Source organism: Leptospira meyeri (assembly GCF_004368965.1).
GTDB lineage: Bacteria > Spirochaetota > Leptospiria > Leptospirales > Leptospiraceae > Leptospira_A > Leptospira_A meyeri.
This window is the reverse complement of sequence record NZ_SORO01000003.1, coordinates 115064-172734: the sequence shown is the minus strand read 5'-3', so window position 1 is coordinate 172734 and position 57671 is coordinate 115064. Positions and strand designations below refer to the sequence as shown.

Genomic DNA, 57671 nt, shown 5'->3' with positions numbered 1-57671 from the left:
TTTTTTGGTAAACGTTCTTTGATAAACGAAAGGATCGGTAAAAAACCATTGGGATTGGGTTGAAAAAAAGAATCGAAAGGGATTTGAAATGACCTACCAAGGACAGATTCCCTAAATGTTGATTTCCCGCGTAAAATTTCTGGACGACCAGATGCCGAAACTTCGGATTTAGGTCGGTTATAACAAAAAAGTAAGGATTCTTGTGTTAGTGAGTCCAAACAAAGTTTACGAAAATTTTCCATCGAAGGATGTGATTCATAACCATCTGTAAAAGTAAAAATCAAAATTCCATCATTTGTGTTTTGAGCTTTTCTAATGGTGAGATATTTTAAACCACCTTCTTCTGATCTTCGGTCCCAAATAATTTCGGGCATTTGATTGAGTACAGATTGTACATCATTTAGAGCCTTGTTTGCCCAATTAGATTGGATAGAACAAGATGTGATTGGCACAACTTTTCGAAAATTTCCACGTTGTCTTTGTCCAATAATAGGACCTGGAAATACAGAAAAATCCATTCTAGATCTATATTCATAAATTTGTTCAGAAGGAATGGATTGGATGGAGATATCTAAGTTTTTTTTAAATCCATCTAAGATGGGAGAAAATTTTAAATCTAGTTGTTCCTTGTAGTTGATATGTTGGCCCGTACATCCACCGCACTCTCCAAATACATTGCATTTCACTAATTGCCAATCATGGTTGCGAATGGTTTCCTGGATTCTTAAGGACCTTTGTCTTGGCCTTCGTTTGACATATTCCACATGGAGTTCGTCACCAGGGTAAACAAAGAAAATATTCACCTTTTTTCCGTTAGGTGCTGTGACGATTCCTGAAAAATCAGAATCTAAACTTTCCACAATGACTTTGTCCAATGTTTTCTACTTGCCAGTTCCTTTTGATTTTTATAGGATTTCCGACATGGTTTTTTCGAAAAGACTCTTTTCTTTCCATCTCCTCTTCCTCATTTTTACGGGATTTCTCTCAAACCTGTCTGCCCAGGTCCTACTCACCAACCAAATTTTGGACCTGAGATCAGAGACGTCTTTTGGCCAATCAGTTCATAAATGGAGTTTCAAACCGGGCGACTCACCTCTCGTCTCAGAAGAAAAAGAAGATGACTTATATTTAGATGAAGAAAACGGACAAACCAAAGCCTTACGTTTTGCTCATGCCCAACCTGCCTTGGAAGAATCGGTAAGAAACGGTTGGATCTCTGGGTTTCAAATCCAAACGGCTTGGGACAAAGTGAGAGATGGAGATGGGGAATTGTATTTTCCAGACTTCAAACAATTCCAAGAAGCATACAAAGGATATGCTTGGTATCGTACAGAAATTCAAATTACAGAAGAGGACATCCGCTCCAAATTCAAATCAAGGAACTTAACTGTTCGGTTGGGACAAATTAGCCAAGCTGATGCTGTTTATTGGAATGGAAAATTCATCGGAGGAACAGGCTTACATTTGGACACGGAAGAAGGAGCCGAGTTGGACGATAAATCTCTTTATAGTGATAAAATTCGATTCTACCAAATCCCCATAGACCAACTAAAAACAGACGAGCCCAATGTCCTTGCTGTGAGGGTTTATGCAAAGTATCCATTGAGTCCTGGTTTGTCTCATGATAAATTTTATATATCCTCTGTAAAGTATTCGGAACGGGCAGAGTATTGGAATGATTTTAAGAAAATTTTTGTGATCGTACTCACCTTGTTACTTGGTAGTTTTTACTTATATTGGCAATTTTTGTTTCGAAACGAAGATGATGCGACCATATACTTTGCATTAGGCTCTATTTTCATGGCAATCAATACTTTGTTTCAAAGCCAAATTATTTATTCGATTGTTAGTGATGGATTTTGGATTAAAAAAATAGAGTATTTGGCTTGGATAGGACTTGTACATTTACTTTTTAACTTTATTGTTCGATTCGCACATGTTAGACAAGGTTGGATACAAATTACTAATCTGTATATTGATATCGCTGGTATTGTTTCTCTACTTGTAGTTTTAGTTTCTCCCAATTTCTTTTTTCTATCTAAGTTTTTCTTTGGTTGGAGTTTTGTTTCCATCGTCCTAGGTGCAGCACTTTTTTATATTATCTTTCTTGGAAGAAAGGTTCCTTCCATGGGAACTGTATCTCTCGGCTTTTTTGCCTTTGTTATACTCATTCTGAATGATATCTTTGTGGAAATGCAATGGGAATGGTATCCTAGTCATACCTATTTAAAAGATTATGCTTTTGCTGCCTTTTCTGTGTCAGTCGCTCTTTCGATTGTAAAGAACATGATTGATTCCAGAAGGCTTGTGGAAAAACAAAGGGAAGAAAAAGATAGGCTCTCTCGATATTTTTCGCCAGCAGTAATGGAAACCATCGTTGCTGATAATATAAAGTTAGGTGGTGAAGAACGAGACATTGCTACTTTGTTTTCTGATATCGTTGGTTTTACCACTTTTGCTGAAAAAAATCCGCCGGGTGTTGTGCTTGATCATTTAAATACAATCTTTGAATCCTTGTCCGATTTGATATTTCATTATTCAGCAACTTTGGATAAGTTTATTGGAGATGCCATTATGGCATTTTGGGGTGCACCGAAACAAACAGAATTAGATGCCTATCATGCCATAGCTTGTGCTGTAGATATGCAAAAAAAAATGGAAGAAATCAATCGTGATTTAGGCCTCCCTCCTGGAACTTTTCGGTTACGGATAGGGGTCAATTATGGAGAAGCGATCGTAGGAAATATTGGCTCCGTCAAAAGAATGGATTACACGGTGATTGGCGATGCAGTGAATACGGCTGCCAGATTAGAAAGCCATGGGATTCCAGGAAAGGTGGCAGTTTCAGAAGCCGCTTATCTGGCTGCTGGTGGAAGTGAATACATTGAATTTGAAGAAACCAAGGAACTCACTCTCAAAGGGAAAGCTGAACCGGTCAAAGTGTATTTTGTAACAAAAGTAAAACCAAGGGCTTAATCCAAAATTTACTTAACTGATAACCAGAATTTCCTTTCAGATTCTGGTAGTTTTTCAATCGCATAACGTAGCATCGTTCTTGGCATCTTTGCTGCGTTAGATTGCAAAAAGCTAATTAGAGTCTTTTTTTCCCTGTTCCCAATCTCACGTAACATCCATCCAGTGGCCTTATGGATTAAATCATGTTTGTGATTTAAGTAAGATTCACAGTACCGTAAAGTATCTTTAAAGTCATTTTTCCGAATAAAGTAAAACGTGCTTAAGATTGATATTCGATTTTTCCAGAGATCCTTTGATATATGAAATGTATCGAGGACATCCCTTGGTCTTTGAAAAAAGAAGGCACCAAGAATTTTATCGGCGCTTGAATCGACTAAATCCCAATTATTGATTGAGTTTGTATGTTTTAGATAGAAATCAACAATCTCTTTTTGTTTTTTTTCAGTAATATCCTTGGACTCAAATTTAAGAACTAAAATAAATAGAGTTGTTAATCTTACCTCATGAAATGGGGAAGTGATGAGTGATTTTAGAGAAGGGATATCTATTTCTTTATAATATTTTTTTGCTATCTTTCTTTGGATGGGAACAGTGACTCCTAAAAACTTGTCTCCTTCTCCATATTCTCCTGGTCCAGTTTTAAAGAACTTCGGAAAAAAATCTGCCTTTTCTTTATTTCCTTCTTTTTTTAGATCAGAAAGGATCTGTTCTTGTATTTGTTTCATACACCTAAAATCACTGTTAAGTTGGCACCTGTCATATTATCAGCAACCGTTTCACATTCTTCCATACTACCTTGAAAACAAACTGCTTTCCCATTGGTATGTGCTTCAATTGCAATTTTTTTTGCTTCTTTTTTTGTTTTGAAACAAAGTTTCATCAAACAATCTTCTACATAGGAAAACTCGTGAATGGAGTCATTAAAAAGAATGACAAAGTAAAAGTAAATAGAATCAAAATTGGTTTTTGTTTCTTCAAATGTAGCCGGTAGGTTTTCTTCTGTCATGGAAAAAGTGAGTCGGAGTTCCCACTCAGTTCACCAATATACTCCAAATAGGATTTCATTTTAAACTTCTTTTTTGTGGAATCGGAAGACATAAACCGAACATTCCCGAATACATTTCGTTCAGGAAACCATGGCCTATCAAATAATCCAAAACACCATAAAATTCCAGTATAAGAATTGGGATTTCTTCCATCGTATGCATATTTGTTATTCAAATGTTCTAAAATTTCGAAGGCTTCTTCGTAGGATTTTGTCCACTCGATTACCTTTTTACCCCATAACATTCTCATGTAGTTATGCATCCTTCCTGTTTGTACAAGTTCTGTTTGGGCAGCATTCCAGAGTTCATCGTGTGTTTTTGCAGATTCAAATTGTTCTAAGGAATAAAGATACTCTCTCGTATCTGATTTATGTTTTTTGAAATTAGTTTTAACCCAATCAGGTAGATTATCTAAATTGATATTTTGAGATTTGGATTTCCAAAAAAATAAATACCCTATATCTCTCCATGTAATTAGCTCATCTAAGAAGTGGTTGGCTGAAGTCGACTCAGAATAAAAATGTTCCCTATCTCCAGGTTTTTGGTGACTCATTCGTTCTGGATTCCACTTCCCTTTTGAAGAAGTATCTAAAACAGATTGAAAGATTTCTTCGATGCCTATATGACCAAAGTGTAGGTAAGGAGAAAGGCCACTTGTTGCAGTGAATTCAGGTGGATTGGGTTGGGATCTCCCAGTTGCATAATCCATTAATTTTTTTGATACAAAAGTTTTTAATATCTTCAGTGCTTCATTACGGCCACCTTTCACGTCTTTGGCGGGAATAACGTTGTTTTTAAAATCAAAGGAATTCAGGAATGTATTTAATTCTTTCGGTAAGCCAAATCCTTTTGGTGGTTTTGAATTTTGATGAAGACCTTCTAAATCTTCTTTTTTCCAGTTTGGATTTGCTCTTTCGGGTATCCCTTTTAAAAATTCTTTATGAATCCAAATACGTAGAATCCTTGCGGCACTAGCTTCTTTTTCAAATCTAGAAAACGGAATCAATGAATTGCTATCCACAGCAAAAAGAGGGCAGTTGATTTTTTCGGCTAATTTTTTAGTTTGTTCGGGAATGATAAAACAAGGAAAGTCATCAGTAACAATTGCCGCAGCGTTTTTGGATAATTCTTTTAAAATACCACGAGCGGGATTCTTTTTGGATTCGATAAAAGGCCAATAATTGATTCCAAGTTCGTCTGCTCTTGTTTGGTTATCATACATCCCTTCGATAATGAACTTATGGATTCTCTCGGAAGACCAAGGATAGTCGGAACGTAATCCCTCATACACAATGAGTTCTTTCTTTTGTTCTTTTGCGAGATGAACCGCAAAAGAAAATGAGTGGTTCGAATCAAATCGGCGGTAGGCTTGCATCCAGTAGAGGATGTACTTTCCTTGGTTCTGAATGGGATTGGCATTACAGAGACGGATCCGTTCCTGATTCACCTTTATTAGAGGGGGAAAAAAGTAATTCGGTTACTTTTTTTCCTGAGTGGACCAAGCCAAAGTCCGGGAGATTTGTGTAATAAAAATGCAATATGTTTTATATTTAATCACATTGTTCTCTGCTTAGGATTCCACCTCCGCAAGTTTCTTGCCAATTGCCTTAAGAATATAGACAAAATGGAGGGTTTTTAGGCATTAATAGTTTTTTTTCCTGTCTCTAGTCCCTAGAATTCAATTTGGGTACCAATCTTGCACTGTTACTAAGCAAATAACATGGAAAGGAAACATGGTAATATGAAACAGTATTTCAAATCAATCGCCTTCCTGCTCCTGGTTGTTCCGATGTTCCTTTTTGCAGATGAAGCTGCAACCGTCGCGAACCCGGCGCAAGAAACCGCAAACGCAATCCAAACTTTAACAGTTGGTTTAGACACCTTATGGGTGCTAGTCGCTGGTATGTTGGTATTCTTTATGAATGCCGGTTTTGCTCTCGTTGAATCGGGTTTTGCTCAATCAAAAAACACCGTAAACATTCTAGCAAAAAACTTTATCGTTTTTGCAGCTGCAACATTCTCTTATTGGGCAATTGGTTGGGGTTTGATGTTTGGTGACGGATCTCCCTTCATGGCAACGGAAGGTCTTTTTTTCTTAGGTGGAGCTGATAACTCTCCTGCCATTGGCGATGCATACCAAGGTGTGTATTCATCTATGAATTGGACAGGTGTTCCTCTTCTTGCAAAGTTTTTCTTTCAATTGGTTTTTGCGGCGACAGCAGCAACAATTGTTTCTGGAGCAGTAGCAGAACGAATTAAATTTCATTCTTTTCTTATCTTCTCTTTTATCCTTGTCGCAGTTATGTATCCATTCACAGGCCACTGGGTTTGGGGTGGTGGATGGATCTCCGCACTCGGTTTTCATGACTTCGCTGGTTCTACCGTAGTACACTCAGTAGGTGGATGGGCTGCTCTTGCTGGTGCGATCGTCCTCGGCGCAAGGAAAGGAAAATTTTTACCTGATGGTAGAATCAAACCGATCCTTGGACACAACATGACTTCTGCAGCTCTCGGAACACTTATCCTTTGGCTTGGCTGGTTTGGGTTTAATCCTGGTTCCACTATGGGAGTAGGTGACGGAAGTGTGATGGCACATGTGATTGTTACCACTAATATTTCTGCAGCCCTCGGTGCTCTTGCATCCACTGTGACAGCTTGGATCATTTTGAAAAAACCAGATCTTGGTATGATTTTAAATGGAACACTTGCTGGTCTTGTGGGAATCACTGCACCTTGTGCGATTGTAAGTCCTACATCAGCTGCTATCATTGGCGCGGTGTCTGGTGCTCTTGTGGTATTATCTGTTCTTTTCTTTGATAAAATCAAAATTGATGACCCAGTAGGTGCAACATCTGTTCACTTAGTTTGCGGTATTTGGGGAACATTAGCTGTCGCAATCTTTGGATACGAAGGTTCTCCGGCTGGAGTAGAAGTTCCTTCTATCTTAACACAACTTTATGGAATTCTTGCGATTGGTGGTTTCACATTCGTCGTATCATTGGCATTATGGTTTGTGTTGAAACTTGCAGGTGGAATCCGAGTGGGTGAAGAGGAAGAACTTAGTGGTTTGGATCTTGGGGAACATGGAGCGGAAGCTTACCCTGATTTCAATATCCGAGCTCGTGGTTAAGGGAATAGGAGTATAACATTATGAAAATGATCATTGCAATCATCCAACCACATAAGTTGGAAGAAGTTAAAGCAGAATTAACAAAAAACGAAATCTATCGTTTAACAGTATCTGACGTTCAAGGTTACGGACAACAAAAAGGGAAAACAGAAGTTTTTCGTGGACACGAATACACTGTAAACCTGCTAAGAAAAGTTCGTTTGGAAATCGCCGTTAATGATGAATTCGTAAAACCAACAGTTGATGCGATTTTGAAAGCAGCAAAAAGTGGTGATGGAAAAATCGGGGACGGAAAGATTTTTATCTCTCCTCTCGAAGAAGTCATTCGAATCAGAACTGGCGAAAAAGGCAAAAGCGCCATTTAAAAACTTCCTTTCATCAAAGGAAAAATCGGAAAACGTGTGGGGAAAAATCTCTACACGTTTTTTCTTTTTTATCTTAGTGTCAAAATCAGGTGATTGTGATCTTTTTTTAAATTTAATTCCAAATCTTCGAATGGGAGCCGAATGCCACCTCTGCGGTAGCGATTTTCCATCCTTTGAAATGGGATGACTTTGCCATTCACTTGGGCTAATTCAATACTCGCATTTTCTGATTCTACACGATAAATGATTTTCAAATCTTTTTCTTGGCACCTGACATCCCATTCTAATCCATCTAAACCTTTCGGAAGGATTGGATCTAGTTCGAGTGCATCGGAAAAAATTCGAATCCCAAACAAACACTCGTAAACTAGTTTGATATAGATTCCCGGGCCACTGGAATAAACTCGCCATCCTCCTTCTAAAGGGATCTTACCAGCTAACAAATCTTTATACTTTTCTTTTGCTTCGTATCGATCAAAAAACAAACCATCGGAACTTGAGTAATAACAGTTTGATTGTCTATAGTTACTTACGGGAACTTTGTTTTGGATTCCGATGGGGTTGACTAAGTTTAAATTGTAAAAAAAATCATCTGCCTTACCCATATATGCCAAAGATTCACAATAACGTAAATGGGCATGGGTGTACATTAGACCAATTTCCCTTCCAAAGTAACTGGCAGTTTCTGCTCTTTTGAATTCAACGTTATTTCCGTCTGAATAAAGAATGGGTGTATCGAATAAACGAACTCCATCTGGACCCGTTAGGAAATTTTTAATGAGGGTTAAATGAAACTCAGCTTCCTTGGTATCCAAAACCTCTGCTAATATTCCATAAATCATAGGAAGAATACTATAATGGATTCCAGTTTTTGTATCTCTCGGATGAAGAAAAAAATTTTGTGAATCCGTATCATCAAAGTATCTTAAACCGGTAAGTGTTTCATTCGCCATACAAAATTCTTTGATATTTTGTTTGATAACCTCTAATTCTTTTTTATAGAAATCTACTTTTTCTCTATCATTTGTTAGATGAAAGATTTGGATCAGTGCCTTATAGGTAAGAGATTGTAATTCGGCAGTCCAAGTGCTGACTGCTTGAGTTCGGAATTTTTCTTTTACTGGTTGTAAGGAATCGTTCCAATCCCCGTTTCCGTAGATAGGAAGATTTGTATTTTTCACCAAACGTTTGTTTATGAGAGAGATGGTTTTTTCTATTGCTTCCAAAATCGTTTTTGTTTCTTTTTTATGGATAACATTTGTTTTTACTTCAAGGAGTGAAAAATCACCAGTCCTTTCTAAGTAAGTAGAGAGAGCAAGAATGGGCCAATATAAAATGTCTCCATGAGAATCTCCGGCTCGAATTGTTTTGTCGCGAGGATAGAGCATAAACCATTGAGGCCAATCTCCATCCTCATTTTGTTCTTCAAATACAATAAGAAGAAGACGGCGACAGGATTCGAAATCACCCGTTGCAAGTAGATGTTCAAAGGCACCTTGGCATACATCCCTAGTTCCCCATCCGCCTCCCGAGTACTGTTCGAGTCCTCTTGGATTTAAATAATGAATGCGTGCATTTTGTTCGAACCAAGGAAGGATTTCTTTGATCTGTTGAAGAACTTTCAATTCCCTGTTTTGTATTTTTCCTTTTGGGAGATACTTTGTATGAGAAAAAAACTGCGTTTGGTTTTCCTCAGTGTTTTTTTGTGTGAGAGAAGTTGCCAAATCACCTTGGATAGAAAATTGAAGGTTTGAGTTTACTTCTACCAGAGCTGTCAGATAAGATTGTCCTCTGGAATTTCCATCCAAAAATAAAAGTCGATCATCGGAAACTCTCCAATGAGTGAAGTCTTCTCCTTTGATTTGGAAGCCTTTTCCTTCAAATCTTTGGAATAGCGGGGAATTTTGATTTGGTTGGATTTTGATATTGGTTTTGTTTTTTGTAATAACGGGAGGTAGTTCTAATGCTCCGTTGTCTCCATCAAGAGCAATGTGAAAAGATAAAAGGAATTGTTTTGTTTGTAAATTGTTTGTTGCAACTTGAATCAAAAATTGATTTTCGTTTGAGGCTCCTACCTGAATCCGTAAAACTTCTTTTCCCCTTAAGTAGATCCATTCAAGTTGATTTGTATCCATTCGCAAAAAAGAAGGGGTATCCAAAAGGGCAAAACCAGATCCTTCTTCAATAAAAATACGAAGTCCATAGGAGTGAAAAAATTTAAGATAACTATGGTTACGTGATATGTATTGGTTGATACTTGTGTTTCCCTCTGTAAGTTGAGATAAAAAAATCCCGTTAAAATAACAGGTCGCAGTGAGAGAAGATTCGTCTGGAACTTTGAAATCCCCTGTCCTTAAAATTTGACCATGTGGTCGGAGACAAAGACGATCTTTTTCTTTTAAGACCACGTGGGTAGATTCATTTGTAAAAAAAGAAAGAAGCTTTCCCGAAGGAGAAAATTCAATTTCTCTCCATTCGCCTGGGAACAAAGTTTTTAAATTGGATTCAGTGGGATTTTCACCTTCTACTCGTTTTGCGGTGGAGAAAATACTCTGTGAACTTGCGGACACCACAGTCATAGTATTCCAATTAGGGCTCTCGTTCCATCCCAGTCGAATCTTGGGGACTAGGGTTTGGGGATCAGGAAAGGATGTTAAGGTTTTTAGATCTGCGAATAAATAACCATAAAAACATGTCTCTTCTGTTTTACCTGGAAGTAATCTGGTTTTTTGTCTTTCAAGGCCAACGATTGAGTGTTCACCTTGTCTCCGTTTAGCGGAAAGTTTTTTTTGGACACTAATTGGATATAAGTCCAGTCCATCGGTAACAAAAGATGAAATGGGGTTCGTGCTGAATAAAAAAGAAGCAGGGTATTTTCCTGATATCGGTTCATTTTGTCTAGAAAGGATGCCATAACCATAATCTTTTGTGTCGACTGGTTCATGATGGATGTAATGGCAAACAAAGAATTCATTTAATCTAGCTGCACCATAATCACAAATTCCTATATCTTGCACATAAACCAAATCATATTCCAATGGTTCCTTGTTATGGTTTGTGATTTGTATTTTATATCGCCAAGCTGGGAGATTAGGATGTAGTTCCAAATACAAGGAATAATCCATTCCATGGTTGTGTCCCTTTGAGAGATAAGAAGAACCAAAAATTTGAAACTGGGAATTTGAATTGGATCCAAACATTGGATATAAAACCAATCCGTCTTTTGAATGAATTCGTAAAAAAAGATTGTTAATGCTTGGCTCCATTTCGTTTCCAAGATAAAGGTTCACAAACAATTCTTCAAAACGAATCGAATGTACATTTCCGTTTGATAAAAAATGAAATTCAAGTTGTGACTGATTTTTTATAGATTGTTTCAATAGTTTTGTACCTTTGTGGTTGAGCTTAAGGACCATTTCCCAAAATGAGAAATATCTAGATGATGGTCATATTCCAAAACAGTTTCTTCATCCTTGGCAATGACAACAATTGTCACTCCCAGTTTGTGAAAAAGTTTTAATATCTTTGATATTTCAAATTTCCCAAGACTTGATCCTGGACGATCCAAAATCAAAAACTTTGGTTGTGCAAAAAGAATACGAATGACTGCAATTTTATACTTTTCGGCTAACGATAGTTCTTCGTTCCATTCTTTTAAAGTCCTTAGGCCACCAAAACGACGCACCAAAGTTTCAAGTCCCATTTTTTTTAGTTCTGCAAGAATTTCCGAATCTGATACATCTAAGTTTCTGTATGCGGGAACAATCACATTTCGGAGCCTACCAGGTGGCAGATAGGGTTGTTCTGGTAAAAAAAGAATTTCTTCAAGATTTGGTTTTTTGATTTTTCCTTCGTTATGATTATTAATTCCTGCGATTGATCTGAATAAACTCAGTTTCACTGTTTCATCGGGTGAAGTAAAAAGCCAACGTTCTCTTCTATGGATCTTCAAATCTAAACTGTCTACTAAAAGTTTGGATCGGTCATTGGAGTATAAAGTAAAGTTTTCAAAACTAATTTCATCGGAACTATAGTTCACTTCTCGTTTTTGTTTTTCATCGGCTTCTGAGTCCAACATTGCTGTTTCAAGCGAGTTCAACCGTTTGACTACAGCTGAGAAAGCAGAAATGGATTGGAATTGTGTAACAATCAGAGAAAATGCATTGAGTAGAGTTGTAAACGCAAGGGCTGCTTGTGTGATGACTCCAAATTCAATTTCTCCTCTCATATAACTCGGAGCGATGATGAGCATGGGTATGATCTGAATGAAGTAATTATAATTATTAGTAAAAAAACTAAGTCGCAAGTTTACCGAAATGAGTTTGCGAAAATTATTTACTAACTTTCTTAGTCTTGATTTTAATCGAACTGACATTCTTGCTTCTCTATGAGTCACTGCAATGGATTCAGCATGTTGGCGAATATGCAAAAGATCTGCCCTGTAACTTGCTTCCATATCCAATTGGTCATAGTTGAGACGGATGAGCGATTTTCCAAGAAAGATGGTGGATATTGTTCCTGAAAGTGCATAAGTAACTGCTACCAAAAAAAGTATTGGGTTAATGCTCCAAAGAACTCCCGAAAAGGAAATTGCCGAGAACACACCACCAATAAAAAGTAAGGCAAAGGATATAGTTGTTGTGGTAAAGGCTTTGACATCATCGGTAATCCTTTGATCAGGGTTTTCGATGCCGGGACCACCAATGATTTTTTGAAAGGTTCTTTCCGTTAAATAATTTTCAGTGAATTTCCAGGTAAGTTGTTCTCGCCATAAGATACCAAGCCTTTCCTCTGCATACCGATTGATGGAACCTATACCTGATGAAATAATAAAAACAAATGCGTAAAGCATTGCATTTGTGTAAAATGCAGTTGTGTTTTTTTGTTCAATAGAGGAAATAAAATCGCGACCAACATAACTATTGATGACATTGAATACATTGAACGAAATGACAAGGATGATTAGGCTAATCCCATAACGAACGGCAGTTGGTCCTTGTTTTGATTGAATTAAATTTCGTATAGTGTTTGTTAAACGCGTCCAGTTTTCTGACGGTTTTCGTTTTTTTTCTGAGGGCATTTCTTAACTCTTATCAAAACAGAGTTTTTAATCAAATGCAAGGAGGTTTTTATGATTCAATAGTTTCTATAGTGAGGTCCATTGTGACTTGATTCCAGATTGATTCTAAATCGGAATTCCATTCTGAAGGAAGATTTTCACGTATAGAGGAGATAAGGATTGGTACTAGTTTTGGAAATTCTTTTTTGGGAATACCAATCGACTCATAAATGGTTGTTAGTTTTGATATTTCTTTTTTTAAGGAATTTCGATTTCCTAATTTTTCAATAATAGACTCGATGACCGTTAAAAACTCAGAGGAGTGAACTGGAAATTCTTCTGAGCTTAAATTGTGATGTAGATTTTCTTCCACAAAACTTTTTAATTTTTCTGTATAGTCTTCTATCCAATGTGGATTGTGTTCTAAAACATGATCAAAAGATTTTTGAATGCGGAGGATAGAATCCGAAACTTTAAAACCAAGAACTGAATAGGCTGTCATTTTTTCTGACTTACCTCGAAGTTTTGTGATAATCTTTTTATTCACAGAAAGAGAAGGACCAATTAAGTGATAAATTTCATCTGAAACTATAAAATTTGTATTTGTTTTTTTGTTTAATGCTTCTAGACGACTTGCTACATTCACAGTATCTCCAAGTACAGTTTGGCTTTTATACTCGGAGTGGCCGATGTCTCCATAAATGACATTCCCAGCATGTAATCCGATTCGAATGTCAAAGGTAAAATTAAACCTATCTTTCATTTCTAAATTAAATTTTTTCAATTGATCAAACATCCGAAGACAAGCACGGATTGCCGAATGAATGGTTTCCTGTTTCGCTTTTTTGAAACTTTCTTCGTTTTTTGTGGCCTCATCCTTGTTTCCTATTTGAAAAAAGGCTAAAATTCCATCCCCGATGAATTTATCAATTTCTCCTCCGTTGTTGAGGATCGGTTCACTCATCTCTTGAAAGAATCGGTTGAGAACAAAAACGACATCATATGGCAAACTGGATTCGGTAAAAGCTGTAAATCCTTTGATATCAAGAAAAAGAATCACCGCATAACACTCTTCTCCTGTTTTTGAAGATTTGGATTCGCTAGTGACAGTTTTTAAGTCTTTATTATCTTTTATGATCCTGCGTAAGGAGACATCTCCAAAAACTTCCGTTTGGCATGCCAGTCGGATCTCCGAAGGCCAACCTTTTCGGTCAGCGAGGGTTTGTTCCCTTTCGTTTCGAGAACTAAGATGGGAAAGGCCTTCGGTAATAAAAACCCGGCATGTGGTGCATTTGGCATTCCCTCCACAAAGATGGTAGAGAGGGTATTCATATTTTAAGGCAGTTTCTAGGATAGTGGCCCCTGGTTTATTGGTCTCAAGAGGAGAATTTTTTTGGTCTTCAAAGGTAACAATGGACATGGATCACCAATCTTTTTCGGGTAATTGAATCATCTAGTTACCAAAAAGGAAGGGCAAGTCGGAAAACACTCGCGTTTTAGAAAAAAAATCTTCGTTTAGAATACATTTCATAAAAACTAATTGCATTAGTTAAATAAACTAATATTATTAGTTTTTATGAAAACGAACTACCACAAAATAATCCTTTTTTTCCCATTTTTGTTTCCCTACTTTCTTTGGGGAAAAGACCTAACGCCTGAATTAAGTGCAAAAACTTTTTATTTTCAGACAAAAGAAGGTCGAGTCGCCTATACCCAAGAAGGTAAGGGCAAATCAAATTTGATTTTACTTCCGGGCATAGGAGATAGGAAAGAAAGTTATGCGGAACTTGCTCGATTCCTTGCCAAAGATAATTCTGTTTATCGTTTTGATTTACGAGGACTAGGGGAGTCGGATGTCAGTTTTTCTTCCTATGGACCCAAAGAAACGGCAGAAGATATTTTGGCGTTCATTCGAGAGAAAGATTTACGGAATGTTTATATCATTGCGAATTCGATGACCGCTGCATCGGCGGTGTACGTTCGTTCGAAAGAAAAAACTAGAGTATTGGGTTTGGCTCTTTCGGGTCCATTTGTCCGTGATAAGGAGCCAATGTCTCTAGGAATGAAAGCCCTGATCCACCTTGCTTTTCGAGGACCATGGGGACCAAGTGCCTGGGTTTCTTTTTATGAGTCTTTATTTCCGGTTCACCCTCCAAAAGATCTAAAGGAAAGATCAGAAAAATTAAAAGCGAATTTAAGTGAAGAAGGTCGTATGGCAGCCGTTAGATCTATGTTATTTGCACCCAAAACAGAATGTGAAGTAGCTTTGCCTCTCGCCTCAGGTAATGTCCTTGTGCTAATGGGTTCGAAAGATCCTGATTTTGGTTCTCCAGAAGAGGAAGCAGAATGGATATCCAAAACTTTGGATGGATCTGTAAAAATTTATGAAAACGTAGGCCACTATCCTTTTGTGGAAGAACCTTCTCGGTTTGCAGCGGATGTAAAACAGTTATGGCAAAAAAAATAAAACACAAACCGGGTAGGCCAAAAAAAGGTCAAACACAAATCACAAGAGAATTTGTTTTGGACTCTGCCTGGAACTTGGTTATGGACCAGGGTCTTTCTGAATTTCGTCTTGCAGGACTTGCAGATCATTTAGGTATTCGGACTCCCTCACTTTATAACCACATCCGCGATCTAGAGGATGTGCGTAGGGAGATAAAAAGAAGGTCCTTGCAAATATTAGGTGACAGACTTTTGCAGAAGCTCAAAGCATTGGGTGGCGGATCCGAACGAATTCCGGATTTCTTAAATACTTACAGAAGTTTTGCGAAGTCTCATCCCCATGTGTACCCCTTGACCATAGAATCGACAGAGTCTGATCCCGATCTAAAACCTCTGGGTGATCGGATTTTGGAAATCTGCATGGAAGTTTTTCGCTTTCAGAGATTGGACGAAACGGCAGTACATAGGATTCGGATTTTACGTTCCCTCCTACATGGATTTATTGTTTTAGAAGAAGCTGGTGGGTTTGGAAGGAAGGAGTCGATTGAGGATAGTTTTAAGAAAATAACAGAATCACTGGAATCTGGTAGACTCTGGTAAAACTTTACTTTTCGGGAGAATGTGCGTGCGAAAACCTGGGTAAAGAATTATGGCAGCACTTACAATCACACTACCAGATGGAAGTTCCAAGGAACTAGAATCGGGTAAATCCTTTTCTGATTTCATCCAAGCCCAACTGCCTTTCTTGAAAGAGAAAGCTCTTGCCGTTGTTTTGTCCGATGGTCGCACCGTTGACCTTTCCTTTATTCCTACGACGAACACCACGGTAAAGTTTCTCACTTTTGATGATACAGAAGGAAAAGAAGTTTTCCACCATTCTTCGGCTCACTTACTCGGTATGGCTGTCCAAAGGCTCTGGGCAGAGGCTCGTCTTACTGTCGGTCCTGTCATTGAAAATGGTCCTGGTTTTTTCTTTTATGATATCGACTTTGGATCTACCATTTTAACTCCGGAAGACCTTCCCAAAATCGAAGCCGAGATGGCAAAGATTGTGAAAGAAGACCTTGTTGTCAAACGTTGGGAACTTTCCAAAGAAGAAGCCATTGAAAAATTCCAAAAAGAAAACGAACCTTATAAAGTAGAACTCATCCAAGGTTTCGATTCCGCATCGGTTTCGTTATATGGGCAAGGGGAGTGGTATGACCTTTGCCGTGGTCCACACGTAGCCCGCACTGGCCAACTAAAAGCCTTCAAACTCACTGCGATTTCCGGTGCCTATTGGAAAGGGGATTCCAAAAACAAACAACTCACTCGTATTTATGGTGTTTCCTTCCCCACCAAAAAGCAGTTAGACGAGTATATCTTTCTTATTGAAGAGGCTAAAAAGAGGGATCATAGAAAACTGGGAAAAGAATTAGATCTTTTTAGTTTCCAAGACGAAGCTCCAGGATTTCCTTTTTGGCATCCAAAAGGCACTGTCCTTTGGAACACTCTTGCTTCCTACATTCGGGAAGAATGTTTCAGACGCGGGTATCAGGAAATCAAAACTCCTGCCATCTTAAATTCTTCTCTTTGGAAAAAGTCAGGTCACTGGGACAATTTTAAGGAAAACATGTACTTCACTGACATCGATGAAAGTGAATTTGCAGTGAAACCCATGAACTGTCCGGGTTGTTGTTTGATTTACAAGTACCATATGCACTCGTATAGAGAACTTCCTCTTCGGTTTATGGAACTTGGAAATGTACATCGTCATGAAATGTCGGGAGTTCTCCATGGACTTTTCCGTGTGCGCGCTTTCACTCAAGATGATGCGCATATTTATGCCCCGTTAGAGAAGGTAGAATCAGAAGTTGAAGACATTATCGATTTTACTTTTGATGTGTATAAAAAATTTGGATTTACTGAATTCAAAACTTTTATTGCAACTAGGCCTGAGAAGTCACAAGGAAGTGATGAAGATTGGAATCTCGCCACACAAGCGTTACACGATGCATTGAGAAAAAAAGGAATCGAATACGGAATCAAAGAAGGGGACGGAGCTTTTTACGGTCCTAAAATCGAATTCAATATCAAAGATTCTCTTGGAAGACTTTGGCAATGTGGAACCGTTCAAATTGACTTCTCTATGCCAAGTCGATTTGAACTCGATTTCACTGCCTCTGATGGAAAAAAACATGCACCTGTTATGATTCATAGAGCCATCTATGGATCACTCGAACGGTTCATTGGAATCCTCATTGAACACTTCGAAGGAAAATTTCCACTTTGGTTAAATCCGACACAAATTCGTGTCTTAACTGTGGCAGAAGTTCATATTGATTATGCAAAAGAAGTATATCAAGATTTGGTCATGCAAGGTTTCCGAGTTGAGATGGACCTTCGCAATGAAAAGATCGGAAGTAAAATTAGGGATTCCATCCTAAAAAGAAGTAGTTACACTTTGATTTTAGGTGATAAAGAAAAAGAATCAGGTTCTATCTCCTTCCGAAAGATGGGAGAAGAGAAAACAGAAACCGTTTCGCGTGATGGATTCCTTTCTCTTTTAAAGGGCGACCTCTAAATAAAGAAATTTCTTGACTAACACTTGGGGGAGAGTTACGCTCCCTTCAGTGTCCCAAAACCTGATCTTAACCAAACAAATTGATCCGGTCGCATACTACCTGGATCTTCCTATCCATCCACCGTATGACGCGCGTGATGCGTTTGATGCCATTCCCATGCAACTTCTTCCCTTTGCGGAAGGTTTGACTGTGGGTTGGAAAGTAAGTCCTATGCAGTTTGTAGATGGGCTGGGTCGGGACCTTAAATTTGATTGTCCAAGTATTGTCATCACCGGGGGACAAAACCTAGGTGATTCGCCTGTAGTTCTTTATGTGGTTGCCGCTTTCTATGATGATAGAAACCGACTGTTGTCTAGCCAAACTTGCGAACATATCATCCAACCTTGGGAAAGTTATGATGTCCCTGGGCTTTGGAGTCGTTTCCCTTTTCCTATTTCTGAAATTGCTAGTGTTTCTGTAGGAATCACTTCTTATGGTTGGGAAGATCCCAGTCCCCAAGAGGCAATGGTTTTATCCAAACAAAAACCGAAACCAGAAATCAAATATGAATGGAAACGAGAGGGGGGATTGGTCGGATCCTATAGTTTCCAAAAATGGAATCCCGGAAAAGGGGATCTCCTTTTGGCCACAGAGCCTCTCACCAAAGAAAACCGCCTTCGCATCCGACTGGAACGACGAGAAAGTGAAGGATTGACTTATCTTGCCTTAGTGCAGTCGAAATCTCCCAGACAAAATACCAATGCCTTCGACCATTTGATCCAATACGCCGTATACAACGGAGAGGGCCAACTTTGCCATGGTGGTTCTTGTATGGGAATGGGAAATCATGGAGATTTAGTCTCTCTGGTTCCCATTTTGCCGGAAATCTTAGATTCTGACTCGTTGTACTTAGAGCTTGTTGTTTGGGAAGGACCTTCCGGATCTCTTTAACCCCGCCTACCTAGCAATTTGTAAAGAAATGTACTTGCTCGCCTGGATTTTACGCCGAAATTGGAAATTGAAAGAAATTTCGGAGACTGAATGCAGAAACGGCCCAACCCTAGAGGGAACCCAAACCAAGATAAATTCGCCCACATCAGAATTAACGAACAAATTACCAATGTAGCATCGATCCGACTCGTCTCCGACGAAGGGTCTGACATCGTTACTCTGGAAGAAGCTCTGAGAAGAGCTAAGGAAGCTAACCTTGATTTGGTGGAAGTCTCAGGAGACCAAGATGTTCACGTCTGTAAGTTGATCGATTTTGGAAAATACAAATTCGAACTTCTTAAAAAAACGAAAGAAGCGAAAAAGAAACAACACGTTGTCACGGTGAAAGAAATTAAAATCCGCCCGCGGATTGATAACCATGACTTCGAGATTAAGAAGCGTCATGCTTTAGAATTCTTGCAAAAGGGTGATAAAGTAAAAGTGACTCTTCGATTCCGAGGAAGAGAGATGGTTCACTCTGAAATTGGAATGAATATTGTTAACCGGTTTGTCGAGGACCTAAAAGAGCATGCCTCTCCCGAAAAAATGCCGGTACACGACGGAAAGACGATAGTTGTCGTGATGAACCCAATTAGTGAGAAAGCTAAAGGATAAAAAAACTATGTATAAACTAAAAACAAACAGGGCAGCAGCCAAACGTTTTAAGTTTACCAAATCTGGTAAAATCAAACGTGGTTGTGCGTTCCGACGACATATCTTAGAGAAAAAATCTCCTAAGATGAAACACCAAAGCCGTGGAATGCACCTCATCCATGAAACAGATTACAACCGTGTAGAAAAACTTCTACCTTACGGAGGTTAAACGATGCCACGCGCAGTCAACGGAACCATCCATAAGAATCGTAGAAAAAAAGTTCTCGCTAAAGCAAAAGGTTTTAGAGGCGGACGTTCTAAACTTTTCAGAACTGCAAAATCTGCAGTGATGAAGGCGGGTCAATGGGCATACCGTGACCGTAGAAAGAAAAAGTCCGAATTCCGTAAACTTTGGATTACGAGAATTAATGCCGCAGTAAGAGAAAATGGAATGTCTTATTCAAAATTCATCCATGCACTCAAAACACACGGAATCAACTTAGATCGTAAAACTTTGGCTGACCTTGCTTACAATCACAAAGAAGTATTCAACGCCATCGTAGAAAAAACCAAAGTCGCTAAATAAATTAGTGCTTGATTGGAATAGAATGGCTCGGCTATTCTATTCCATCGGATTGTTATCATGTTAAAAATCGAAACCATTGAAGAGCTAGAAAGTAAAGTTGTTAAGGCTTTGGAGTTAATCCAAGACCTGAGAACGGAAAATGCACGCCTGGAGACAGAAAACGAATCCCTCCGAGCGGAAAACGACCAAATGAAGCTCGCAATGGAGGAGAAGGAACGCGAACTAAAAGCGTTGCGAACTCAGCTCCAAGACGCAAATGATGAGTTAAACCAACTCCGCGAACGAGAAGGACTTTTAGAATCCAAAGTCCACCAACTCCTCAGTCGATTAGATGGACTTCCGACAACGGGAAGTTCTGCTCCAAAATCACAACCAAACACAGATTCTAGTCCTGTCGAACCTATGGCAGCAGCAGGGGCTGCGGCAATTCCAAGTCTCGTGACAGATGAGGATGACGAAATCATTTTGCTCGATGAAGACGAATCAGAATTCCAAACAGAAGATGTTTTGGAAAAACCTCCGGCCTCGGCTTCCTTTGAAAAAGAAGAGCTAGTTGTTGAATCAGAGGAAGAAGTTCCTACTGTGGAAATCGACGAAGATGATGATATCATCATTGACGACGATGATGAAGCGATCAGCGTATTTGATGCTGACGACGACGATGATTTTTTAATTATCGAAGACGATCCTAAATAATTTTTATGGCAGAGTCTGCCCCAAAGTCACAGAAAATAACCAAACAAATCTTTGGTGAAACTTATACCATTGTAGGTGAGGCCTCCTCGGGATATATATCTGAGGTGGCTGATTACGTAGAATCTCGTTTAAACGATTTATCCAAGGCTTTGCCTGCGGCTTCCAAAACAAAATTAGCAGTACTTTGTGCACTCAACTTAGCGGATGAATTATTTCAAATGAGAGATGTCTCTGCCAAGGCAAAAGAAAATCCCGAACTAGAAGAACGAACAAAGAAGATCATTTCTCTATTAGAAGAGGGGATCATTGGGGATCATTTTTGAATCCAATTTCCAAAGAAGATGCTAGGAACATTCTAAAAAAAAACCTTCCGAATCTTCCCGAACGGGAAGACCATGAAGCTGCCATCTTAAAGCGATTGTACCCACTTTTGCAAGGCAAATCAAAAATCATCACATACGCACCAGACCTTCGGTATGAAGTGGATGTACTTCCCATTATTGAATCTAGTCCTCTTCCGAGGCCAACTGGATTTATCGAAGCCAGACATTCTGCCAAATGGTATTTCCCTCGGATGAATGCAGAAAAAAAACTTCGATTCCTTCGTCCGTTTTCCTTTGAAAAAAATGAATTGGGACTTTTTGAGCCAATAGGAGATGAGGAGATCTCCGTAGAGGAAGCCGATTTGATTCTTGTACCTGCCCTTGGATTCAATGAAAAAGGATACCGTTTGGGACGAGGTGGTGGGTATTATGATCGCATTTTAAATTCAGAATCTCTACAAAAGAAAACAGTAGGACTTAGTTTTTCTAAACTTTTTCCCGTCCCATTTCTTGCAGAGAATCACGATTTAAAAATAGGAAAAATGATTACGGAAACTCAGATTCATTCGTTTTTAGATTGAATCCGTGAAGGATTCTGACACGATTCCAGGTAGCATATGGACCAAGAAACATTACTCACATCCCTGGCGGAAAAAACCAAAATGGAACAAGAGTCCGATCTGGGAGACTTGGAACAGTTCCTTACTTTTACCATTGATAAAGAATTTTTCGGGATTCGTTTATTACTGGTGCATGAAATTTTAAAACCAGTTTTAATCACTCGGATTCCCAATGTAGATGATTACATTTTAGGTGTCATTAACCTTCGTGGAGAGATCATTCCTATTGTGGATTTGAAAAAAAGATTCCATGGAGCCGATTCCGAAATTTTCCCAATTTCAAGAATCGTCGTCATCATGTTAGATGAAAAAAGAATCGGTGTCCTTGTTGATGAAGTCAAACAGGTTGTTAAAATCCAAAAAGATTTTATCAGTTATACAACTGATGACTTGTCGTTAAACTATAGTAAGATGGTAGAGTCAGTATCTAGATACGAAGACCATTTGATTTTGAATTTGGATTTGGAACAAATTGTTGATTTTGTTTCATCCGCAAAGTAAAGAGAAAGGGATACGACATTGGCTGGAATTTTAGGCGAATACACAGAAGTTTTCCTGGAAGAATCTGAGGATCAAATTGAGGAATTGAATTCCAATTTGGTGAAACTCGAAAAGGACCATGAAAACCCGGAAATCATCAATGACATCTTTCGTGCGGCACACTCTTTAAAAAGTTCATCTGCCTTCGTTGGACTTTATAATTTATCTGATTTAGCCCATACGATGGAAAACCTTCTGCAAAAAATTAGAGAAGGTAGTTTAGAAATTAATGTCAAACTTGTTAATTTACTGTTTGAATGTTTTGATTTGATCAAACAAGTGATCGAAGGAGTTGCCAACGGTGTAAAGGTAGAAACGCCTTTTACTGACATGATTAAAAAGCTCCAAGATTATGAAGCCTCACCAACCAAGTCTGGTTCCGGCGCAAACTCTGCAAAATCAGTTGAAGCTCAGAAATCGAAAGAAGGTTCTCCTTCTCCGATTGCTTTAAATGAGGAAGAAATTTCGGAAATCCGTCAGTCCCTAAAAGAAGATAACGATCTAACTGCCTTTTCTGTTCAGTTAAAATTAAAAGATGAAACCCCGATGCAAAACCTACGTCTTCTTTTGATTTTGCAATCAGTAAAACAATCTGGTGTTATTATTAAATGTAATCCTTCTGAGGATGCATTGGACAATGGTCAGGGCAGTTTTGCACTTTCCTTTGTAACCGTCACTAAACTGAATCGCCATGAATTACATGTTCAGTGTAACATCGATATGGTGGATACACTATCTGTGGAAGAAATAATACTACCTGAAACAGAAATGGAAGCACTTGAAAAAAAGACTGACTCCTCTAACGCTCCATCAACAAAAACTATGGTCGCACAACCAGATTCAGATGAAAAACAGATCGTAAAGGGATCTGCTAACTTTGAAAAAGCTGTCACAGATTCTAAAGTCGTGATGAGAACCATTAAAGTATCTTCTGACAAACTAGACCAACTCATGAATAACGTGGGAGAACTAGTCATTACCAACTCCGGATTCCAAAAGATCTATGATGATTTAGTGGCTCAGTTTGGAGAAGATTCATTATTCAATGAACTCAAAGGAAAAATCGATCAAATTAACCGGATTTCCAAAGACTTACAAACTGGAATCATGAATATTAGAATGGTTCCGATTGGATCTGTATTCAACCGATTCACAAGGCTCATTCGTGATCTTTCTTTGGAAACTGGCAAACAAGTTAATTTGGTTTTACGTGGTGAAAACACTGAACTTGATAAAAAGGTAATCGATGCGATTGGAGAACCACTCATTCATCTCATTCGTAATTCCGTAGATCATGGGATTGAGTCTCCTGCAGAAAGACGTTCCGCTGGAAAACCGGAAGAAGGAACCGTGGAACTCAATGCCTACCAAGGTGGGTCCAATATCCTTGTCGAAATTCGAGATGATGGAAAGGGATTGAACAAAGATAAAATCCTTAAAAAAGCCATTGAACGTGGACTTGTAAATGAATCGGATGCACAGAATCTTTCTGAATCCGATATCTTTCAATTTATCTTTGCGCCAGGATTTTCGACTGCTGATAAAATCTCCGATATTTCTGGCCGTGGTGTGGGAATGAACGTCGTCAATAAACTCATCGAAGAGTTTAAGGGCAAAATCCTCATCCATTCGGAAGAAGGAAAAGGTTCATCCTTTACCTTATCTTTCCCGCAAGCACTTGCCATCATCCCATCTATCCTTGTGATTATGGAAGAAGAAGTGTATGCTTTCCCACTTTCCGAAGTTTCTGAAACCATTAAGGTCAACTTGGACCAAATCACTACTTTAGAAGGCCATGAGATCATCAACTTACGTGGAGAGGTTCTGCCAATCTATCGTTTGAATCGTATCCTTGGCCTTGCAGACAAACAAGATATGGTGGAAGTTCCTGTGGTCATCGTGAACTATAAAACAAGAAAACTTGGTTTTATGGTCGATGATTTGATTGGAAAACATGAAACCGTAATCAAATCCCTTGGTAAAAACTTTAAAGACATCCAAGGCCTAACGGGCGCCACCATCATGGGAGATGGAACTATCATTCTTGTTTTGGACATTCCTGGACTTGTTGAAATTGCTGCAGATAAAATTGATTGGTCTGATAAGTTAGTTGCTGGTGAAATGATGAAGAGGGCTTCTACCATTCGTTCTTTGGAGATGTCTGATTCTGAATTTATGTTTAAATCAAACCATCCAACAAATCGCTATAATGCGAAGTTGATTGAGTTACGCGCCAAGGACAAATCACGAGTTAAAAAAGATAAACATAAAATAGAAAAACACGTCATTGTTCCAAAAGAAGAGGTGTTTGCAGAAGAACCGGCTACCAATCTGAAAATCACTACCGAAGTGATCAAAACAGAAACAGAAGTGAACGGGGATTCTGGCGAATCTACTAAATCGGCAACAGCTACACTTGTGATTGATCACAAAACAGATGAAATCCACCGTTTGGCTGATGTTGCAAAAATTGAGAATGTTAAGTTAACAGAAAGGGAACAAGCCGCAGAAATCATTAAAGGTTTTGTGGAACAAAAAGAAGAAAGATTGAATCAGGTTGCTGCCTTAAATTCGGAAGCTATTAACGAGATCATGTCTTCCAAAGATATCAAAAAACTGGAGAATATTGTAAATACGGGTATGATGAATGCCGGTGTCGTTTTGTCTCAGTTAGTTGGTAAAGAGGTGGAACTTTTTATTCCAGAAATCAAACTTACCGATAGAGAAGGATTGGCGAAAGAATTCCGATATTCGATGGACCAATTTTTTGGAATGAAAATTCGTATGACGGGAGACCTAAACGGAAACCTTCTTATGATGTTTTCAGAAGAAAATGGATCCGAAATTGCAAAAGAGTTACTTGGGTCAGAAGATGCAAAGTATGCAGAAGGTAGCCTTCATAAACTATCAGAGGATATGGTTTCTGTTTTATCTGAAATCTCCAATATCGTTTGTTCTAGCGTGATGAACTCTCTTTCGAATAAACTGAAAAAGGAAATTTTACCTTCAGTTCCAGAGATGATCACTGGAAGTTTTATGGATGTGATCGACATTGTAAAACCGGAAAGAACAAAATTTTTGTCCATGCATACTGAATTTAATCACCAAGGTAGTAACCTAATTGGTGTTTTGGTATTCCTGCCAGATTTTGATGAGCTGGTAGATTTGATTCATAAATCATGAATAAAAAGCCAACCGTTGCCATTATTGACGACTCACTCCTCGTGAGGAATATCCTAAGTGATGCTCTCACAAAGAAGGATGAAGTGCAGGTCATTGCCACCGGCAAAACCGGCATGGACTGCATTGATTTGGCAGGGAAGCTGAAACCTGATTTTATTGTATTGGACATCGAAATGCCCATCATGGATGGCCTTACGGCTTTGGCAGAAATAAAAAAATTAAAACTACCAAGTCATGTGATCATGCTTTCGGTGTTAACACAACATGGGGCTGATGCCACATTTAAGGCATTGGAACTCGGAGCCGTAGATTTTATCCCCAAGCCGTCCAGTGGAAATCAGTTCTCCCCGGAAGACATAGCTGCGGTTTTATCCGCAAAAATCAAAGGGTTTTCTGATTCAAAGCAGCCGAGCATCGAAGTTCTCCTAAGGCCTGAGAGAACCGAACGCCAATTAAATAAAAGTTTTCAAAAACCGATCAAAGTAGACGCTATCGGAATTGGGACCTCCACGGGAGGACCAAAAGCATTGCAGACAGTCTTTGCTGGGATTCCGGAAGACTTTGCAAAACCAATCTTTGTGGTGCAACATATGCCAGCTGGGTTTACGAAGGCATTTGCAGATAGATTGAATTCCTTGTCGAAGATACAAGTGAAAGAAGCAGAACAGGGTGACTTAGTTCAGTCTGGAACCGCTTACATTGCACCAGGTGATTACCAGATGACGGTGGTCACAAAAGGAAAGGACCATTACATTGAGCTGAACCACACGGGCCAGGTCAATGGGCATAGGCCTTCGATTGAAGTATTGTTTGATAGTTTGGTGGAGGCTTATGGTGGGGACCATCTTCTATCCATGATTATGACTGGAATGGGGAAAGATGGATCACAGGCCATCACCAACATTCACGCCAAAGGTGGTATTACTCTGGCGCAGAATGAAGCAACATCTGTCGTATACGGAATGAACCGTGTTGCAGTTGAACTGGGAGGAATTGATTTTGTTCTCCCAGTGGATGAATTGGTACCAAAGATGATTGAATTATTAAAGTCGAGAGGGAATTAACATGGCAAGAATTTTGGTTGTAGATGATGCAAAATTCATGAGAACGCTCGTAAAAGATGCGTTAGTTGGTGCGGGACACGAGATCGTAGGTGAAGCTGAGAACGGTAATATTGCGGTAGAACAATACAAAAACCTCAAACCGGACTTAGTCACTATGGACATTACCATGCGTGAAAAAGACGGAATCGAAGCAACAAAGGAAATCATTAAATTTGATGCTTCCGCTAAGATCATTATGGTAACAGCTCTGGGTCAGGAAGATTTACTGGCAAAAGCAATTAAAATGGGTGTAAAGGATTTTGTTGTAAAACCTTTCCCTCCAGAAAGATTGCAACAAGCTGCAGCAAAAGCACTAGGTTTATAAATCGTGTCCCAAACCCCGGAGTTTATCGTCCGGTGGCAAAACCAGGACGGAGGACTGACAGAAGGACCTTTAACGGTTTTATGGTCTCTGATTGATAGTTATAAGGTTGATATTTTTGAAGTCTCCCTTTCGCGTATCACATCCGATTTCATTCAATTTTTGAGAACCAGTCAGTCCTTATCGATTGAACTTACATCTGAGTTTGCTGTGATGGCATCTCATTTGGTGTATCTAAAATCCAAAGCCTTATTGCCAGATCCTGGTTTTGAGGAAGAGGATTATGATCCTCCCCTTCCCAAAGAACTCGTCGATAAATTACTCGAACACAAAAAGTTTCAAATGGCCGGACAACGTTTGGCAGAACTGGACAGGCTCACCGCAGGTATGTTTACCCGGGAAACCAATCAGGTTTTGGATGAAACGGAAGTTTGGTTGGATGTAAGCCTTGTGGATTTGATCTCTGCATTCAATTCGATTTTGGAGCAAGAGAGTTCTAATGAAATTGAGGATCTCGTCCCAATCTACGAAGGTGTCAGCCAATACTCCGTAGAGGACAAAATGGCCTATTTACAGGGCCTTTTAGAAAAAACCGGGGAAATCCACTTTATGGATTTGTTCGAAACAGAAAAACCGGAAAAAAAAGAAATCGTCGCTGCCTTCCTTGCCGTATTAGAAGTTGTTAAAATCCGAGTTTGCAAAGTCCTCCAACATGCAGTTTTCGGTGAAATCAAAATAGTCAAGGTTTAGATTCATTTGGAAGAAAGAACTTATACTAAGGGCCTTCTTGAGGCACTTCTTTTTTTATCTTCAGATCCAATCAAATTGTCTGCACTTGCCAAATCTTGCGGGATCGAAAAAACAAAAGCCCGGGAACTCCTCGACGAACTAATCTTAGACTACCAAGAAAAAGAAGGCGGTTTTTTACTGAGAGAAATCGCCGGTGGTTACCAGTTTATCACCAACCAAAAATATAGCGAAATATTAGCTCATATCTTTAAAGATAAAAAAAGAGAAACTCTCTCTCGCGGGACTTTGGATACTCTTGCCATCATTGCTTACAAACAACCAATTACACTGACAGAACTGGATGAAATCCGCGGTGTGTCTTCTCGCGCTATGGTAGCAAGTCTTATGTCTAAAAAACTAGTGAAAGCTGTAGGACAAAAGGAAGTTCCTGGTCGACCCACTTTGTACGGAACTACCAACGAATTTTTGTTACACTTTGGTCTTAGCAAACTCACCGATCTTCCTACACCTGTGGAAGTGAAAGAACTCAAATTTGAAGAATTCACACCAGAGTCTATCATTGTGACTGATGAAACAGAAATGAATCCTGATTTTGATACAAGCACACTACCGGAAGAATTACAAGAAGGGTCTTAAATGAGCAGTGCAGAAGAAGAACTAAAAAAACTCCGTGCTGGTATCGATTCATTAGACACTGAAATCATAGCTCTCATTCAAAAACGTGCTGGTTTTGCACAAGAGATTGGCCGTGTCAAAAAAGAATCTGGTGGGCCCATTTACCGCCCGGATCGTGAAAAAGATGTATATGAAAAAGTAACGAAACTATCCGGTGGTCCACTTCCCGCTTCCGTGATTCGTGCTATCTACAGGGAGATGATGTCAGGAACCATTGCCTTGGAACACCCGTTAAAGATTGGTTTTTTAGGCCCAGAAGGAAGTTTTTCTCATTCTGCTTTACGTGCCAAATTTGGAACATCCATTGAAGCGGTTCCGCAAACTTCGATCCCTGATGTGTTTCGGATGGTAGAGGAAGGAAAGTTGGATTACGGAGTGGTTCCTGTAGAAAATTCCACAGAAGGCCAAGTCAGTTCCACCTTGGATATGTTTTTAGAAACAGATCTTTTCGTTTATTCTGAGTTATACCAAAGAATTTCTTTTTCTCTACTCGGATTTGAAACAGACCTTTCTCTTGTGAAAAAAATCTATGGAATTCGAATTGGAAACGAACAATGCCGCAATTGGATTTCTGCTAACCTTCCAAGTGTGGAGGTTGTGGATACATCCTCCACAGCTATGGCGGCAAAATTAGTTTCTGAGAGAAAAGACGGCCTTGCGATTGCATCCAAAATTGCTGGTGAAATTTATCATTTAAATGTAATTGCTGAAGGGATTGAAGATTATTCGGGAAATACAACCAGGTTTTTGGTCATTGGAAAAACAGAATCACCAAAAACGAAAGAAGATAAAACATCCATAGTATTTTCTATTCCGAACCAAACGGGTTCTTTGTTTGCTATTTTAAAAACTTTTAATGATGCTTCGGTCAACTTAACAAAAATTGAATCAAGACCGTTAAAACGAAACTTATGGGAATATCATTTTTTCGTTGATTTTATTGGTCACAAAGAAGAGCCAAAAATTGCGGAGCTTTTAGAAAAAGTAAAGTCACAATGTACTTTGTTTAAACTTTTAGGTTCCTACCCAACTGCCGGATCTTTTCCTACATGAATCTATCCAGAGTTTTGATTTATGGAATGGGTCTTATGGGCGGATCCCTTGCACTCTCGATTCGTCAGAAATTTCCAAGTACAGAAATTTCAGCGGTGGTTCGTTCTGAAAAAAGTAAATCCACGATTTTGAACAAACAACTTGCGAATTTTGTTTTTTTGCAGAATGAATTTCTTACACCTAATTGGTCTAACTATGATTTGGTGGTTTTTAGTACACCTGTTGAATCTATTTTGAAAATCATTCCAACTCTTCCAAAATCGGGAGATACAATCTATATCGATTTAGGATCTACTAAAGAAACAATTGTATCTGCAGTGGAATCCTATTTTGGAGACTTGGCTCATAATTATATTTCTACCCATCCTATGTGCGGGTCTGAGCAGGTTGGCCCAGAAGCAGCCATCGAAGATTTATATGTTGATAAACTTTGTATTTTAACTTCACCTAAATCTGCATCAAATACCAGTTTGGAATGGGTTCGTTCATTTTGGGAAAAAATAGGTTCCTGGACTTTGGAAATGGACTCCAAATCACATGATGAAACATTGGCATACCTTTCTCATCTTCCTCATGTTATCTCTACCTTACTTGTCAATGTAGCTGGATCAAATTCTACAACCAAAAAAGAAATTTTGGAATCTCCTAAACCAATTACTGGGGGTGGGTTTCGTGATATGTCAAGGATTGCAGGATCCAATCCGGATATGTGGATTTCAATCTTTAAAGAAAATCAAGTGTTTTTATGCCAGTCGATTGATGATTTGATTCAACAATTATTAGAGTTTCGAAATCTTTTTGGATCCAATGGTTCTTTTGATGAAACCCAAATTCGAAAAATATGGGAATTGGCAATGGTGAACAAAGAAGAAATCCGTAAACTCAAATGAAATTTTTAAAAAACATAACTAAGTTAAGCGGCTGTAAGGCGGCCATTCTCACCAACCAAAGTGCTTTTGGTCATCAAGGGAAGTACCATTTTCAAACTTATTCTGAAATTTTTGATCTAAAAACTATATTTTTGCCAGAACACGGACTCTTTGCTGAGTTACAAGACCAAGTAAGTGGGGATGAACTAAAGTACCTTTTTGGAAATATGCAGATTGTCAATCTGTATGGAAAGGAAGAATCAAGTTTAGTTCCACCACGAGAAAGTTTAATCAATGTGGATGTGATCATCATTGATATAAAAGATGTTGGTTCCAGGTATTATACGTTTTTAACAACAGCTTATTATATTTTATGCGAAATTTCGCGCATAAAACAGGAAACAGGAAAGGCTCCTCTTTTTTTAGTGATCGATTCTCCAAACCCCATCGGTAATAAAGTCGAAGGAACACCTCTCCAAAAAGAATTCGAATCTTTTGTCGGTGTCACTTCGGTTTTGCATAGGCATGGTTTGACTCCAGGCGGATTGTTATCATATTATAATGAAACTTTTCAATTAAAAGTGGATGTAATTGTTGTACCTGTTGGTGTGTTTCATCCAAAATCTATATCAAGTTTTGAATGGGTTCCTCCTTCACCGAATATACCAACACAAAACACTTGTTTTGTGTATCCAGGAATGTGCCTTTTGGAAGGAACTAATTTGTCGGAAGGAAGAGGAACAACCAAACCTTTTGAAACATTTGGAGCTCCTTATTTAGTCGGTAAGGTGAAGGAAGAGTTGGACAAGCGGATGGTCTCCCATCAATCAGGAAATTATATTTTACGTAATTTACGTTTTTTACCTACATTTCATAAGTATGCCGGTTCCATTTGTGAAGGTTACCAACTCATGGTATTAAAACCTAAACAATTTCATTCTCTTTATTTTGTTTTATACTTTTTGAGACAAATGTTAGAATTGTTCCCAACAGAATTTGAATATTTAAAAGGAGTCTACGAATTTCGTTCGGATCGCCCTGCGATTGAGCTTCTTGCCGGCGATTCAATTTTATTAGACTATTTGTACGGAAAACGATCGGATTCTGACCTTGAGATGTATTTGAAAGAATCGGAAAGTCGTTGGACGAAACTGATAAAACCGTTTCGATATTAAATTTTTTAACAAAATGGTGTTGCAGACCGACTAATGGTTAGGTATACAATCACCATGACAAGAATGTTTCGAACCATTTTTCTAATTTCCCTTATGGCAACAGTTCTTACCAACTGCGGTTATAACCGTATCCAAGAGTTGGATGAAGAAGTAACTGCTTCTTGGGCAGAAGTTCTCAACCAATACAAAAGAAGATCTGACTTAGTTCCGAATTTGGTTTCTGCCGTGAAAGGATTTGCTAACCAAGAAAAAGACATCATGAAAGGAATTGCGGATGCACGGGCAAAAATTGGTTCTATCCAAGCAACTCCTGAACTTGTAAACAATCCAGAAAGTTTAAAACAATTCGACCAAGCGCAAGGGCAGTTGGGTTCAGCTTTGTCTAGACTTCTAATGATCCAAGAAAATTATCCGCAACTCAAATCGGACCAACACTTTTCTGATTTAATGGCTCAATTGGAAGGAACAGAAAATAGAATCACAGTTGCAAGAAACAGGTTCATCAAAGCAACCAAAGATTATAATGTGTACATTCGTCAATTCCCGGCTGTTCTTACTGCTAAAGCCTTTGGTTACGATGCAAAAGCTACCTTCACTGTGGAAGACCAAAAAGCAATTGAGAATGCTCCGAAAGTTGAATTTTAAGTCGTGACTTGAGATCGATATATTAGGAAATTCAAATAATATGAATACCTAAAATCTAGATAAGAACTCCCTAGATTAAAAACGAATCAATTGATCTGAGATATTAAAAGCCGGTAAAAAATTACCGGCTTTTTGATTTAGAACTGAAAGTAGAGAAAGGGGCTAGATACTGTTACACTGTAGATGATAAATGAAGTGATATAAAGTAAGATACAAGTTGGAATTAGAAAGTATAAATTGTCTGTGATAAAGGCAAATCTGTCTTCGTTTCTATCTTGGAGGATATCGACCATAAATAAAAATCCAACTAAGATCACAAGACTTACACTCATTTGTGGATAAAGTCCATTCGCACCAGTAAACGCACGTTCTAACATTATTTTGGTGATTCCCATACCTGTCGGAACTTCAGGAGTGGCTTTTGCTCGAAAGAAAAAACAAGACAAAACGAATACACCGACGGGATAAAGTGGTTGGATGGACCGAGGTACTCGGTTCCAAGCCTTTCTCATGGTTTCGAATTTAAATACAAACTTTTCCACCACCATCATTGTAGAATGGAGGGTTCCCCAAAATACAAAAGTCCAATCGGCTCCATGCCAAATTCCTGAAACAAAAGTAGTGATAAATAGATTCACATAAGCCATAATCTCACCACGTCTATTTCCACCGAGAGTGATGTACACATAATCACGTAACCAAGAGCTAAAGGAAATATGCCATCGTCTCCAGAGTTCACTGAGAGTTCCTGATAAAAAAGGGCGATCAAAGTTTTTCGGAATATGAAAACCTAGAATCCTCGCAGTTCCAATCGCAATGTCGGAGTATCCTGAAAAATCGCAGTAAATTTGCACGGCAAATAAAAAAGCAGCAATCCACATTGCGATCCAATTGTAATCTGTTGGATTGGCATACATAGGATCGATCACATAAGAAACTGGGTCAGCGATGAAGGTCTTTTTAAAGATTCCCCAAAATAGTTGTTTTAGACCTTGTTTTAGGTTTTCTTTGGTAAAGTCTTTGGAATCTAAAAATTGGTGGAGAACATCACTGGCACGTAAGATGGGACCTGCGACAAGTTGCGGAAAAAAAGCAAGAAATAACCCGAAGTGAAAAATGGACTTCGCTCTTACCACTACACCTTTGTAAACATCCACTGCATAGGATACTGCTTGTAAGGTGAAAAAACTAATCCCCATAGGAAGGAGTATTCCTGATTTTTGTACAAAATCTGGATCACAAGGGGTAAGAGAAAACGTTTGATTCCAAACCGTAATGGAAAAGTCCAAATATTTAAATACAAAAAGTAAACTTAAATTACTCCAGATAGCCACATTCAGCCAAAAGAGTTTTTTTACTTTGGAGGTGGAAAACTCCATATAGTCGACGGCAAGTTTTGTAATGACAAAAGAAAAAACGAGTAAAATTAAAAATGGAATTCGAAAGATCGCATAGAAATACAAACTAACGATAAATAACCAAAGACCTTGAAATCGTTTTGGAATTAAAAAATAAACAAGGATAACAACGGGAGCAAAGATCAAATAGTGAACTGAATTAAATAGCATTTTATTTGTTTCCCTTTAGGGCATCGGCAATCGATTCGGCAGCCCATAAGTTTCCTAGTTTCGTTAGGTGGCCATCACCAGGAATATAATAGTCTTGAATTCCAGCTTTTTTTGTTTTTCCATTTTGTGTGAACTCACGACCGCACATTTTGTCCGTATAGGGAAGGATATCAAGAGTTTGGATCCCTTTTGATTCTAAATACTTTTTTGCTCGAGTGGCATATCCACCAAGTGCATTGTACTTTCCTACCTGCCTACAATACACTTCTTCTATTTGCATCGGAAGGAAAACTGGCACAAACTTGTATCCTTTTTCTTTTGAAAGATTGATCATCAAATCATAGGCTCTGGTTGTTGTTTCCGGTAAGGGTTCCAGTGAATCTGGATCCACTGGCGAATCTGAACATACTACGTTTAGGTTTTGTAGAGGTCTAGGGCAAACGAATTCATCCTTTTCTTCGCATTTTTGTTGTTTGATGGGAAGGATAAATGTTTCTCTTAAGTAAACCATCGGCGAAGATGTTAAAAGATTTGTATCTGCTGAGATAATGTATTTTGTTTGTGAAAATTTTACTTTTGTTTGTTCATAAGCAAGTTTTAGAGCCTGCAAAAGATAGGAAATTCTTGTGAGTTCAAACTGGATTCGGAAGTTTTTTTTCCATACAGGATCATTTTCATGAAGTGCATCGTTTTCATCATCAGGAAGGATCCCTTGAGCCCGTAATTCATTTGGCATCGTAAAATCATTCGGTGAAATAAAAAATAAAACTGTTTGGATATTATCAATTTTACCTGACATATCTTTTAGTCGTTTGTAAGAACCAAGAGATCCATATGCGTCAACGCCTAAATTTAAACTTTGGTAACTCAGTCCGTTTTCTTCTAAACCGCCAAGCCTAGAACAAAATGTATCTTCATCGGAAACACCAAATCCCATAACCAAACTATCCCCAAGACAGACAAGTTTTGGTTTTTTGGGAATGGGCTCTTCTATGCCTCGAAGTCCTAGAGAATTGGTTGTGAACTGTCCTTGCCAGAGATCGGCATAGTGGCGCACAAAACGACTTTCGTTTGGTTCTAAGGTGACTCCATACTCAGGATGGTAGGCATGCAACAATTTGACATCGCGGTAGTAACGTAAAGCAGGCGGATTGGAAAAGCGCAAAATCAATTCCAAAGAAAGTAACGCCAACGGGAAAAATAGGACAATGGCTCCCCATCGTTTCCAGTTTTGAATCATATCCCTCTAAAATTTATACATAGGGCAGAGAATCAAGCATTTCTAAGGCAAATTTAAGAAGTCCTTGGCAATCGTATCGGCAAAAAGTTCTGCGAGTGCGGGCCCTGGATGACCATCAAGCGGAATGTACACTTGTTTTTGTTCTTTAAACAACTCTTCCGTTTTTTTCCTTAGATCGATGGTTTTGACTTTCTGTTTTAGAAAGAAACTTTTTGCTATATCGTAATTTGGATCTTTTGTGTCTGGGGTTCCTTCTCTGGACATTCCCCAACTAAAGAGGATGTTCATTTTTTCTTTAGGGATGAGTCTGTCTGAAAAAAAATCTAATAGGTGAGAATAAGTGATATGGTTTTCTGGATACTTGGTAGGAATTCCGTACGAAGTGTACGAATTTGCCTGGGGAGAGGGTAAGAGATTTCTATACAGATAGGAAATTTGGGACAACCGGTGGTGGACGGGATAAAAGATTCGTTTGAACCCTCTTTTTTCTCGTTCATCATCAATAAAATCAGAGGGATTCCAAATCCAGTAGATCTGACCTGGAAGTTCCTTTGTACGAATGGTCTGTAGAGCTTGTTTCATAAGTTGCAAAACCCCCCTCGTGCCAATGGCATCCACTGCAACCACTCTCACATCTAAATTATATTTCGATTTTAAATAAAATGCAGGTGTTTCTTTTGTTGGTAGACCATATCCCATCGCCATAGAATCGCCAACTAACCAAAGTTTATCATTGTTGGTTTCTTTACCAATGATTCGTTCGCCTAGGAAGTTGGTTTGGATGTCCCAAATTTTTCCATCCCTACGCAAAAACTCTTCATTTACATTCGGACAAAGGCGGATTTCCGTTAATCCATATAAACAGTGAATTTTTTTGTATCTGATTTCTTCGGTATCCGTCTTGAATTGATAACGAAAAAAAACCTCTCCTAGAAATAAAACTAAGAGAGCGAAGATACAAGATATGAATGAGAATTTATAGAATTTTTTCAATGAGAAGGTAAAAGAAAGAAAGGTTTCCAATGTAGAGAATCATTACTAAAAATCCCATTGCAATTTGAAAGATATAAGCAGAATAGGAAAATCCCTGGTAAGCAAGATAAGCAGTAATACCTAAGATCATCTCGGGAACTAACACATAATAGGCTACTTTTCCCCACATCTTCACATTTTGTGGATACCAAGAACCGAGTGCCCACATTGTAGCCTCTGAAGTTCCAAAAATCACTAGAGCCGAGATTCCTACCCATAGACCTGTTCCGATTATGGAAACTGACATTTCTTCTAACTTGATCCCTGTATAAACACAGATAAATAATGGAATGACCCATAGCCCTGCCATATAACCAGAAACAGTTCCTATTTTTAAAAAACCATCTTCTGGAAAAACTAACGTTTGTAAAGCGCTAGAAAGAAACCAATCCGGAAAGACCATAAAAATGGACAAAGGTACCAAAAATTTCCAAATCCGAAAGGGTGTGTGCCACCGAAGTCCCAGTGAGAGTCCAACAAAACTAATATGGAATAGGAGAGTGAGTGAAGCAAGTTTGATCCCGGACGGGCTTTGTGACCAATACAAAACGAATACGGATACAATGCTAAATATCAAAAAATACAAAGCCAAAAGGAATTCTTCTGCTAGGAACTTGGGTTTCATCGCTTTGCACTTTAATGAATCTGAAAGGGGATGCAAGTCGAAACTTAGTTGCGAGGGGTTAAAAAATGATAACGAAACAATTTTCGTTCGTGTTCTTGGTGGGAGATACTGGGTTCGAACCAGTGACCTCTACCATGTCAAGGTAGCGCTCTAACCAACTGAGCTAATCCCCCAAGGTAAAACCACTTCACCAGAGCCGGGCCCACCGTAAAGTACGATTTCGCAATCGGTTCCTGAATGAAAAATCCCCACTCATTTGGTCGGCAAGCCGATCTGGTTTGGTTTTGTCCGGGATTAAAAGTATCAAATTGTCTTTTGCTCTTGAAAGGCCTACGTAAAGAATCCTTCGTTCTTCTGCTTCATCAAATTCGTTTTTATTTTCGCTCCAACCAAGGACAAGATCAAGGATTACGGTTGTGAATTCCAAACCTTTGGCGCTATGGATGGTCATCACTTGTGTCTGAGGAACTCCCGATTGGATCCATTCGTTTTTTCGAAAATTGCTACGAGTGAGAATGATGCTGTTTGGATCTTTTTTTTGCCATAGTTTCCAGATCTCTGATGGTTGTTTTTTTGTTTCTCTGATTCGTTCCACAAGGAAAATTCCTTTTTCCTTTCTAAAAGTTTGTACCTGCTTCGGAATTTTATCTTTATTGTGATGTAGTGGAAGGAGAGAGGATTGGATGATAGAATTCTTTGAACGGTAGTTAGTGGACAGAAAGTATTGGATTACGGAAGGAAAATGTTTTGGGAAATCCAAAAAAGGTTTTGGTGTGGCTCCGCGAAATCCGTAGATGGCTTGCCAATCATCACCAACCACAGTGATGGATTGGAAGTTCATTTTTTTAATGATGAGGAGTTGGACCTCATCAGTGTCTTGGAATTCATCGATGATCAGCGATGTCCATCTTTCTTTGGCTAGGTTTGATGATTCCATATCTAAAAATTTCAGAAAGTCAAAAATCAAATCATCAAATTCAAAGTAATGGTGAATCTCTTTCCATGATCGAAAACTTGTTAAAAAAGATTGGTAACTGGTTTCGGAAAGATGACGAAATTTTTTTCCATTATTTTTGAGAAGAATTGGAAAGGGAATTCCTCCAATTTCAAAACGTTTATCAAAAAGAATTTTCTTTGTGATTTCCCATTTTTTGGATTCACCCAATAGTTTGTAATTTGACCAATTTTTGGATGGATCATATTTTTTTAACACGTGATAACAAAACGAATGAAAGGTGGATATATGGTATTCTTTGGATAAACCTTTTTTTTTACACCTTTCTTTGAATTCGTTTGTTGCTTTTTTGGTAAATGTAACAATCAGAGTGTTTTTGGGAAGAATGGAGTTTTGTTTTTCCCTTTCTTCCAATAAACCAATCATGGTTGCCGTTTTTCCAGAACCTGCTCCAGCAATGACTTGTTTGATAGGAAAATTAGAATGAATGATTTTTTTTTGTTCTTCGCTCCACATAAATGAAGAGAGAAAACTAAAACTTGTTTGGTCCTACTTTTTTTAGTTATTGTTTAAAGACGGCACTGTCTTCATCTTCCTCTTCTTTGAGGTCATAATAACCATAAATAAAATTGGAACTTGCCTTCACTTCCATTCCGTAAAAATGTTCCGATATCCTTCCTGATTTTGTAACTTCTAATTTGTATTCTTCAGCAAGAAATTTCATTTTATCCATTGATATCTTTTCATTGATTTTTGGACCAAAACCAGATTCCGTTTTTGACCAATCGATGATAAAAAGCCTTCCTCCAGCCTTCATGGAACGGATGAGTCCGTCCATCGCCAAACCAGGGTTCGGGAATGTGGATAATGATAAGGATGCAAAAATAATTTCGGGTACAGGAACCCATTCCGGGAGAAGGGGATGGTCTGATTGGTCCATATGAAATGGTGTGAGTTGTTCGATTCCTTCCATTAGTTTACGTCGTAAGACCATATCAATGATCTCTTGTTGGCATTCCGCAGCCCAGATCCAAACATGGGGAAACCATTTTCTAAACTCGTTAAAGTAAAACCCAAGCCCACTCCCAAAGTCAACGAGGTTGTTTAAACCCTTCCAATTGAAAAAGGCATACACATCTTCAGGTGGGCAAACCTCTCTCCTATGGCTCGAAAGTAAATATTCCTGGTAACTTTGTGAACGGTAGTATTCCGTTTCCGACATAATGACAATTCTTACAGAAAAGCTGGGAAAGTACAAACGAAAAATTCAATTCGCAGGTAGTTACCACCGAAAATCTAAGTATGAAGTTCTCGATTCAATTCTGGATGGCTCTATTGCTAATGTCTCAATTCCCTGTTTGGGCAGATTCTGGATTTGAGGAGAGTCGGTATCCGACGATTGCCAAAGCAATCCACGCAAGTATCCTTCCCGATAAAAAATCGATTCGTTTGGATTGGGACCCACCCAAACAGGAAGGGGAAATCATCGTAGCTCGTTCCACGGTTATGATTGATAGCCCTGAAAAACTTTATATTGCAGATTCTCTAGGCAGATACAAAGCATCAGGAGCAAATGCAACACGTGTTTATTTTGATTATAATTTAAAACCAGGCACTTATTACTATGCAATTGTCATGGTAACGGATGTTCGCCGTAGAGAAGTAAAACTTTTTTCAAACCAAAACTATACGGTGGTTCCCGTCCATATTGAAGAAGAGAATGGAACACCAGTTGTCGGACAAAATCCAGATTTTCCTGCCTTTCCAGCGGATGCAGGGATCCAATCCATGGTAGGTGGGGTGTCAGGAATTACTGCGAATATTGAAAGAAAGTTTGTGCGTTTGAATTGGACACCACCAAACGGTGCGACTGCGGGACGAACAATGTATACCGTTTATCGGTCTAACTCACCTTTGACTAGTTTGCCCTTGATGCAAAAGGCGGAAAAATTAGCAGAACTCACTCATCCAGTAAATTCATTTTTAGATCAAGATTTGGATAAATCACAAACTCTTTATTACGGCGTCTCTGTGAAACAAGTTGGTGGCGAAGAAACTCTTCCTTTGGAGGATAAAAAATCCACCTTACGGGTGTTTTATATTAAGCAGACTGAAAAAAATAATGCAGAGGTCATTGTAGAAGAATCACCTAAAAAACCAAAACCTGAAGTGGCATCCAATGAACCAAGAGCCGATCTCGGAGGTGCCATGCATGTTAGAGGACTTGGTTACGAACGTGTGGGCAAAGGAGCCGTGATTAGTTGGCTTAGCCCTGAAGCAGCTGATGAAACAACAGTTTACAGTTTATACGCATCAGTGAAACCTTTAAATCAGGGAACTTCTTCTTTTGGCCAAGGATCAGTGGTAAAGGTGGCAACAGTTCTACACCCAAAAACCAATTTTTTTATCAAAGAACTGAAAGAAATTGATGAATTGTATTTTGGTGTGACAGCCAAATCAAATGGAATTCCAGAAGATTATAATTTAAAAGAAAACGTATCTTATTTTAAATACAATTTTTCCAAGGATATTCTTCCACAAGAAGAACCAAATGTGGTTGCTGAGTCGCATCCAAAAAAAGAACCAGAAAAAACAGAAAATTATAAAAATGAACATGCAGTAACTCCAACCGATACATTGTCACCGAAAGAAACCGCAGAATCAGTCAATGATTTGAGGGAAGAGCCTTCGGCGACCGTAAATTATGATTTAGGACAAACCGATTTAAATCGAATCATTAAAGAAACAGTCATTAGAAAAAAATATGAGACAGCCGTATATCGGTTGGAAGAATATTTAAAATATGAAACCAATACTTACTTACGAGGGAAGGCTATGTTTTTTCTTGGAGTGAGTGCATTAAAAACAGGTGATACCAAAAAAGCTTTAAAATGTTTTTTGAAACGGGAAACTAAATCCTATTCACCAACTCGAGTGGAATTTTGGACGAATCAAACCCTAAGTCAAGCGGGTAGAGGAAATTTATGAATCGAATCATAGTAACTTTAACTGGTTTTTTATTTATAGTTGCAGGTCTTTCTACTGCATACTACCAAACAAATATTTCAGCTAAAGAAGATAAATCACAAGCCATTTTGGAAAAAATTGCGGAAGGAGAAGAATACTTAAAACAATCTAATCCGCAGAGTAAAGAGCGAGCAATTGCCATCTTTTCCGAGTTAGCTGGAAAGAAAGGGTTAGAAAAGTATGAATTCCAAATTAAATACAACCAAGCAAGAGCCTTAGAGAAAAACTCTGATTTTTATCCTGCGCTTGATATTTATAAAGATCTAAAAAAGAATTCCAATCTGAAGGCTGATGAAAAAGAAAAACTAAGTTATTCTCTTGGGAACCTACTATTAAAAGTTGGAAATGAATCGGAAGGCAAGGCCCATTTGGAATCCGTTTTGCAATTGAGTTCGGATAACAAACTTAGATCTAAATCATTTCTTTCCCTTGGGGATTTTTATTATAGAACAGGGCAATTTGAAACTGCTCGTAAAAACTATACATTAGCTCTTCAAGAAGATCCTAACAATACAGAATCAAGAATTGGTTGGGGTAGGTCACTTCGCAAACTTGGAAAAGACTGGGCTTCATTTGACGTATTTGATGAATACATTGAAACTGCTGACCAATTGGCTGGTGCCGATGAAAAAGTGGTCGGGGAATATAAGGACTCAGTATTAAAAGACGCAAAAGATAATTACACCAAAAAACAATATGGAAAGGCGATCGAACTTTTCCAAAAAGTAATCAGTGTGAATCCAACCCCAAAAAAAGAGGAGGAAGCATTATACTATATTGCTCTTTCCTATGATGCGATGGGAAAACAAGTAGAATCTCTGACTTATATAAATAAGGTACTAAATAACAGCGATTATTCGCTCGACCAAGCAGCTTTATACAAAAAAGGAACTATTTATTTCAGACAAGGTAAGTTTGAAAAAGCAGCAGGAATCTTTCAAACAATTGTAGATAAATACCCTAAAAACCAGATTACCGACAAGGCGATTGCATGGAAAAAAGAATCACTCGATCAGTTTACCGACCACAATGATCTTGATGATTCAGATGTATCGTCTGATTCAAATTCATCTAAACCAAGTTCGTTGTCAAATCGACCTGAATCTGGAAATGATTTAGAGTTTTAGTCGGATTCAATTAGAAATTCATTCGTTTTGGTATTGTGAATGGCTTCTTCCATTCCGAAAGTTTTGTAAATTTCCGGGACAATATCCGCAAGCGAATGTATATTTTCTGCGAAGCGGTCAGCATCCTTTCCATATAGGATGGTGGCCGCCGGGTTTTCCGTATGGTTTTTTTGACTTAAATCTTCCATATTTCCATGATCACTTGAAACAATGAGTAGGTCCTTTTTTGGATCTAAACTTTCCAATATCCCACGAAAAAAATTTTCTAAGTTTTGGATTACATGTTCTGCCTTTTCCCAATCCATTGCATGACCTACTTTATCTGTCAGAAAATATTCATACAAAGCCAATTGGTAGTGGGCAAAACGAGAAAGAGATTTTTTGCCGAGTTCGTACGGATCTCTTCTGTTGAGTAGAGGATCTCCTGGTTTTAACATTTCAATCCCAAGAGTTCCCATGATCTCATGGGTTAAATCCATGTATAAACCTCTTTCATTCGAGAGGTCATCAAAGTTTTTTAAAGGCCGACCACTTGCCAACTGGACTAAGGTAGAGGCAGAAACTAGTTTGGGTTTTTCCTCTACGTGTTTGAGGTAGGGGGGAGAAAAACAATTTAGAAAATCGCTTAACTTTCCATTTTCATTTAATACTTTGATGAGTGAATATTTCGAAATGATTTTGCGAAGGGTGATGGTCGGAAACCCACTCACATGTCGACCAAGAACTTTAGGACCAGGGATTCCAGTCCAAAGTGCTGTTTGGCCAGTGGCAGATTGGGGAAGGCCAGAAACACCCATATGCGCATCGGTTTTGACATAATGGATTTGGGAAGGCGAAACTGGTAAATCGGCATCTGACTTTGGAATTCCTCCCACAGGTGCTAAAAATCCTTTGGCAAATCGGCTAAAAGGGTTGGATTTGGGGTCGTAGTCTGCGATGCCCACTCCGTCCAAAAATACATAAAAAATCATTCCTTTCCTTGGACTGATTGGTTTTTGCAAATGACAACCCGATAATTAGAATGATGAAACGGAATTTCGGAAACCTGTCTATTCTTTTTGGATACTTTGTGGTTTCTCTCCTCGTGACCTCCGTTTTGTTCGGATATTTTGAATGGATTCGCCCCATTCGGATGAAATCAAATTTGATTTCCGCTTTGGAACGTTTTGATGAAGATCGTACAAAAGAGTATTTAAATACACTCGAGTTCTTTTTTCGAGAATCAACTCTTCCATACCGAGCCTCCCAAGTCACTTCTCGCATCAAAGACACCCTTGGTTTAAACTATGTTCGGTTGTATGATGATTCTCTTCGTCTCATCCATAGCACAAACGAAACCAGTGAAATTTTTCAGGATGAATTAAGGCAGGATCCTTCTGGGTTGTCAGAGGGAAAATTAAAAAACCTATCTAACGGTGATTATGTGTATCGTGATTTGTCAGGTAAATTTTTTGTAGTGTTTCCAAAGGGGCCACCTTTACCAAAACAAATTCAAAATGCTAATTTAGAGTTTGGATATCTTTATTGGGCCTTCGATCCAAAATCCCAAAAAGTTTTATATACCAATGATGAATCCATCTTAACGGGTGATAGAGAAAGTAACCAATTGCTTGGATTGTTTTCCGGGAAAGAAGGACAAATCATCACTTGGCAGTTAGATGGTGAAAATTCAAAACTCATTTTAGAGTCCAGAGAAAAGTTTTCTATTTATTTACTTCGTCAGTCAGATTCGGAAGCGGACGAAATACGTTTCGGTTGTTTTGTTCTTTTTCTCGTTACCTTTACTGGATTGTTTTACATTCGTTTTATTTGGATTGTCACTCACTCTGGGAGTTTTCAGTTCAAACGTAGAATTCTTTTGCCAGTCATCGCATATCTGATTTTACTTTTGTTTTATCAAAAGAGTTATGAACTTTTCCCCGATTATCGTTATTATAAACCTTGGACTAAACATAGATTAACTCAATTTGAAGAGACACTATCCGTTCTTGAAAAAAATCTTCTTCGTGAAGGGCTTGGAGAAGGTGGGGGCCTTGGCGAAACTGAAAAAATCGTTTCGGAATTGTACCTTTGGAAAAAAGACTCAATTGAAAACAAAACAATTCAAAATCGATTTGGAACAGAAATTTTTAGTTTATTCGAACGCATTCAAAATCATCCCATCACAATTTTATTTGAATCTGATTTTGACTTAGTATATTTAATACCAAAACGAAATGTTGAAACGGGTTCCATTTCCATTCTTGTGGCAGTGCTCGATTCTAATCTTTTGTTGGCGAAAAAAGAAAAAGACCGGGATGAATTTTATTTTCCAATGGTTTCTGCAAAGCTATCAGATAACAAAAGTAAGGAACAGGTTTTATTCAATCCTCGTATTTGGAAAGGAGAGGATACTTCCAAATTTGTTCATTTGGATTCTAAAAAACAGTCTGTTGGCTTTTTAAATCATAAATTCCATTCCTATTATACTTCTAAAGAACATGGAAAACCTGGGTTTTTATCTGGTTTGTCAGTTTATCGTTATTCTTCCTTTCCTCCTTATTTGTTAAGTTTTGGATATTTATTCATCGGACCTTGGATTTTCTTTGTGTTATGGGCTTCTATAAAACGTAAATGGGAACATCGTAATATGTTAGGGGAATCCCTTTTAGTGAGTGAAGAATCACCAAATCTAGAAATAGAGATAAAAAAAACAGTCTCCAATAAAGAAGGAATTGAAACAAAAATGGAACCCGTTATAAACAATCCTAGTCCTGTGAAAAAAACGAGTTTTAAAATTTTACCCCCGGCAACTTGGAGAAGAGTCGCAATTCTCGATGCAGTACAAAAAAAACGAGAAACTATTTTTAATCCAGAATTAGAAAAACTCGTTCAAACCGTTACGAAAAAAGAAGATTCAAAAGAAACTAAGTCCAGTTCACCGGAAACTTTCTTCACGTTGGTTCCAGAAGAAAAACGTGTTGAATATGGTTTGCTTGATAAAATTTATCGAGAGAATGAAATTTCATATGATGGAATTATTGGTTACACTAAAAACTTTATTTCACGACTAGGTTCTCCTCGTTTTTCTTATTTGTTTTTAAATGATTCTTTAGGTTCCTTCCATAATCAAATTTCCTCGGGTCTTGACTATAACACTCGTTCTAATTTAATTTTTTTACACCACGATCCTTATTTACCCTTTGATGAATCGGGATTTGCCATGTTGGATGTTGATGATACAGTAAGGCTTGATCGTTTTATTGCAAAAAAGTTTTCTTGGGAAATCCTTTTGCAAACAGAAGCTATCATCGCTTTTCATATGGAATCTCTTGGTTTTCCGGGAATTTTTTTGGTTCTTTTGAACAAAGAAGAAAAAACAAAGTTTTTAGATTCTCACAAACGAATGATTCAAGAAAAACTTCGCCAAGTCATACCTGCTCTGCATGTCCTAGTAGAAAAAGAGGAACGAAAACCTGAGTTTTTAAAAGACAGTTTATCTTGGATGATTCGTTCTTTTATGCAAGCAACCTTCGGCGGAAAAAGATCCACATCTGTATTAAGAATCCAATGGCCTGAATACCATCCATCACCGGAATGGGAACGTTCCAAAAGACATTTTGTGGATTCGATCCAAACGTATCTGGAAAGTAAAGATCGATTGATTGAAACATCACCCAATTCTATGTTGATTGTAACGGCAAAAGACTTGTATCTTTCTGTGATCCAAAAATTACAGGAACTACCATTCCGCCATGAAATCAAATCGATGAAATTTCCAGATGATGGACAAAACTTCTACTTATACTTTTAAATTTGTTTGTATCTTATTTTTATCGACCCAAATGGTCTGGGCCGGCGGAAGCAAAAAAAAAGAAGAAACAACTGCTTTAAGAAAACAAATTTACAACCTGCACAAAGTGGATGATGAAACAACGTCCATACCTTATTTGGAAAGGTATTTGGATTTAAGTCAAAACGAGTTGTATTTCAAATTACTTTATGCAAAAGCACTTTTGTATAGAAACGATTTGTCGGTGCCAAGGCCTGATGAACCTGCAGAAGATCGAATCAATAAAGCAAAACTCATTCAAAAAAACTATAATCTCTCCTCTAAACTTTTCCAAGAGAATGTTTTACATTTAGAAAAAGTACGGCCTAGGGATCCAAACTTGGGAAGATGGTATTATCTTTGGGCTTTTAGTGAATGGTTTTCAGATAACAAAGAAAAGTCGATTAAACTGTTTCAAAAGGCAGTGAAGTTAGACTACCGTTTGACCGAATCATATTATAATATTGCATCCTTGTACGAATCCCTTGGGCAGTGGCAGGATGCCAGTCTGTATTGGCGTAAATTTGAAAAAGCCGAAAAGGAATTGGAAGAAGAAGATTAATGGCAAAAATTGATAAACGGTTTCAGATCCTACTTTCCGAAGAAGAACAAATTTTATTAAAAAATGAAGCTTCCAGAAGAGGAATCTCCCAGGGAGAACTCATTCGAATGGCTTTAAAAAATGAAATCATCCAAAAATCGGAACTTGTGAGAAGAAAGGCCCTCATATCCTTGACGGAGTTACTGGATTGAAGGTTTATCTTACTTCTTCTTTATTGTTATCACTATTAAGTTCTTCTCGAAAACAAAAGATCCAAAAACTATTGTTAGAAGCTCTTGATTCTCACCAGAGGTTTTTTACATCGTCTCTTTCTATTTATATACTGTTTCAACAGTTGGGAGATATTGAAGTTACTAAGAAAACACAGATCCTTGGTTTTTTAGAGGACCTAACGGATACTATTTTTGAATTAGATACAGAGAGCCTTCGGACTCAAATTTTAATGTCTGAGACCTGTGATCTTGAGATGGCAATTGCTTTGAAAGAGGGAATGGAAGAAGTGTTTGTCGACTTAGAAAGGGAGATAAACTCCCTACCTTTACTTGTTGTTCGAAACTTCTTTGGGGAAACTAAATGAAACGGGAGGAGAAAGTGGACTTTTTTGGTCTTTGGAATCCCATTCGTTCAGGTAACGGTTGTAAGCTGAAATTCTGAAATAATAAGTTAGTCCTGATTGGAAGAGGAGTCCTCGTTTCTCCTTTCTTGAAAGATCTACTTGATCGGCAAGAGGTCGAAACTCATCGGTTCCCAGTTCTCCTTCTGGAATATAAATATTGTTTACGAGGGTCTCTTCATTGATACAAAAACGTTTGTTTCTAAAACTACTTTCATCTTCATTCCCATCAATTTTATTTAAATTTCCTGATTTGTCTTTTTTGACAAATACCGAACCTAACATTCGCGTAGGTGTGAGTCCATAATGAATGATATAACCACCACCGTTTTGTACTTCTTTTTCATGATTGGAATTCCATAAAAAACAAATTGGATCCCCAGTGTTTGGATTTGATTCCAATCGAAATCGAGTTGGAACATCGGGAGGAGTTTGTTCCGTATAATCAAAGGAGAGGGATTGGACATTTGGAACCGATTTTCCAAGCGGGTCAGGCCTGAACCACAACTTCCATTGGTAAAATTTGAATTTGGTTTTAGGGAGTCCTTTGTCCAGAGATCCAATCCTTGTCCATGAAGGATCCAATTTAGAATCCAGAAACTTTTGATTCGAACCACGGAAGTAGAGTTCTAACATTGTGTCTTTCGGTTGTTCCATATTCCAATGGATACGCGTTAAACTGGAATTACTATATTTTGTTTCTAAAACGGGAGAAATAGCAGTGTTTCCCTCCATAAAACCAATTTTGGTTTCATCATCATAACGAACCGATTCAAACTTGGTGTATTCTTCTTCGGGTTCCCCTTTGTGGATATGAAATCCATCCAAATTTCCATAGAATGATTTTCCAAGCACAAGAGGAGTGGAATCATTTTCTGGAAAACCGAATCCTAATGTATCTGCTTGCCTGTTTTCATATTCTGCTGTTTCGATTCCATTTTGGTACATGATATATTTGTGGTTTAATGTATCAAAATATATGGAGATCACTTCCCAAGTTTTTCGTTTGAGTTTTACTTGTGATTCCAAAACAAAACTTGCGGTTCTGCCTTCTGATTTTTGAAGTAGGTTGTTTACTTGTAATATTGGTTTACTTTCGCTTAACTCGAGTGAGATGCCGTATTTTTTTCCTTTTACATAAACAGTTCGGTCCAAAATGACAGAACCCGCTCCCTGTTCCCCTAAACGAACTGGAATCGAAATCGTAAAAGGATCGGGATGGGTCCCAAAAAGAGAATTTCCAGAAACGGAAAGATGGATTTGGTTTCTGCGACCAGAAAAGTATGCGGATCGTTTCCCGAAAAAATACGTTTGGTCATCGGTTAAATAAGAAGAGGAAACAACGGAGATGGATTTGGATTTAAAAGGAAAACCGGCTTCAGTGATTTGTGGCTCTCTCACATCACCTTCAAAGTCGAAGAAAAGTTCTCCGTGTTTGGGGGTATTTTCTTTTGGCCTTAGAAAGTTCTTTTTACCTGGTTCCGAATTCTGAACCACTCCGATTTTTTTCCAAAGACTTAGGTTGAGGATTTCTTGTTTTGGGACTTCCCATCCAAATAAGGGTAGGCCCCAAACAAGGAATAGGATTAAGACTGTTCTTCTATCAGTCCCAATCTTTTTTGGTGCCGTCCACCTTCGAATTCTGTTTCTATCCATTTTTTTACGATTCTCTGTGCTAAATCTGTTCCGAGAACCCTTCCCCCTAAAACGAGTACATTGGCATTGTTATGGCGTTTGGACATCTCCGCCGTAAACTCATCATGGCAAAGGGCCGCTCGAATGCCTTTGAAACGGTTGGCAGCAATGGATGCTCCAATGCCTGTCCCGCAAAGGGCGATGAGTCTAGGAACTTCACCGGAAAGAACCTTTCGGCAGGCATCTCCGATGATGGTGGGGTAGTCGACGGACTCTTCGCTCTTAGTTCCGTAATCGACAATTTCGTAAGTTTCCTCGAGACTTTTCCGGAGGAATTCTTTGAGGGCAAATCCTCCATGATCAGATGCAATTCCAATTTTTTCTTTCATTCTGCTTTCTCCTTTCTATGTTTTAGGGTATCGGTGTATGATTTTAATGATTCCAGTGAGAGGGAGAGTAGGAACTTATCTCGCTCTCTGAGTAAACTTCCGTAGTATCCTGTGAAAAGTTCTAAGTAACGCTCATACTTATCGTTAGGATTTTTCTCAGATAAGTATTCGATAGAGAGGTTTGTGATTTCTTTTTTGATTTCCAAATGTGATTCAAACCACTGTTTGGCGAGACTCACTTCTCCGGGTGTGAGCGGATATGGACGACTATCGGAAAGAAGGATCCTCCACTCATAGGAAAAGAAAGTTTCTTCCTTATCATTACCATCGAGCAATGAGGATTGGAAATACTCACCTAAATCCTTTGCAAGAGGGTCATCACTTGGAAGCGTTTTTGATACCTGGTCTCGGAAACAATTTAATGAGGCCATACGGAGTTCTGCTGATTCTTTTGCAAATTCTCCCATTTTGGTCCGGTCCAAATTGATGAGACTCGGACTAATGGCACCAGGAGGAATTTCTTTTTTTAATGGCAAATAACAATCTTTCGCTGCTTCCCAACCCAAGTTCCCTTCGGGAATCCAAATCGAATGTGCAGTGATTGAACCGACAAAAATGAAAAATAGGAGTGAGTAGGGTTTTACAAAATTACCCATGGGTCCTTTCAAATTCTTTGATCAAAGAGATAAGGGCATCCACACCTTCTACTGGCATTGCATTGTAGATACTTGCTCTAAATCCACCCATGTCACGGTATCCTTTGAGCCCAGCAAACCCTTGTTCTTCGGCAAGAGCAAGAAATTTGGAATCTAGAGCTTCGTTATGACTTCGAAACACAACGTTCATTGCGGAACGAAACTCTTCTGGAACCGGTGCATAAAAAAGGTTTGAAGCATCGATTGTCTCATACAATTTTTTTGCTTTCCTTTCATTTGTTGCTTCCATCGCCTCAAGGCCACCTTTTCTTTTTAAGTATTTAAACACAAGACCAGCAATGTAGATGGAATAAGTGGGAGGTGTGTTGTACAAAGATCCATTTTTTTCCATGAGAGCAAAGTTCATTAGGTTTGGAATGGGATGGTCGAGTGTTGGCAATTTTTCTTTGTCATAGATGACAAGAGTGAGTCCAGAAGGCCCAATATTTTTTTGTGCGCCTGCAAAGATGACAGAAAAATCTTCTATGGGAAGTTTACGACTTAAGAGCTCACTTGTCATGTCAGCAAAAAGGGGAGCCTTTTTTAATTTAGGGAAAGTTTTATAACGAGTTCCGTAAATGGTATTGTTAGAAGTGATATAAACATATTTGGCTCCCTCATTCACGATCTCATCGGTGATGGTGGGAAGTTCCATATATTTGGAATCGGCCCCATTAAAAATAGATTTCACATTTGGGTAAAATTTCTTTGCTTCTTCATAGGCTTTTTTAGCCCAAACACCTGTGAGTGCAAAATCAGCAGACTCTCCCACTTTTAAATAATTAAAAGGAATGGCTGAAAATTGTAAAGTGGCCCCACCTGGAAAATAAACCACCGCATAACGGGAAGGTAGTTCGAGTAATTCTCTTAGGTCACTGAGAGATTCGTCCAAAATATTTTGGAAAACATTTCCTCTGTGGCTCATTTCCATAACAGACATTCCAGTCCCTTTGTAATTTAGGAACTCAGACTTAGCTTCCTCCATGACTTCGGTGGGCAACATGGCAGGGCCGGCATTAAAATTGAAGACTCTGTGCGTAAATGTAGGCATTCTCCCACAGAATTTTGAAGATCCACCCCCCGGTAAATAGATTTTTATTCTAAAACTTGCTTTGCAGAATCACAAAGGTTGTTAATCTTGTGGGCATCCCAGATCCCAATTTTCGTGAGGAAACAATGAGAATTTCTCGTTCCATCATCATTTGCCTAACTTTTGTCAGTCTTTCGCTGACAGCCCAATCCAAAGCCCCACTCGGTGAGTCCGAAATCAAGGGTTCCAAAAAAATCGAATTCATCAACCGTTCCTTACGTAAGGCTTCCGATGAGATCATCCAAGAAAATACCGAAATTGGTCGTAAACTGGCTGAAACCCTTGCAAAGGAAAATACCGCCACTGTGGATGGAGTCAAAATCCAAAGAGTTCTTCCTGGTGCTGATGGAAAATTGGGAGCCGATATTCTGATTCTTTCCGAATCACAAAGTTTTGACCATGTTAATTCCATTGCACGGATCATTGCTTCCTATGTAGAAAAATCTTTCCAATACAAGGTGGGGAATGCGGAGACTTTGGCTCAGTACATTCTTTATTACAATGCAACGCACCGAAAAGACTCAAAGTTTTTTACAAAAAAATATACAGAAGGAGTTATTACCGCTACTTCTCCTGACAAATTGGGGATTGATACTGTTTATAAAAATTGGCCAGGCAAAACCCAAATCATCATTCCAATTGAAGGAAATATCCTTAAAGATAGTGGAAAAGATCTCACAACGGATGAGTTAGAAAAAGACGTCAACAAAACTGTGAAGGATAAAGAAAAAGACCCCGCCACCAAACAGAAGATGGAAGACGAAGCCAAAAAAATGGATAAGTTGCAAACTGATAAAATCAAAGAAGAAAAAAAGGTTTTGCAAGATAAAAAACAAGATGTTGCAAACGAACAAAAAGACCTCCAAGACAAAAAAGAGGCGCTGAAGAAGAAAGAACAGGAAACAGTTGCAAGCCTAAATGAGTTAAAAAAAGACCCAGTCAAAAACAAAACTGAGATCGAAAAGAAAACCGAAGAAATCAAACAAATCGAACAAGAAAAAAAAGACACTGAGAAAAAGTCGGAAGCGGTAGAGGCAAAAAAAGAAGAACTCAGCAAAAAAGAAGAACAAATCGCGAAAAAAGAAGAAGCACGCACTGGAACCACTTCAGGCGACTCAGCTAAAAAAGAAGATACCGTGCAAAAGGTAGAAGCTAAAGTTGAAGAACTAAAATCAGAACTTGCACAAACCAAAGAGGAACTGAAGAAAAAAGAAGAACAAAGTGACAATGTAGTGAACAATAAAATTCTTTTTATGAAGTTTATCAAGTATGATACAGATGGTCACTATTCAAATGAACTTTGGGCCATTGATCCTGCAAAAGATGATGCTCTTTTTAAAAGTCCATACAACAATATTTGTTCTAAGGAATTTAAAGAAATCGCCAACCAAGGGGTTCTTGTTCTCGGTTATGATGGAGAAAAGGTCGAAAATAGAAAACACAAACTTGTGTTGCTTGACCCAGACAAACTCGGTGTGAAAAAAACAAGTGAGTCTGCAGATATTTTCTGGAGAACTCCGATGATCAATCGGGAAGACAAAATCTATGTGATCGAAAAAGTAAAAGACAAATACCATGTGGCTCGTTTTAAATCTGATTTAACCTTTGAAAAAAGAACAGAAGAAGCCGTAGAAGAAAACTCAGAACTCACATTTTTTGGGGACAAAATTTATGTGACCGGCAAACCAAAAGAAGGTGATAAAACCACCATTAAAGTATTTAAGAAAGAAGATTTAAGCCTACTCAAAACCATCGCTCCGTAAGGAGGATGGGTTCTTATTTTTGAAATACATATCTAAAACCGTTTGGGTTTTATCGCTTGTGAGTCTTTTTACGGACATTGCAAGCGAGATGTTGTATCCCGTTTTACCAATTTATCTCAAATCAATTGGATATTCGATTCTCTTTATTGGCATCTTAGAAGGAATCACGGAAGTAGTAGCCGGCTACGGAAAGGGATACTTCGGCCAACTGTCAGATGTTACAGGTAAACGTGTCCCTTTTGTAAGACTGGGCTACACCTTAAGCGCTATATCAAAACCCTTATTAAGTATTGGCCAAGTCCCATTTGTTGTCTTATTCTCGCGCATTTTGGATCGAATTGGAAAAGGAGTCAGAACAGGAGCAAGGGATGCTATTTTATCCGCAGAAGCCACCAATAAAACTAAGGCTAGAGTATTTGGATTTCATCGTTCTATGGATACATTGGGTGCAGTCCTTGGTCCAAGTCTCGCTTTAGTATACCTGTATTTCCATCCTAAAGATTATGCATTTTTATTTTATTTTGCATTTTTGCCAGGTATGATTGCGATCGGATTTACTTTTTTTTTGAAGGAAAAATCGAATCAATCCATTCATACGAATTTAACGAAACAAAACCATTCTCTATTTTCTTTTCTTTCTTATTGGAAAAAAACAAATTCCAACTACAGAAAGTTAGTTGGCGGATTGTTAGTGTTTGCATTTTGGAATAGTTCTGATGTGTTTTTGATATTAAAATCGAAAGAAGCGGGACTTGAAGATCAACAAGTCATAGGGATTTATATTTTTTATAATTTAGTTTATGCAGTTTTCTCTTACCCACTTGGAGTATTCGCTGATAAAATTGGACTAAAAAAAATGTTCCTATGTGGTCTCGGAATTTATGCCGTTGTTTATTTACTAATGGGAATAACCCAAAATCCATTTTTAATAATAATGGCATTTTTTTTGTATGGTATTTATGCAGCTGCAACGGAAGGGATTTCTAAAGCTTGGATTAGTAATGTCATTCCAAGTAATGAAACGGCTACAGGGATTGGGATGTATGCCGGACTACAAAGTATTTCTGCGTTCTTTGCCAGTTTTATTGCAGGTTGGTTATGGTTTCTTTTTGGAGCTCCAGTCACTTTTTTTGTTACTGGAGTTATAGTCGTTTTTGTTGTTCTTTATTTTCTTACGGTACAAATAACAGAAGAACCGAAAGTTTAATCTTTTAAATATTCAATCCTTTCTCGGATGGCTTCATTGGATGGATTTTTTTTAGCTAAATCCTCAAGAAGTTTGATGGCTTGAACTTTTTTTCCCATAATGTCCCAAAGATCAGAAAGTTCGAGAGCTGGCCTTGGATCACTCGGAGATTTAGTGAGAAGTCCTAAATAAATTTCTTCTGCTTTTTCAAGATCCCCAATTAGGCGTAAGGCGGCCGCTTTCCCGAGAAGAGCAAAGTAATCATCGCCACTGGCAAGAATTTTGTTAAAACATTCCAAAGCCTTATCATAATTGCCAAGACCTCTAAGGGAATCTGCATACCTGTTGATGATGAGTTTGTTTTCCGGATCGGACTCAAGAATTTTTTCCCAATAGGTGATGGCCGTTTTAAAATCCTTTTTACCACGATAAGATTCTGCGAGTCCATAGAGGGCAAAAAAGTTTTTTGGGTCGAGATCTTTGGCGCGGTCGTAATAAAGAATGGCTTTATCAAAGTCTTTGATTTTGCGGTAACTGTTTCCTATCTCTGTTAAGATCTTAATATTGTTTGGTTGGCTTGAGAGTAATTTTTCCCACCATTGGATGGCATCCACATACCTTTGGCAAGCAAAGTATAAATGTCCAAGTCCTACAATTACATATTGATCGTTTGGGTTGATTTGAAGTGCTTCCATATAGTACACTTCGGATTCTTTGAAGTTTTTTAACTTTCTGTGTGCATCTGCCACTCTTGATAGGATACTAGCATCTGTTATTGTTATGTGGTGAAATTCTTCCGCAACTTCAATGATTCTTTTGAGGCTATTTAAATCTCTGTAGGCATTCATAAGTCCCATAAGTGAGAACTTATTGGTTGTATCCCCGCTCAAACATTTACGATAGTATTGGATTGCCTGCTCAGGTTGTTTGGTTTTTGCATAATAATCGCCAAGACCAACGAGGCCGTATGTATTGGAAGGATCTTCATCAAGTAATATGTCTAATCGTTCTTTCGCTTCTTTGAAACGTCCCTGATCAAGAAAACGATAGGCCTCTTTTGCAAGGGCTTTTATTTTTGTGAACTTTTCATCTTCTTGTGGCTTTTCAATATCTGTATTTTCCATATCCCTGGTCCAATTTTCAGCATTCTTTTTTAGACAGTAAAAATCGACTCAAAAACGTGAGAACATTGACAACAGGCTCTTTTTTGCAGAAATGACAATGAGGGGGAAACGTATGTCATCTACAACCGAAGCAATTACTGGCGGCCGACTGATGGTCGAATTATTGGAAGAAGCGGGTGTGGAAATCGTCTTCGGATACCCTGGTGGCGCCATCCTCCCTTTTTACGACGAACTCTATCATAGTAAAAAAATCAAACATATCCTTGTTCGCCACGAACAAGGTGCCATCCATATGGCAGAAGGTTATGCTCGTTCAACAGGTAAGTTAGGCGTTTGTATTGCCACTTCCGGTCCTGGTGCTACAAATTTAATCACAGGACTTACCGACGCCAAATTAGATTCCATTCCCATCCTTGCCATCACTGGTCAAGTTTCCACAGATGCCATTGGGACCGATGCCTTCCAAGAGGCTGATATTTTTGGAATCACCATCCCCATTACTAAATACAATGCTTTAATCAAAAAAGCAGACGACCTTTCTCGTCATTTTGAAGAAGCAATTAAGATTGCGATGGGCGGAAGACCAGGCCCAGTGCTTTTGGATTTTCCAAAAGATGTTCAATTAGAAAAAACATCAGTGAGAAAGGCATCAGCACTCAAAATTGCTCCACATCATTATGAAAGACCAAAGGTGAAAGGCGATCCGCAAGAATTCGCGGAAGCCTTAAACCAAGCCAAACGTCCGTTACTCTATGTTGGTGGAGGTGCCATCAATTCCTTTGCTTCTGCCGAAATCAAAGCACTGGCTGAAAAGGCAAATGCTCCCGTCACTACCACTCTTATGGGACTTGGCGCATTTCCTGGAACCCATCCTTTGTCCGTGGGAATGCTCGGAATGCATGGAACTGCTTATGCCAACAAAGCAGTGTTAGAATGTGATTATATTTTAAATTTAGGTGCAAGGTTTGATGATAGAGTTGCTAAATACCAAGACTTTGCCCCGAATGCAGTTCGTGCACACGTTGATATTGATGCCGCTGAGTTTAACAAACGAATCAACGTGGATTATATCCTTCATGGAGATTTAAAAGATGCCATTCGGGAAATCCTTCCTTTTGTAAAAGGCGGAGATCGTACTTCTTGGATTGAAAACATTCAAAACCTAAAGAAAAACCATCCACTTGATTTTGACAACAGTGGGGACAGTATCAAACCACAAGATTTTTTACAAAGGGTTTATGCCAAAACGAAAGGAGAAGCTATTGTCTCTACTGATGTTGGCCAACACCAAATGTGGGCGGCACAGTATTATTTATTTGATAAACCAAATACTTGGTTAACCTCGGGGGGACTTGGTACAATGGGATATGGTCTTCCTGCTGCCATCGGTGCAAAGTTTGGAAATCCAGATAAAATGGTCATATGTGTTACAGGAGACGGTTCCTTTCAAATGTGTATCCAAGAGTTGGCAACTATCGCGCAATCTCAGTTAGGTGTTAAAATTTTACTTTTTAATAACAACTTTTTGGGAATGGTTCGCCAATGGCAGGAACTATTCTATGAAGAGAGATTCAGTGAGTCGCAATGGACCTACAATCCTAACTTTGTCAAATTAGCAGAAGCATATGGGATTCCTGCAATGCGAATCGAACATAAATCAGAAATTGATAAGGGCGTGGAATTTTTCTTAAAAGACAATGGATCTGCCCTGATTGAAGTGATGATCCCAGCGGAAGAAAAAGTTTTCCCGATGATCCCTGCAGGAAAATCACAACAAGACCTAATTGAATTCAAAGACTTGGGGAAAATGAAAAAATGAAACACACTCTAAGTATTTTAGTAAATAATCATCCTGGGGTCATGAGCCATGTTTCTGGACTTTTTACCCGTCGTGGATACAATATTGATTCCATTGCTGTTGGTGTGACGGACAATGTGGATGTTTCATCAATGACAATTGTTTTGAATGGGGATGATTTTATTGTTGGTCAGGTAAAAAACCAACTCCTCAAATTACCCGATGTTCTGAAAGTCCAAGATATGGCTTATGCCAGTTCCGTACAAAGAGAACTGGTTCTCATTTCATTTTCTATTACGGAAGTCAATCGAAGTGAAGCACTTACCATTTGTAATGGATTTGATGTCAAAATTTTAGAAATGACCGAAGACTCACTTCTCATTGAATTCTCTGGAAATTCTAGACAGGTAAGCAATATCATTTCTGTACTCAAACCTTTTGGAATTCGGGAGATTTCGCGCACTGGCCAAATTGCCATTGCTTATCGAAACCAAAACTCTGTGTAGAATCCACTTGACAGTGGCCAAATTTGGGGAGAGCATTGGGGCGTTAAGTGGGTCAATGTTTCTCCATGGTTCGCAAATCAATTTTATTTTGTCTTCTTCTCCTAACTATTGTTATCTACGCTGAATCGGAGCGTTTGACCATTCCTCTCAAACGGGGGCAGGGTTCTGATGTTTTGTATTTTGATTTCGGAGAAACGGCACCTACTTCGTTTCTGGCCGTGGAAAGACTCCAAGAACCAAAACTAGAAGATTTAAAACTAGGTTTTTTAGATCCAACGCCTGGATACTTCAACGGACCAGACGGTGGAGAAGTATACCAATGGTCCAAAAACCATTACCAATGGAAACGTGCAGATGGGAGTATTTACACCGAATGGGCCAATGGCACTTTTAAACTTGATTTTCCTTCGGGAATTGGTTTTATCTCTGTTCCTGCGTCTTGTAATGGATGTTCGTCGACACTTGTATGGAATTATCCTGATTTAACCAAAATCACAAAGTATTGGATTTCACATCGAAAAGAATACGATTACATTTACCAAAAACCTCATAACTTTGAAAATTTCCTCCTTGTTGATGAAACAAAATACGGGAAACCCAAATTAGAATTGGGAAATTATGTGTTTTACGGATCAGATAAATGGAAAGAATACTTACGTGTGTTTGGTGAAAATTTTAAAATGAAATCTTTTTCACAATATGTGAAAACAGAATTTCAATTGGAAAATCGAGGAAAAATCCCTGTTTTACTTTTTGATCAATATGAGGATTTTAAAGAATATGTAGGTGCTGAAATTCCTGGTGGAACTGAACAAGGTGGGTTTGGGGGAAGAGATTCCATCACTCTCTGCTGCGGAGAAAAAATGCCACAAGCCACTGGTGTCATCGAGTTTGATTCGGATGCGCTCCGCCGTATTCATTTTGGGACTTTTTACCAGATTGCCCTTCACAATTTAGAACAAGTAAGTTGTTTTAAAATTCAGTCAGAAACAGGGAAAATTCCCTCTGCTGAAATTTCCGATCCTTGGTTTGAAGCGGGACTTTCAAGTTATATTGAAGCAAAATTTTACGAACGAAAACAATTCTATATTTACAATGATGCTGAAAAGTTAATTCGAGAAAATAAAGTACCAAAAACATTCAAATTATTGTTAGATGCAAAATATAAAGATTTAATTCCTTATTCCATTGGACCCGTTCTCATCAAACACATTCATGAAACCTATGGAAAAGAAGC

The 57671-nt window shown here is 38.4% G+C and carries 53 protein-coding genes and 1 tRNA gene (2 of these 54 running past the window's edge); 34 read left to right on the top strand and 20 right to left on the bottom strand.

Annotated elements, in window-relative coordinates; all coding sequences use genetic code 11:
- Positions 1 to 875, bottom strand: the 5' portion of a protein-coding gene (locus CLV96_RS16890) for a class I SAM-dependent RNA methyltransferase (RefSeq protein WP_004787141.1). It extends 445 nt beyond the left edge of the window; the window shows 875 of its 1320 coding nt (coding positions 1–875); it begins with the start codon at positions 873 to 875; its stop codon lies beyond the left edge, outside the window.
- A gap of 46 nt (positions 876 to 921) precedes the next feature.
- Here CLV96_RS16890 and CLV96_RS16885 point away from each other — a divergent pair, with 46 nt between their 5' ends.
- A complete protein-coding gene (locus CLV96_RS16885; protein ID WP_004786910.1) occupies positions 922 to 2976 on the top strand; it encodes an adenylate/guanylate cyclase domain-containing protein in 2055 nt (684 codons plus the stop codon).
- An 8-nt stretch (positions 2977 to 2984) separates the two neighbouring features.
- On the opposite strand, the gene CLV96_RS16880 is transcribed toward CLV96_RS16885, so the two are convergent.
- The 3 genes from CLV96_RS16880 to CLV96_RS16870 are packed head-to-tail and all read right to left on the bottom strand — an operon-like array spanning position 2985 to position 5469.
- Positions 2985 to 3701 (bottom strand): DNA alkylation repair protein, encoded by a 717-nt coding sequence (locus tag CLV96_RS16880; protein WP_004785491.1) that lies wholly within the window; start codon positions 3699 to 3701, stop codon positions 2985 to 2987.
- Positions 3698 to 3982 carry an ATP-dependent Clp protease adaptor ClpS gene (locus CLV96_RS16875; RefSeq protein WP_004784067.1) on the bottom strand — a complete coding sequence of 95 codons (285 nt, stop codon included), beginning with the start codon at positions 3980 to 3982 and terminating at the stop codon, positions 3698 to 3700. Before CLV96_RS16875 ends, CLV96_RS16880 begins: the two co-directional genes overlap by 4 nt.
- Positions 3979 to 5469: a deoxyribodipyrimidine photo-lyase gene (locus CLV96_RS16870; protein WP_040917051.1), complete on the bottom strand. Its 1491-nt coding sequence runs from the start codon at positions 5467 to 5469 to the stop codon at positions 3979 to 3981. The genes CLV96_RS16875 and CLV96_RS16870 overlap by 4 nt, the downstream gene beginning before the upstream one ends.
- 294 nt (positions 5470 to 5763) lie before the next feature.
- On the opposite strand from CLV96_RS16870, the gene CLV96_RS16860 reads away from it, so the two are divergent.
- Positions 5764 to 7152 (top strand): ammonium transporter, encoded by a 1389-nt coding sequence (locus tag CLV96_RS16860; protein ID WP_004785144.1) that lies wholly within the window; start codon positions 5764 to 5766, stop codon positions 7150 to 7152.
- A 20-nt stretch (positions 7153 to 7172) separates the two neighbouring features.
- Entirely contained in the window at positions 7173 to 7517 is a 345-nt protein-coding gene (locus CLV96_RS16855; RefSeq protein ID WP_004786287.1) for a P-II family nitrogen regulator, read from the top strand.
- Between the two features lie 68 nt (positions 7518 to 7585).
- On the opposite strand, the gene CLV96_RS16850 is transcribed toward CLV96_RS16855, so the two are convergent.
- From CLV96_RS16850 to CLV96_RS16840, 3 genes are read right to left on the bottom strand one after another with little or no spacing between them, the layout of a single operon-like run.
- Complete coding sequence (locus CLV96_RS16850) at positions 7586 to 10897, bottom strand: GH36-type glycosyl hydrolase domain-containing protein (RefSeq protein WP_243836527.1); 3312 nt, start codon at positions 10895 to 10897, stop codon at positions 7586 to 7588.
- The gene (locus CLV96_RS16845; protein WP_004785780.1) at positions 10894 to 12597 is read right to left on the bottom strand and encodes an ABC transporter ATP-binding protein/permease; all 1704 of its coding nucleotides are present in this window, start codon (positions 12595 to 12597) and stop codon (positions 10894 to 10896) included. The genes CLV96_RS16850 and CLV96_RS16845 overlap by 4 nt, the downstream gene beginning before the upstream one ends.
- Before the next feature lie 49 nt (positions 12598 to 12646).
- Positions 12647 to 13996 (bottom strand): adenylate/guanylate cyclase domain-containing protein, encoded by a 1350-nt coding sequence (locus CLV96_RS16840; protein WP_004787542.1) that lies wholly within the window; start codon positions 13994 to 13996, stop codon positions 12647 to 12649.
- Between the two features lie 156 nt (positions 13997 to 14152).
- Here CLV96_RS16840 and CLV96_RS16835 point away from each other — a divergent pair, with 156 nt between their 5' ends.
- From CLV96_RS16835 to CLV96_RS16740, 20 genes are all read left to right on the top strand, one after another.
- On the top strand, positions 14153 to 15043 hold the full coding sequence (locus CLV96_RS16835) for an alpha/beta fold hydrolase (protein WP_004786407.1): 891 nt from the start codon (positions 14153 to 14155) through the stop codon (positions 15041 to 15043).
- Positions 15028 to 15621, top strand: coding sequence for a TetR/AcrR family transcriptional regulator (locus tag CLV96_RS16830; RefSeq protein ID WP_004785444.1), 594 nt, complete (start codon positions 15028 to 15030; stop codon positions 15619 to 15621). Before CLV96_RS16835 ends, CLV96_RS16830 begins: the two co-directional genes overlap by 16 nt.
- A 49-nt stretch (positions 15622 to 15670) precedes the next feature.
- Positions 15671 to 17584, top strand: a complete 1914-nt coding sequence (thrS, locus tag CLV96_RS16825; RefSeq protein WP_004784200.1) for a threonine--tRNA ligase — start codon at positions 15671 to 15673, stop codon at positions 17582 to 17584.
- A 49-nt stretch (positions 17585 to 17633) separates the two neighbouring features.
- Positions 17634 to 18515: a hypothetical protein gene (locus tag CLV96_RS16820; RefSeq protein ID WP_004786954.1), complete on the top strand. Its 882-nt coding sequence runs from the start codon at positions 17634 to 17636 to the stop codon at positions 18513 to 18515.
- Positions 18516 to 18605: 90 nt separating this feature from the next.
- On the top strand, positions 18606 to 19169 hold the full coding sequence (infC, locus tag CLV96_RS16815) for a translation initiation factor IF-3 (RefSeq protein ID WP_004786692.1): 564 nt from the start codon (positions 18606 to 18608) through the stop codon (positions 19167 to 19169).
- Between the two features lie 7 nt (positions 19170 to 19176).
- Positions 19177 to 19377: a 50S ribosomal protein L35 gene (gene rpmI / locus CLV96_RS16810; RefSeq protein WP_002988170.1), complete on the top strand. Its 201-nt coding sequence runs from the start codon at positions 19177 to 19179 to the stop codon at positions 19375 to 19377.
- 3 nt (positions 19378 to 19380) lie between these two features.
- The gene (gene rplT, locus CLV96_RS16805; RefSeq protein ID WP_002975326.1) at positions 19381 to 19734 is read left to right on the top strand and encodes a 50S ribosomal protein L20; all 354 of its coding nucleotides are present in this window, start codon (positions 19381 to 19383) and stop codon (positions 19732 to 19734) included.
- A 57-nt stretch (positions 19735 to 19791) separates the two neighbouring features.
- The gene (locus CLV96_RS16800; protein WP_004786028.1) at positions 19792 to 20430 is read left to right on the top strand and encodes a hypothetical protein; all 639 of its coding nucleotides are present in this window, start codon (positions 19792 to 19794) and stop codon (positions 20428 to 20430) included.
- 5 nt (positions 20431 to 20435) lie between these two features.
- Complete coding sequence (locus CLV96_RS16795) at positions 20436 to 20753, top strand: cell division protein ZapA (protein ID WP_004785025.1); 318 nt, start codon at positions 20436 to 20438, stop codon at positions 20751 to 20753.
- The gene (locus CLV96_RS16790) at positions 20750 to 21334 is read left to right on the top strand and encodes a 5-formyltetrahydrofolate cyclo-ligase (protein WP_004786140.1); all 585 of its coding nucleotides are present in this window, start codon (positions 20750 to 20752) and stop codon (positions 21332 to 21334) included. Before CLV96_RS16795 ends, CLV96_RS16790 begins: the two co-directional genes overlap by 4 nt.
- 36 nt (positions 21335 to 21370) lie before the next feature.
- Positions 21371 to 21874: a chemotaxis protein CheW gene (locus CLV96_RS16785; protein ID WP_004787022.1), complete on the top strand. Its 504-nt coding sequence runs from the start codon at positions 21371 to 21373 to the stop codon at positions 21872 to 21874.
- 18 nt (positions 21875 to 21892) lie between these two features.
- Positions 21893 to 25096: a chemotaxis protein CheW gene (locus CLV96_RS16780; protein ID WP_004784262.1), complete on the top strand. Its 3204-nt coding sequence runs from the start codon at positions 21893 to 21895 to the stop codon at positions 25094 to 25096.
- The gene (locus CLV96_RS16775) at positions 25093 to 26160 is read left to right on the top strand and encodes a protein-glutamate methylesterase/protein-glutamine glutaminase (protein WP_004785423.1); all 1068 of its coding nucleotides are present in this window, start codon (positions 25093 to 25095) and stop codon (positions 26158 to 26160) included. Before CLV96_RS16780 ends, CLV96_RS16775 begins: the two co-directional genes overlap by 4 nt.
- Position 26161: 1 nt before the next feature.
- Positions 26162 to 26524 carry a response regulator gene (locus tag CLV96_RS16770; protein WP_002975323.1) on the top strand — a complete coding sequence of 121 codons (363 nt, stop codon included), beginning with the start codon at positions 26162 to 26164 and terminating at the stop codon, positions 26522 to 26524.
- Between the two features lie 3 nt (positions 26525 to 26527).
- Complete coding sequence (locus CLV96_RS16765; protein ID WP_004784474.1) at positions 26528 to 27271, top strand: segregation and condensation protein A; 744 nt, start codon at positions 26528 to 26530, stop codon at positions 27269 to 27271.
- Positions 27272 to 27277: 6 nt separating this feature from the next.
- Entirely contained in the window at positions 27278 to 27907 is a 630-nt protein-coding gene (gene scpB, locus CLV96_RS16760; protein ID WP_004785571.1) for an SMC-Scp complex subunit ScpB, read from the top strand.
- Positions 27908 to 28999: a prephenate dehydratase gene (gene pheA, locus CLV96_RS16755; protein WP_004787692.1), complete on the top strand. Its 1092-nt coding sequence runs from the start codon at positions 27908 to 27910 to the stop codon at positions 28997 to 28999.
- Entirely contained in the window at positions 28996 to 29889 is an 894-nt protein-coding gene (locus CLV96_RS16750) for a prephenate dehydrogenase (protein ID WP_004787025.1), read from the top strand. Before pheA ends, CLV96_RS16750 begins: the two co-directional genes overlap by 4 nt.
- Positions 29886 to 31043 carry a DUF1343 domain-containing protein gene (locus CLV96_RS16745; RefSeq protein ID WP_004785661.1) on the top strand — a complete coding sequence of 386 codons (1158 nt, stop codon included), beginning with the start codon at positions 29886 to 29888 and terminating at the stop codon, positions 31041 to 31043. The genes CLV96_RS16750 and CLV96_RS16745 overlap by 4 nt, the downstream gene beginning before the upstream one ends.
- Before the next feature lie 54 nt (positions 31044 to 31097).
- Complete coding sequence (locus CLV96_RS16740; RefSeq protein ID WP_004786769.1) at positions 31098 to 31688, top strand: LemA family protein; 591 nt, start codon at positions 31098 to 31100, stop codon at positions 31686 to 31688.
- A 137-nt stretch (positions 31689 to 31825) separates the two neighbouring features.
- Here the strand turns inward: CLV96_RS16740 and CLV96_RS16735 are convergent, their stop codons facing one another.
- The 7 genes from CLV96_RS16735 to CLV96_RS16705 all read right to left on the bottom strand — a co-directional run bounded on the left by CLV96_RS16735 (position 31826) and on the right by CLV96_RS16705 (position 38330).
- Positions 31826 to 33256 (bottom strand): MBOAT family O-acyltransferase, encoded by a 1431-nt coding sequence (locus CLV96_RS16735; RefSeq protein ID WP_004787263.1) that lies wholly within the window; start codon positions 33254 to 33256, stop codon positions 31826 to 31828.
- 1 nt (position 33257) lies between these two features.
- Positions 33258 to 34496, bottom strand: a complete 1239-nt coding sequence (locus tag CLV96_RS16730) for an LA_2490 family SGNH/GDSL-type esterase (RefSeq protein ID WP_004784481.1) — start codon at positions 34494 to 34496, stop codon at positions 33258 to 33260.
- 42 nt (positions 34497 to 34538) lie between these two features.
- Entirely contained in the window at positions 34539 to 35489 is a 951-nt protein-coding gene (locus CLV96_RS16725) for an LA_2486 family SGNH/GDSL-type esterase (RefSeq protein WP_243836526.1), read from the bottom strand.
- The gene (locus CLV96_RS16720) at positions 35473 to 36153 is read right to left on the bottom strand and encodes a DUF6989 domain-containing protein (protein WP_004786102.1); all 681 of its coding nucleotides are present in this window, start codon (positions 36151 to 36153) and stop codon (positions 35473 to 35475) included. The genes CLV96_RS16725 and CLV96_RS16720 overlap by 17 nt, the downstream gene beginning before the upstream one ends.
- 96 nt (positions 36154 to 36249) lie before the next feature.
- A tRNA-Val gene (locus CLV96_RS16715) sits at positions 36250 to 36326 on the bottom strand.
- 14 nt (positions 36327 to 36340) lie between these two features.
- On the bottom strand, positions 36341 to 37624 hold the full coding sequence (locus CLV96_RS16710) for an ATP-dependent helicase (protein ID WP_004787676.1): 1284 nt from the start codon (positions 37622 to 37624) through the stop codon (positions 36341 to 36343).
- A 46-nt stretch (positions 37625 to 37670) separates the two neighbouring features.
- Positions 37671 to 38330 carry a class I SAM-dependent methyltransferase gene (locus CLV96_RS16705; RefSeq protein WP_004786595.1) on the bottom strand — a complete coding sequence of 220 codons (660 nt, stop codon included), beginning with the start codon at positions 38328 to 38330 and terminating at the stop codon, positions 37671 to 37673.
- 80 nt (positions 38331 to 38410) lie between these two features.
- Between CLV96_RS16705 and CLV96_RS16700 the strand changes: the two genes are divergently transcribed.
- Both CLV96_RS16700 and CLV96_RS16695 read left to right on the top strand, forming a co-directional pair.
- On the top strand, positions 38411 to 40096 hold the full coding sequence (locus CLV96_RS16700; protein ID WP_243836525.1) for a tetratricopeptide repeat protein: 1686 nt from the start codon (positions 38411 to 38413) through the stop codon (positions 40094 to 40096).
- A complete protein-coding gene (locus CLV96_RS16695) occupies positions 40093 to 41262 on the top strand; it encodes a tetratricopeptide repeat protein (RefSeq protein ID WP_004786278.1) in 1170 nt (389 codons plus the stop codon). The genes CLV96_RS16700 and CLV96_RS16695 overlap by 4 nt, the downstream gene beginning before the upstream one ends.
- Here the strand turns inward: CLV96_RS16695 and CLV96_RS16690 are convergent.
- Positions 41259 to 42233, bottom strand: a complete 975-nt coding sequence (locus CLV96_RS16690; protein WP_040917046.1) for an alkaline phosphatase family protein — start codon at positions 42231 to 42233, stop codon at positions 41259 to 41261. The genes CLV96_RS16695 and CLV96_RS16690 overlap by 4 nt on opposite strands.
- Before the next feature lie 50 nt (positions 42234 to 42283).
- On the opposite strand from CLV96_RS16690, the gene CLV96_RS16685 reads away from it, so the two are divergent.
- From CLV96_RS16685 to CLV96_RS16670, 4 genes are read left to right on the top strand one after another with little or no spacing between them, the layout of a single operon-like run.
- The gene (locus CLV96_RS16685; RefSeq protein ID WP_004785530.1) at positions 42284 to 45055 is read left to right on the top strand and encodes a hypothetical protein; all 2772 of its coding nucleotides are present in this window, start codon (positions 42284 to 42286) and stop codon (positions 45053 to 45055) included.
- A complete protein-coding gene (locus CLV96_RS16680) occupies positions 45027 to 45635 on the top strand; it encodes a tetratricopeptide repeat protein (RefSeq protein WP_004784637.1) in 609 nt (202 codons plus the stop codon). The genes CLV96_RS16685 and CLV96_RS16680 overlap by 29 nt, the downstream gene beginning before the upstream one ends.
- The gene (locus CLV96_RS16675; protein WP_004787086.1) at positions 45635 to 45826 is read left to right on the top strand and encodes a CopG family transcriptional regulator; all 192 of its coding nucleotides are present in this window, start codon (positions 45635 to 45637) and stop codon (positions 45824 to 45826) included. Before CLV96_RS16680 ends, CLV96_RS16675 begins: the two co-directional genes overlap by 1 nt.
- On the top strand, positions 45823 to 46212 hold the full coding sequence (locus CLV96_RS16670; RefSeq protein ID WP_004787633.1) for a hypothetical protein: 390 nt from the start codon (positions 45823 to 45825) through the stop codon (positions 46210 to 46212). Before CLV96_RS16675 ends, CLV96_RS16670 begins: the two co-directional genes overlap by 4 nt.
- Here CLV96_RS16670 and CLV96_RS16665 read toward each other — a convergent pair.
- The 4 genes from CLV96_RS16665 to serC all read right to left on the bottom strand — a co-directional run bounded on the left by CLV96_RS16665 (position 46174) and on the right by serC (position 50018).
- Complete coding sequence (locus CLV96_RS16665) at positions 46174 to 47745, bottom strand: hypothetical protein (protein ID WP_004784826.1); 1572 nt, start codon at positions 47743 to 47745, stop codon at positions 46174 to 46176. The genes CLV96_RS16670 and CLV96_RS16665 overlap by 39 nt on opposite strands.
- 89 nt (positions 47746 to 47834) lie before the next feature.
- The gene (gene rpiB, locus CLV96_RS16660; RefSeq protein ID WP_002975248.1) at positions 47835 to 48272 is read right to left on the bottom strand and encodes a ribose 5-phosphate isomerase B; all 438 of its coding nucleotides are present in this window, start codon (positions 48270 to 48272) and stop codon (positions 47835 to 47837) included.
- Positions 48269 to 48928 carry a hypothetical protein gene (locus CLV96_RS16655; protein ID WP_004784974.1) on the bottom strand — a complete coding sequence of 220 codons (660 nt, stop codon included), beginning with the start codon at positions 48926 to 48928 and terminating at the stop codon, positions 48269 to 48271. Before CLV96_RS16655 ends, rpiB begins: the two co-directional genes overlap by 4 nt.
- The gene (serC, locus tag CLV96_RS16650; protein ID WP_081581526.1) at positions 48921 to 50018 is read right to left on the bottom strand and encodes a 3-phosphoserine/phosphohydroxythreonine transaminase; all 1098 of its coding nucleotides are present in this window, start codon (positions 50016 to 50018) and stop codon (positions 48921 to 48923) included. The genes CLV96_RS16655 and serC overlap by 8 nt, the downstream gene beginning before the upstream one ends.
- A gap of 125 nt (positions 50019 to 50143) precedes the next feature.
- Here serC and CLV96_RS16645 point away from each other — a divergent pair, with 125 nt between their 5' ends.
- On the top strand, positions 50144 to 51820 hold the full coding sequence (locus tag CLV96_RS16645; protein WP_004787045.1) for a P83/100 family protein: 1677 nt from the start codon (positions 50144 to 50146) through the stop codon (positions 51818 to 51820).
- Between the two features lie 19 nt (positions 51821 to 51839).
- The gene (locus CLV96_RS16640; RefSeq protein WP_040917044.1) at positions 51840 to 53027 is read left to right on the top strand and encodes an MFS transporter; all 1188 of its coding nucleotides are present in this window, start codon (positions 51840 to 51842) and stop codon (positions 53025 to 53027) included.
- On the opposite strand, the gene CLV96_RS16635 is transcribed toward CLV96_RS16640, so the two are convergent.
- Positions 53024 to 54130 (bottom strand): tetratricopeptide repeat protein, encoded by a 1107-nt coding sequence (locus CLV96_RS16635; RefSeq protein WP_004787401.1) that lies wholly within the window; start codon positions 54128 to 54130, stop codon positions 53024 to 53026. The two genes, CLV96_RS16640 and CLV96_RS16635, sit on opposite strands and share 4 nt — an antisense overlap.
- A gap of 112 nt (positions 54131 to 54242) precedes the next feature.
- Between CLV96_RS16635 and ilvB the strand changes: the two genes are divergently transcribed.
- The 3 genes from ilvB to CLV96_RS16620 form a co-directional block, all read left to right on the top strand.
- The gene (gene ilvB / locus CLV96_RS16630) at positions 54243 to 55949 is read left to right on the top strand and encodes a biosynthetic-type acetolactate synthase large subunit (RefSeq protein ID WP_004785790.1); all 1707 of its coding nucleotides are present in this window, start codon (positions 54243 to 54245) and stop codon (positions 55947 to 55949) included.
- Positions 55946 to 56434, top strand: coding sequence for an acetolactate synthase small subunit (ilvN, locus tag CLV96_RS16625; RefSeq protein ID WP_004785236.1), 489 nt, complete (start codon positions 55946 to 55948; stop codon positions 56432 to 56434). The genes ilvB and ilvN overlap by 4 nt, the downstream gene beginning before the upstream one ends.
- Before the next feature lie 65 nt (positions 56435 to 56499).
- A protein-coding gene (locus tag CLV96_RS16620) for a hypothetical protein (protein WP_004786066.1) crosses the window boundary here: on the top strand, positions 56500 to 57671 show its 5' portion. 580 nt of this gene lie beyond the right edge of the window; only the first 1172 of its 1752 coding nucleotides appear in the window; it begins with the start codon at positions 56500 to 56502; its stop codon lies off the right edge, out of view.

Bases quoted from the DNA above. Each gene is read 5' to 3' on its own strand.
- CLV96_RS16885 (WP_004786910.1), top strand. From the start codon at position 922: ATGGTTTTTTCGAAAAGACTCTTTTCTTTCCATCTCCTCTTCCTCATT.
- CLV96_RS16880 (WP_004785491.1), bottom strand. From the start codon at position 3,701: ATGAAACAAATACAAGAACAGATCCTTTCTGATCTAAAAAAAGAAGGA.
- CLV96_RS16875 (WP_004784067.1), bottom strand. From the start codon at position 3,982: ATGACAGAAGAAAACCTACCGGCTACATTTGAAGAAACAAAAACCAAT.
- CLV96_RS16860 (WP_004785144.1), top strand. From the start codon at position 5,764: ATGAAACAGTATTTCAAATCAATCGCCTTCCTGCTCCTGGTTGTTCCG.
- CLV96_RS16855 (WP_004786287.1), top strand. From the start codon at position 7,173: ATGAAAATGATCATTGCAATCATCCAACCACATAAGTTGGAAGAAGTT.
- CLV96_RS16845 (WP_004785780.1), bottom strand. From the start codon at position 12,597: ATGCCCTCAGAAAAAAAACGAAAACCGTCAGAAAACTGGACGCGTTTA.
- CLV96_RS16840 (WP_004787542.1), bottom strand. From the start codon at position 13,996: ATGTCCATTGTTACCTTTGAAGACCAAAAAAATTCTCCTCTTGAGACC.
- CLV96_RS16835 (WP_004786407.1), top strand. From the start codon at position 14,153: ATGAAAACGAACTACCACAAAATAATCCTTTTTTTCCCATTTTTGTTT.
- CLV96_RS16830 (WP_004785444.1), top strand. From the start codon at position 15,028: ATGGCAAAAAAAATAAAACACAAACCGGGTAGGCCAAAAAAAGGTCAA.
- thrS (WP_004784200.1), top strand. From the start codon at position 15,671: ATGGCAGCACTTACAATCACACTACCAGATGGAAGTTCCAAGGAACTA.
- infC (WP_004786692.1), top strand. From the start codon at position 18,606: ATGCAGAAACGGCCCAACCCTAGAGGGAACCCAAACCAAGATAAATTC.
- rpmI (WP_002988170.1), top strand. From the start codon at position 19,177: ATGTATAAACTAAAAACAAACAGGGCAGCAGCCAAACGTTTTAAGTTT.
- rplT (WP_002975326.1), top strand. From the start codon at position 19,381: ATGCCACGCGCAGTCAACGGAACCATCCATAAGAATCGTAGAAAAAAA.
- CLV96_RS16800 (WP_004786028.1), top strand. From the start codon at position 19,792: ATGTTAAAAATCGAAACCATTGAAGAGCTAGAAAGTAAAGTTGTTAAG.
- CLV96_RS16795 (WP_004785025.1), top strand. From the start codon at position 20,436: ATGGCAGAGTCTGCCCCAAAGTCACAGAAAATAACCAAACAAATCTTT.
- CLV96_RS16785 (WP_004787022.1), top strand. From the start codon at position 21,371: ATGGACCAAGAAACATTACTCACATCCCTGGCGGAAAAAACCAAAATG.
- CLV96_RS16775 (WP_004785423.1), top strand. From the start codon at position 25,093: ATGAATAAAAAGCCAACCGTTGCCATTATTGACGACTCACTCCTCGTG.
- CLV96_RS16770 (WP_002975323.1), top strand. From the start codon at position 26,162: ATGGCAAGAATTTTGGTTGTAGATGATGCAAAATTCATGAGAACGCTC.
- pheA (WP_004787692.1), top strand. From the start codon at position 27,908: ATGAGCAGTGCAGAAGAAGAACTAAAAAAACTCCGTGCTGGTATCGAT.
- CLV96_RS16750 (WP_004787025.1), top strand. From the start codon at position 28,996: ATGAATCTATCCAGAGTTTTGATTTATGGAATGGGTCTTATGGGCGGA.
- CLV96_RS16745 (WP_004785661.1), top strand. From the start codon at position 29,886: ATGAAATTTTTAAAAAACATAACTAAGTTAAGCGGCTGTAAGGCGGCC.
- CLV96_RS16740 (WP_004786769.1), top strand. From the start codon at position 31,098: ATGACAAGAATGTTTCGAACCATTTTTCTAATTTCCCTTATGGCAACA.
- CLV96_RS16735 (WP_004787263.1), bottom strand. From the start codon at position 33,256: ATGCTATTTAATTCAGTTCACTATTTGATCTTTGCTCCCGTTGTTATC.
- CLV96_RS16730 (WP_004784481.1), bottom strand. From the start codon at position 34,496: ATGATTCAAAACTGGAAACGATGGGGAGCCATTGTCCTATTTTTCCCG.
- CLV96_RS16720 (WP_004786102.1), bottom strand. From the start codon at position 36,153: ATGAAACCCAAGTTCCTAGCAGAAGAATTCCTTTTGGCTTTGTATTTT.
- CLV96_RS16710 (WP_004787676.1), bottom strand. From the start codon at position 37,624: ATGTGGAGCGAAGAACAAAAAAAAATCATTCATTCTAATTTTCCTATC.
- CLV96_RS16705 (WP_004786595.1), bottom strand. From the start codon at position 38,330: ATGTCGGAAACGGAATACTACCGTTCACAAAGTTACCAGGAATATTTA.
- CLV96_RS16700 (WP_243836525.1), top strand. From the start codon at position 38,411: ATGAAGTTCTCGATTCAATTCTGGATGGCTCTATTGCTAATGTCTCAA.
- CLV96_RS16695 (WP_004786278.1), top strand. From the start codon at position 40,093: ATGAATCGAATCATAGTAACTTTAACTGGTTTTTTATTTATAGTTGCA.
- CLV96_RS16690 (WP_040917046.1), bottom strand. From the start codon at position 42,233: ATGATTTTTTATGTATTTTTGGACGGAGTGGGCATCGCAGACTACGAC.
- CLV96_RS16685 (WP_004785530.1), top strand. From the start codon at position 42,284: ATGATGAAACGGAATTTCGGAAACCTGTCTATTCTTTTTGGATACTTT.
- CLV96_RS16680 (WP_004784637.1), top strand. From the start codon at position 45,027: ATGGACAAAACTTCTACTTATACTTTTAAATTTGTTTGTATCTTATTT.
- CLV96_RS16675 (WP_004787086.1), top strand. From the start codon at position 45,635: ATGGCAAAAATTGATAAACGGTTTCAGATCCTACTTTCCGAAGAAGAA.
- rpiB (WP_002975248.1), bottom strand. From the start codon at position 48,272: ATGAAAGAAAAAATTGGAATTGCATCTGATCATGGAGGATTTGCCCTC.
- CLV96_RS16655 (WP_004784974.1), bottom strand. From the start codon at position 48,928: ATGGGTAATTTTGTAAAACCCTACTCACTCCTATTTTTCATTTTTGTC.
- serC (WP_081581526.1), bottom strand. From the start codon at position 50,018: ATGCCTACATTTACGCACAGAGTCTTCAATTTTAATGCCGGCCCTGCC.
- CLV96_RS16645 (WP_004787045.1), top strand. From the start codon at position 50,144: ATGAGAATTTCTCGTTCCATCATCATTTGCCTAACTTTTGTCAGTCTT.
- CLV96_RS16635 (WP_004787401.1), bottom strand. From the start codon at position 54,130: ATGGAAAATACAGATATTGAAAAGCCACAAGAAGATGAAAAGTTCACA.
- ilvB (WP_004785790.1), top strand. From the start codon at position 54,243: ATGTCATCTACAACCGAAGCAATTACTGGCGGCCGACTGATGGTCGAA.
- ilvN (WP_004785236.1), top strand. From the start codon at position 55,946: ATGAAACACACTCTAAGTATTTTAGTAAATAATCATCCTGGGGTCATG.